The organism is uncultured Maricaulis sp. (genome assembly GCF_947259345.1).
Classification (GTDB): domain Bacteria; phylum Pseudomonadota; class Alphaproteobacteria; order Caulobacterales; family Maricaulaceae; genus Maricaulis.
Map to the genome: position 1 here is coordinate 1 of NZ_CAMYLS010000027.1, position 56,192 is coordinate 56,192.

The 56,192-nt window shown below is 63.1% G+C and carries 55 protein-coding genes (1 of these 55 running past the window's edge); 37 read left to right on the top strand and 18 right to left on the bottom strand.

The genetic code is table 11. The features are described 5' to 3' along the window. Window positions 1-186: 186 nt before the first annotated feature. Window positions 187-888, bottom strand: a complete 702-nt coding sequence (nth, locus tag Q0X62_RS11555; protein ID WP_297735760.1) for an endonuclease III — start codon at window positions 886-888, stop codon at window positions 187-189. A 20-nt stretch (window positions 889-908) separates the two neighbouring features. Next, the gene (locus tag Q0X62_RS11560) at window positions 909-1,532 is read right to left on the bottom strand and encodes a LysE family translocator (protein ID WP_297735763.1); all 624 of its coding nucleotides are present in this window, start codon (window positions 1,530-1,532) and stop codon (window positions 909-911) included. Between the two features lie 86 nt (window positions 1,533-1,618). Here Q0X62_RS11560 and Q0X62_RS11565 point away from each other — a divergent pair, with 86 nt between their 5' ends. Genes Q0X62_RS11565 through Q0X62_RS11580 form a run of 4 tightly spaced genes read left to right on the top strand, consistent with a single transcriptional unit; the run spans window position 1,619 to window position 4,092 of the window. Next, window positions 1,619-2,182: a DUF2244 domain-containing protein gene (locus Q0X62_RS11565; protein ID WP_297735767.1), complete on the top strand. Its 564-nt coding sequence runs from the start codon at window positions 1,619-1,621 to the stop codon at window positions 2,180-2,182. Between the two features lie 10 nt (window positions 2,183-2,192). Next, the gene (locus tag Q0X62_RS11570) at window positions 2,193-3,041 is read left to right on the top strand and encodes a bifunctional helix-turn-helix domain-containing protein/methylated-DNA--[protein]-cysteine S-methyltransferase (RefSeq protein WP_297735770.1); all 849 of its coding nucleotides are present in this window, start codon (window positions 2,193-2,195) and stop codon (window positions 3,039-3,041) included. A 9-nt stretch (window positions 3,042-3,050) separates the two neighbouring features. After that, window positions 3,051-3,617 (top strand): hypothetical protein, encoded by a 567-nt coding sequence (locus Q0X62_RS11575; RefSeq protein WP_297735774.1) that lies wholly within the window; start codon window positions 3,051-3,053, stop codon window positions 3,615-3,617. Between the two features lie 16 nt (window positions 3,618-3,633). Next, window positions 3,634-4,092, top strand: a complete 459-nt coding sequence (locus tag Q0X62_RS11580) for a VOC family protein (protein ID WP_297735777.1) — start codon at window positions 3,634-3,636, stop codon at window positions 4,090-4,092. 7 nt (window positions 4,093-4,099) lie between these two features. Here Q0X62_RS11580 and Q0X62_RS11585 read toward each other — a convergent pair whose 3' ends face one another. From Q0X62_RS11585 to dnaK, 6 genes are all read right to left on the bottom strand, one after another. Continuing rightward, the gene (locus Q0X62_RS11585) at window positions 4,100-4,774 is read right to left on the bottom strand and encodes a YafY family protein (RefSeq protein WP_297735782.1); all 675 of its coding nucleotides are present in this window, start codon (window positions 4,772-4,774) and stop codon (window positions 4,100-4,102) included. A gap of 130 nt (window positions 4,775-4,904) precedes the next feature. Continuing rightward, on the bottom strand, window positions 4,905-5,726 hold the full coding sequence (dapB, locus tag Q0X62_RS11590; protein WP_297735784.1) for a 4-hydroxy-tetrahydrodipicolinate reductase: 822 nt from the start codon (window positions 5,724-5,726) through the stop codon (window positions 4,905-4,907). Continuing rightward, on the bottom strand, window positions 5,723-6,850 hold the full coding sequence (locus Q0X62_RS11595; protein WP_297735787.1) for a hypothetical protein: 1,128 nt from the start codon (window positions 6,848-6,850) through the stop codon (window positions 5,723-5,725). Before Q0X62_RS11595 ends, dapB begins: the two co-directional genes overlap by 4 nt. Before the next feature lie 74 nt (window positions 6,851-6,924). Next, window positions 6,925-8,115 (bottom strand): molecular chaperone DnaJ, encoded by a 1,191-nt coding sequence (gene dnaJ, locus Q0X62_RS11600; protein ID WP_297735790.1) that lies wholly within the window; start codon window positions 8,113-8,115, stop codon window positions 6,925-6,927. After that, window positions 8,115-8,981 (bottom strand): FkbM family methyltransferase, encoded by an 867-nt coding sequence (locus tag Q0X62_RS11605; RefSeq protein WP_297735793.1) that lies wholly within the window; start codon window positions 8,979-8,981, stop codon window positions 8,115-8,117. Before Q0X62_RS11605 ends, dnaJ begins: the two co-directional genes overlap by 1 nt. A 57-nt stretch (window positions 8,982-9,038) precedes the next feature. Continuing rightward, a complete protein-coding gene (dnaK, locus tag Q0X62_RS11610) occupies window positions 9,039-10,949 on the bottom strand; it encodes a molecular chaperone DnaK (protein ID WP_297735796.1) in 1,911 nt (636 codons plus the stop codon). Between the two features lie 310 nt (window positions 10,950-11,259). Here dnaK and Q0X62_RS11615 point away from each other — a divergent pair, with 310 nt between their 5' ends. After that, entirely contained in the window at window positions 11,260-11,898 is a 639-nt protein-coding gene (locus Q0X62_RS11615) for an alpha-ketoglutarate-dependent dioxygenase AlkB (RefSeq protein WP_366946152.1), read from the top strand. Window positions 11,899-11,923: 25 nt separating this feature from the next. Here the strand turns inward: Q0X62_RS11615 and Q0X62_RS11620 are convergent, their stop codons facing one another. The 4 genes from Q0X62_RS11620 to hrcA all read right to left on the bottom strand — a co-directional run bounded on the left by Q0X62_RS11620 (window position 11,924) and on the right by hrcA (window position 15,663). Then, entirely contained in the window at window positions 11,924-12,274 is a 351-nt protein-coding gene (locus tag Q0X62_RS11620) for a hypothetical protein (RefSeq protein ID WP_297735800.1), read from the bottom strand. 3 nt (window positions 12,275-12,277) lie between these two features. Further along, window positions 12,278-13,825, bottom strand: a complete 1,548-nt coding sequence (locus Q0X62_RS11625; RefSeq protein WP_366946153.1) for an FMN-binding glutamate synthase family protein — start codon at window positions 13,823-13,825, stop codon at window positions 12,278-12,280. Window positions 13,826-13,931: 106 nt separating this feature from the next. Continuing rightward, a complete protein-coding gene (gene grpE, locus Q0X62_RS11630) occupies window positions 13,932-14,576 on the bottom strand; it encodes a nucleotide exchange factor GrpE (RefSeq protein WP_297735804.1) in 645 nt (214 codons plus the stop codon). Between the two features lie 7 nt (window positions 14,577-14,583). Next, entirely contained in the window at window positions 14,584-15,663 is a 1,080-nt protein-coding gene (hrcA, locus tag Q0X62_RS11635) for a heat-inducible transcriptional repressor HrcA (protein ID WP_297735806.1), read from the bottom strand. A 136-nt stretch (window positions 15,664-15,799) separates the two neighbouring features. Between hrcA and rph the strand changes: the two genes are divergently transcribed. Then, entirely contained in the window at window positions 15,800-16,516 is a 717-nt protein-coding gene (gene rph, locus Q0X62_RS11640; protein ID WP_297735808.1) for a ribonuclease PH, read from the top strand. On the opposite strand, the gene Q0X62_RS11645 is transcribed toward rph, so the two are convergent. The 3 genes from Q0X62_RS11645 to Q0X62_RS11655 form a co-directional block, all read right to left on the bottom strand. Next, entirely contained in the window at window positions 16,513-17,715 is a 1,203-nt protein-coding gene (locus tag Q0X62_RS11645; protein WP_297735810.1) for an alpha/beta hydrolase-fold protein, read from the bottom strand. The genes rph and Q0X62_RS11645 overlap by 4 nt on opposite strands. A 270-nt stretch (window positions 17,716-17,985) precedes the next feature. Next, the gene (locus Q0X62_RS11650) at window positions 17,986-18,210 is read right to left on the bottom strand and encodes a helix-turn-helix transcriptional regulator (protein ID WP_295691156.1); all 225 of its coding nucleotides are present in this window, start codon (window positions 18,208-18,210) and stop codon (window positions 17,986-17,988) included. Window positions 18,211-18,223: 13 nt separating this feature from the next. Then, window positions 18,224-18,778 (bottom strand): DUF2975 domain-containing protein, encoded by a 555-nt coding sequence (locus tag Q0X62_RS11655; RefSeq protein WP_297735813.1) that lies wholly within the window; start codon window positions 18,776-18,778, stop codon window positions 18,224-18,226. A gap of 382 nt (window positions 18,779-19,160) precedes the next feature. Between Q0X62_RS11655 and rdgB the strand changes: the two genes are divergently transcribed. After that, window positions 19,161-19,754 (top strand): RdgB/HAM1 family non-canonical purine NTP pyrophosphatase, encoded by a 594-nt coding sequence (rdgB, locus tag Q0X62_RS11660; protein WP_297735815.1) that lies wholly within the window; start codon window positions 19,161-19,163, stop codon window positions 19,752-19,754. After that, on the top strand, window positions 19,751-20,920 hold the full coding sequence (hemW, locus tag Q0X62_RS11665; RefSeq protein ID WP_297735817.1) for a radical SAM family heme chaperone HemW: 1,170 nt from the start codon (window positions 19,751-19,753) through the stop codon (window positions 20,918-20,920). Before rdgB ends, hemW begins: the two co-directional genes overlap by 4 nt. 3 nt (window positions 20,921-20,923) lie before the next feature. Here the strand turns inward: hemW and Q0X62_RS11670 are convergent, their stop codons facing one another. Beyond that, window positions 20,924-22,276 (bottom strand): penicillin-binding protein activator, encoded by a 1,353-nt coding sequence (locus Q0X62_RS11670; protein ID WP_297735818.1) that lies wholly within the window; start codon window positions 22,274-22,276, stop codon window positions 20,924-20,926. Here Q0X62_RS11670 and rsmI point away from each other — a divergent pair. The 7 genes from rsmI (at window position 22,275) to Q0X62_RS11705 (ending at window position 30,566) form a co-directional block, all read left to right on the top strand. Further along, window positions 22,275-23,171 (top strand): 16S rRNA (cytidine(1402)-2'-O)-methyltransferase, encoded by an 897-nt coding sequence (gene rsmI / locus Q0X62_RS11675; RefSeq protein ID WP_297735820.1) that lies wholly within the window; start codon window positions 22,275-22,277, stop codon window positions 23,169-23,171. The genes Q0X62_RS11670 and rsmI overlap by 2 nt on opposite strands. Beyond that, the gene (locus tag Q0X62_RS11680; protein ID WP_297735822.1) at window positions 23,168-23,551 is read left to right on the top strand and encodes a YraN family protein; all 384 of its coding nucleotides are present in this window, start codon (window positions 23,168-23,170) and stop codon (window positions 23,549-23,551) included. The genes rsmI and Q0X62_RS11680 overlap by 4 nt, the downstream gene beginning before the upstream one ends. A 110-nt stretch (window positions 23,552-23,661) precedes the next feature. Further along, the gene (locus Q0X62_RS11685; RefSeq protein ID WP_297735824.1) at window positions 23,662-24,354 is read left to right on the top strand and encodes a BON domain-containing protein; all 693 of its coding nucleotides are present in this window, start codon (window positions 23,662-23,664) and stop codon (window positions 24,352-24,354) included. Beyond that, window positions 24,354-25,301, top strand: coding sequence for a glutathione synthase (gshB, locus tag Q0X62_RS11690; protein WP_297735826.1), 948 nt, complete (start codon window positions 24,354-24,356; stop codon window positions 25,299-25,301). The genes Q0X62_RS11685 and gshB overlap by 1 nt, the downstream gene beginning before the upstream one ends. A gap of 207 nt (window positions 25,302-25,508) precedes the next feature. Continuing rightward, window positions 25,509-27,047 carry a YifB family Mg chelatase-like AAA ATPase gene (locus Q0X62_RS11695; RefSeq protein WP_297735828.1) on the top strand — a complete coding sequence of 513 codons (1,539 nt, stop codon included), beginning with the start codon at window positions 25,509-25,511 and terminating at the stop codon, window positions 27,045-27,047. Between the two features lie 227 nt (window positions 27,048-27,274). Further along, the gene (locus Q0X62_RS11700) at window positions 27,275-29,185 is read left to right on the top strand and encodes an ATP-binding protein (RefSeq protein WP_297735830.1); all 1,911 of its coding nucleotides are present in this window, start codon (window positions 27,275-27,277) and stop codon (window positions 29,183-29,185) included. Between the two features lie 28 nt (window positions 29,186-29,213). Beyond that, complete coding sequence (locus Q0X62_RS11705) at window positions 29,214-30,566, top strand: MFS transporter (protein ID WP_297735832.1); 1,353 nt, start codon at window positions 29,214-29,216, stop codon at window positions 30,564-30,566. A gap of 4 nt (window positions 30,567-30,570) precedes the next feature. Here Q0X62_RS11705 and Q0X62_RS11710 read toward each other — a convergent pair whose 3' ends face one another. Continuing rightward, complete coding sequence (locus Q0X62_RS11710) at window positions 30,571-32,856, bottom strand: NADP-dependent malic enzyme (protein WP_297735834.1); 2,286 nt, start codon at window positions 32,854-32,856, stop codon at window positions 30,571-30,573. A gap of 118 nt (window positions 32,857-32,974) precedes the next feature. On the opposite strand from Q0X62_RS11710, the gene mutS reads away from it, so the two are divergent. From mutS to Q0X62_RS11745, 7 genes are all read left to right on the top strand, one after another. After that, window positions 32,975-35,668: a DNA mismatch repair protein MutS gene (mutS, locus tag Q0X62_RS11715; protein ID WP_366946141.1), complete on the top strand. Its 2,694-nt coding sequence runs from the start codon at window positions 32,975-32,977 to the stop codon at window positions 35,666-35,668. A 35-nt stretch (window positions 35,669-35,703) separates the two neighbouring features. Beyond that, window positions 35,704-38,514, top strand: coding sequence for a [protein-PII] uridylyltransferase (locus Q0X62_RS11720; protein WP_297735838.1), 2,811 nt, complete (start codon window positions 35,704-35,706; stop codon window positions 38,512-38,514). Window positions 38,515-38,516: 2 nt separating this feature from the next. Further along, window positions 38,517-40,061 carry a murein biosynthesis integral membrane protein MurJ gene (gene murJ, locus Q0X62_RS11725; protein ID WP_297735840.1) on the top strand — a complete coding sequence of 515 codons (1,545 nt, stop codon included), beginning with the start codon at window positions 38,517-38,519 and terminating at the stop codon, window positions 40,059-40,061. Window positions 40,062-40,122: 61 nt separating this feature from the next. After that, window positions 40,123-41,160, top strand: a complete 1,038-nt coding sequence (gene trpS, locus Q0X62_RS11730; RefSeq protein WP_297735842.1) for a tryptophan--tRNA ligase — start codon at window positions 40,123-40,125, stop codon at window positions 41,158-41,160. Window positions 41,161-41,209: 49 nt separating this feature from the next. After that, complete coding sequence (locus Q0X62_RS11735) at window positions 41,210-41,623, top strand: hypothetical protein (RefSeq protein WP_297735844.1); 414 nt, start codon at window positions 41,210-41,212, stop codon at window positions 41,621-41,623. Between the two features lie 51 nt (window positions 41,624-41,674). Then, entirely contained in the window at window positions 41,675-42,745 is a 1,071-nt protein-coding gene (locus Q0X62_RS11740) for a transporter (RefSeq protein WP_297735846.1), read from the top strand. A gap of 28 nt (window positions 42,746-42,773) precedes the next feature. Beyond that, complete coding sequence (locus Q0X62_RS11745; RefSeq protein ID WP_297735849.1) at window positions 42,774-43,319, top strand: copper chaperone PCu(A)C; 546 nt, start codon at window positions 42,774-42,776, stop codon at window positions 43,317-43,319. A 37-nt stretch (window positions 43,320-43,356) separates the two neighbouring features. On the opposite strand, the gene Q0X62_RS11750 is transcribed toward Q0X62_RS11745, so the two are convergent. Next, window positions 43,357-43,989, bottom strand: a complete 633-nt coding sequence (locus tag Q0X62_RS11750) for a hypothetical protein (RefSeq protein ID WP_297735852.1) — start codon at window positions 43,987-43,989, stop codon at window positions 43,357-43,359. A gap of 71 nt (window positions 43,990-44,060) precedes the next feature. On the opposite strand from Q0X62_RS11750, the gene Q0X62_RS11755 reads away from it, so the two are divergent. The 15 genes from Q0X62_RS11755 to nusA all read left to right on the top strand — a co-directional run. Beyond that, complete coding sequence (locus Q0X62_RS11755; protein ID WP_297735855.1) at window positions 44,061-44,537, top strand: universal stress protein; 477 nt, start codon at window positions 44,061-44,063, stop codon at window positions 44,535-44,537. Window positions 44,538-44,605: 68 nt separating this feature from the next. Beyond that, on the top strand, window positions 44,606-45,169 hold the full coding sequence (locus tag Q0X62_RS11760) for a NifU family protein (RefSeq protein WP_297735858.1): 564 nt from the start codon (window positions 44,606-44,608) through the stop codon (window positions 45,167-45,169). Window positions 45,170-45,208: 39 nt separating this feature from the next. Next, window positions 45,209-45,850 (top strand): tRNA (adenosine(37)-N6)-threonylcarbamoyltransferase complex dimerization subunit type 1 TsaB, encoded by a 642-nt coding sequence (gene tsaB, locus Q0X62_RS11765; protein ID WP_297735861.1) that lies wholly within the window; start codon window positions 45,209-45,211, stop codon window positions 45,848-45,850. Next, entirely contained in the window at window positions 45,847-46,308 is a 462-nt protein-coding gene (locus tag Q0X62_RS11770) for a GNAT family N-acetyltransferase (protein ID WP_297735865.1), read from the top strand. Before tsaB ends, Q0X62_RS11770 begins: the two co-directional genes overlap by 4 nt. Before the next feature lie 36 nt (window positions 46,309-46,344). Continuing rightward, window positions 46,345-46,764 carry a Fur family transcriptional regulator gene (locus Q0X62_RS11775; RefSeq protein WP_297735868.1) on the top strand — a complete coding sequence of 140 codons (420 nt, stop codon included), beginning with the start codon at window positions 46,345-46,347 and terminating at the stop codon, window positions 46,762-46,764. Window positions 46,765-46,806: 42 nt separating this feature from the next. Next, window positions 46,807-48,081, top strand: coding sequence for a TCR/Tet family MFS transporter (locus Q0X62_RS11780; protein ID WP_297735871.1), 1,275 nt, complete (start codon window positions 46,807-46,809; stop codon window positions 48,079-48,081). Between the two features lie 140 nt (window positions 48,082-48,221). Further along, the gene (miaB, locus tag Q0X62_RS11785; RefSeq protein ID WP_297735874.1) at window positions 48,222-49,592 is read left to right on the top strand and encodes a tRNA (N6-isopentenyl adenosine(37)-C2)-methylthiotransferase MiaB; all 1,371 of its coding nucleotides are present in this window, start codon (window positions 48,222-48,224) and stop codon (window positions 49,590-49,592) included. Then, window positions 49,589-50,623 carry a PhoH family protein gene (locus tag Q0X62_RS11790; RefSeq protein ID WP_297735878.1) on the top strand — a complete coding sequence of 345 codons (1,035 nt, stop codon included), beginning with the start codon at window positions 49,589-49,591 and terminating at the stop codon, window positions 50,621-50,623. Before miaB ends, Q0X62_RS11790 begins: the two co-directional genes overlap by 4 nt. Further along, window positions 50,620-51,102 (top strand): rRNA maturation RNase YbeY, encoded by a 483-nt coding sequence (gene ybeY / locus Q0X62_RS11795; protein ID WP_297735881.1) that lies wholly within the window; start codon window positions 50,620-50,622, stop codon window positions 51,100-51,102. Before Q0X62_RS11790 ends, ybeY begins: the two co-directional genes overlap by 4 nt. Then, a complete protein-coding gene (locus Q0X62_RS11800; RefSeq protein WP_297735884.1) occupies window positions 51,099-51,992 on the top strand; it encodes a transporter associated domain-containing protein in 894 nt (297 codons plus the stop codon). Before ybeY ends, Q0X62_RS11800 begins: the two co-directional genes overlap by 4 nt. Then, a complete protein-coding gene (gene lnt / locus Q0X62_RS11805; RefSeq protein WP_297735887.1) occupies window positions 51,992-53,608 on the top strand; it encodes an apolipoprotein N-acyltransferase in 1,617 nt (538 codons plus the stop codon). The genes Q0X62_RS11800 and lnt overlap by 1 nt, the downstream gene beginning before the upstream one ends. A gap of 82 nt (window positions 53,609-53,690) precedes the next feature. Further along, window positions 53,691-54,113, top strand: a complete 423-nt coding sequence (locus tag Q0X62_RS11810) for a helix-turn-helix transcriptional regulator (protein WP_297735890.1) — start codon at window positions 53,691-53,693, stop codon at window positions 54,111-54,113. A gap of 52 nt (window positions 54,114-54,165) precedes the next feature. Next, entirely contained in the window at window positions 54,166-54,852 is a 687-nt protein-coding gene (gene trmB / locus Q0X62_RS11815) for a tRNA (guanosine(46)-N7)-methyltransferase TrmB (RefSeq protein ID WP_297735893.1), read from the top strand. Between the two features lie 181 nt (window positions 54,853-55,033). Continuing rightward, window positions 55,034-55,570: a ribosome maturation factor RimP gene (rimP, locus tag Q0X62_RS11820; protein ID WP_297735897.1), complete on the top strand. Its 537-nt coding sequence runs from the start codon at window positions 55,034-55,036 to the stop codon at window positions 55,568-55,570. Between the two features lie 31 nt (window positions 55,571-55,601). After that, window positions 55,602-56,192 carry the 5' portion of a transcription termination factor NusA gene (nusA, locus tag Q0X62_RS11825; RefSeq protein WP_297735900.1) on the top strand. The gene runs 1,128 nt beyond the window's last position, so only the first 591 of its 1,719 coding nucleotides appear in the window; it begins with the start codon at window positions 55,602-55,604; its stop codon lies off the right edge, out of view.

Genomic DNA, 56,192 nt, shown 5'->3' on the forward strand with positions numbered 1-56,192 from the left:
CACTAAACGACCGACCCCATCTACCTGGCGCATTGGAATCGGGGTGGAGACAGCCCGGGAAAACTCCGCGGACGGGATGTCGGCGATGTCACGTTATTCAAATCAAACCGGTTGACGGCATTGGCCGGCATCCCGTTCCCCCTCCCATCTCTCCGGCGCGACAGCGTGCGGAGCGAAAGACGTGGCCTATGCGCCCTTCGGCGCGGGAGTCTTGTCCTTGAACTGGCAGATATCCTCGACCGGGCAGCGCCAGCATTCCGGCTTGCGGGCCTTGCACAGATAGCGGCCATGCAGGATCAGCCAGTGATGGGCGCCCTGCCGAAACTCGTCGGGCATGATTTTTTCGAGACGGAGTTCGACGGCCAGCGGGTCTTTGCCGGGCGCCAGTTTCGTCCGGTTGGAGACCCGGAAAATATGGGTGTCGACGGCAATTGTCGGCACGCCGAAGGCCTCATTCATGACCACATTGGCCGTCTTGCGACCGACGCCCGGTAAGGCTTCCAGTGCTGCCTGATCAGCCGGGACCTCGCCACCATGCTGCTCGATCAGCTGCTGCGAGAGCGCGATGACATTCTTGGCCTTGTTGCGGAAGAGCCCGATCGTCTTGATCCGGTCGCGGACATGATCCTCGCCCAGGGCAACCATCTTCTCCGGCGTGTCGGCTTCCTGGAAGAGCAGTCTGGTGGCCTTGTTGACCCCGACATCGGTGGCCTGGGCGGAGAGTGCGACCGCCACCAGGAGCGTGTAGGGATTGGTATAATCCAGCTCGGTCTTTGGATCGGGCCGGTCCTGCGCCAGCCGGGCCATCAGGTCATGCGCCTGTTCGCGATTGAGGCCGCGGGGGGCGCGCTTGGCGCGTTTCTTGGGCTTGGCGGGGCTGGCAGGCATGGTTCGGTCTCCCGAATGGGTCAGGCAGGGCGTGTATCAAGGAACAGCCAAATGGCGATCAAGGCCAGCAGAACGGCCAGTGCGCGCCGGAACAGGCGCGTCCGGTCTGCGTTCGACAACCAGACAGCCGCTCGGGAAGCCAGCGCGACAATGACAAGATGGATGCCTGTCGCGATGCCGACGGAGATGGCTGTCAGACCGACTGCCTGGGGCAGGCTGGGCAGGTCGGGCGAGATATAGTCAGGCAGGACGATGAGGTAGAACAGCCCGGCCTTGGGATTGAGCAGATTGATCATCAGCCCGTCGCGAAAATGGCGGCGCAAGGAGCCGTCCATGCGGGCAGGCGAGCTTTCCCCGGCACTGCGCCAGCCCTCGATCGCCAGCCAGAGCAGGAAGAGCGTCCCACCATAACGCAGCATCTCGAACAGCCAGGGCGATCGGGCGATCAGCGCGGCAAAGCCCAGAGCGGCAAGGAGGCCGAGCAGGGCCAGCCCTGTCGCGACACCCAGGGTCGCCGCCAGGCCGGCGCGACGGCCACGATCCGCACTCAGCACCGCCAGCCAGGCCATGTTCGGGCCGGGGGTCAGCTCGATCACGATGACGGTGAGGATGAAGGCGATGAGAGGGCTTGTGGCGGCGTCCATGGGTCATGGTTAGGCAGAATTGCGCCCGACGTCACCGGGCAAAACGCCGCGTGGAAAATTGTCGGGACCGCCCTATCCTGACGCCCATGAGTGGAGTTGTCGAAACCTGGCCCGCCGAGGCCGCGCCGCCGACGCGTCATGACGGACCGGTATTCATGCAGGCTGAGCTGGCCCCGAACCGCTCCCTGGCCAATCCCGCCTTCATTGCCCTGATGGTGGCGATCAGCGTGATTTCCTTCACTGCCGGGCTTTTTTATCTGAGCCTGGGCGCCTGGCCGGTCCTGCCCTTCTTCGGGCTGGACGTGTTTCTGGTCTGGCTGGCCTTCAAGATCTCCTATCGCGATGGACGGGCCCGCGAATTCGTCCGGGTTGATGCGCGCGATATCGAGGTGGTGAGGCAGCATCCGACGGGTCATCGCCGGCGTTATCGTCTGCCCACGGGCTGGGTGAAGCTGAAGCTTTACGACCCGGACGCCCACCACGCCCAGCTGGCGCTTCATGCGCATGGCCGGGCGCTGGTCCTCGGCCAGTTTCTCAGCCCGTCCGAACGCGGTGAATTCGCGGCCGCGCTGGGGGCAGCGATCGACCGGGCGCGAAAGGCGCCTCTGCCACCGCAAGAACCGGGTGGAGCTGATCCGGCGAGCGCGTAAACTCGCTCTCATGACAGCTGATATCTACACTCTCGACGCTTCCTCCCGCGATTATGACCGTATCGCCGGTGCGCTCGCCTATCTGGGTGATAATTGGCGTGATCATCCCGATCTCGACCGGGCCGCGAAAGCGGCGGGCCTCTCGCCGCACCATTTCCAGCGGGTGTTCACGCGCTGGGTCGGAGTCTCACCGAAGAAATTCGTCGGTGCCCTCGCTCATGATGCGGCTCGAGAAGCCATTGATGACGGGGCTTGCGTGCTCGACGCGGCTTACGAGGCGGGCCTGTCCGGACCGGGGCGTCTGCACGACCTTTTCATTGCCCATGAAGCCATCACGCCGGGCGATGCCCGCCGCCGTGGCGCTGGTTTGCAATTCCATTGGGGCGTGGCGCCCTCGCCCTTCGGTGATGCCGTCCTGCTGATCGCGCCGCGCGGCCTTTCGGCGATGGCCTTTGCCGATCCGGATGTGGAGCGAGGGTTTGCCGATCTTGAGGCGCGTTACCCGGCAGCCGCGTATCAACGCGACGACACGCTTGCCCGGCACTGGGCCGAGCGTATCTTTGCGCCTGGCAGTGCCGAAAAACTGCCCCTCGCGCTCTACGGAACCCCCTGGCAGCGCCAGGTGTGGCGGGCTTTGCTGACCCTGAAACCGGGCGAGACGACGAGCTATAAATCGATTGCCGAGCAGGTGGATTCGCCCAAGGCGTCCCGCGCGGTCGGGGCGGCGGTTGGCGCCAATCCGGTTTCCTGGCTCATCCCGTGCCACCGCGTCCTGGCCTCGAACGGCAAGCTGACCGGCTATCACTGGGGTGTGGAACGCAAGCGCGCCATGCTCGCCTATGAGGCTGCGAGGCGTTAGATTGCAGCCATGAGCAATCCATTTCTCTATGCGGCTGCCGCGGCGCTGATTGCGGCCGCGGCCTTCTTTCTCAGCTGGTTGGCAGCGCGTCGTTCACTGATGGAAGATGCGCGCTCGGAATATGCCGAGCGTTGCGAGAGCAAGCCGGCGACGATCAAGGGCGTGGATGAGCGGACGTTCGAGCGCCTCTATGTCTCGGCCCACGAGCCGCGAGGCGCGCTTTATATCGCGCTGGCACTGGTCGTGGCCGTGGTGATCACGCCGCCGGCCGGGATCGGGCTGATCGCGCTCTGGCCCTATATCGTCATGCTGCTCGATGGCGGGCCTTGGTATGATGTCGGCTACTATCCGTGGATGTTCTACATGTTCTTCGGCCTGTGCGGCTGCTGGGCCTTCGCCGGTGCCGTCGTGGCCCGCATCCACCATGCCCGCACGCCGGAGAATTTCCATCCGGCTCTGGCCCGTGCCCGCGGCGAGCCGCTGGATGATGTTGTCATTCCGCGCAAACGCCCCAAATGGGCCGTGAAAGCCTTGTCCGGTTCGTCCTCCGATACCGCGACGCCGAACGACAACTGACGACCAGGGGAATATCATGCGCTATCTGCACACCATGGTCCGGGTTTCGGACCTGGACGCCAGCCTCCGCTTCTATAGCGAGGGACTCGGCCTGACCGAGATCAGCCGCTTCGACAGCGAAAAGGGCCGCTTCACCCTGATCTTTCTGGCCACGCCGGAAGATGTCGCGGCTGCCGGTTATGAAGGCGGCAAGATTCCCGAGGGCCTGCCCTGCGTCGAGCTGACCCACAACTGGGACCCGGAAACCTATCAGGGCGGCCGGAATTTCGGCCATCTCGCCTATCGCATGGATAATGTCTACGACACCTGCCAGCGCCTGATGGATATGGGCTACACGATCAACCGCCCACCCCGTGACGGCCATATGGCCTTCGTCCGGTCCCCGGACGGTATCTCGGTCGAACTCCTCCAGCGCGGCGACAATCTCCCGGCGCAAGAGCCCTGGGCGTCGATGGAGAATACCGGCAGCTGGTAGGTCCGACTCAGGCCGCCCGGCGCATGTCCTCGTAGCGCTTTCCGGGCTCGTCCTCGAAGCTTTCGGCCAGCACGGTCAGGCGTTCCACGCGATCGGTGCGGAAATGGCGAAAGTCATTGCGCAGCTCACACCAGGCCGAAAGCAGCCAGACGCGGCCGAAACAGGTCAGCGCCAGCGGGCGGATGACGCGCTGTGTCGTATCGTCAGCCAAGGATTGGTAGCGTACTCGCAGCTTGCGCTTGTTGGCGATGGCATTGCGGACCGGGCCAAAGGCTTCCGGACGAACAGTCTCGTCAAGGAAAGCGGCGAAGAGCGGGACATTGCGCAAGCGCTCGCGGTGGGTCTCCGGCAAGGCGTGCTCGATCTTGGCGAGCGCTTCATTGGCGGCCGAGGCGAGATTCTTGTCGCCGGTAGCCTTGACGAGGCGCGCGCCGAGGGCGAGGGCGTCGAGTTGTTCGAAGGAGAAGGTCAACGGTGGCAGGTCAAAGCCGGGTCGCAGGACATAGCCGACCCCGGCTTCGCCATCTATGGGCGCACCGGACCCGATCAGGTGAGCGATGTCGCGATAGATTGTGCGTTCGGAAACTTCGAACTTGTGACCCATCTCATGGGCCGTGACGGCGCCGGGCGCGGCTTCCCGCAGGGCCTGGACAATGCGGATGAGACGTTCGGCGCGGCGCACTGACACCTCCTGTAAAACGCGATGGCGGGATGATGTCAGGGTTTGTGGTATGCGGCAAGTCGCAACGTTTCACGTGCAACACCTCGGCCCGGCGTTCCAATTGGCATGAAGTGTCAGGATGGACGCGAGCTTATCCGACAATATCCTGCATGGAGTAGCGCCCGTTGGCACGACCCTCGCCGTTATTGGTCATCCAACGAATGGCTTCGAGTGCGCCACGCGCAAAAATCGCGCGATCGAGCGCCCGGTGCGAAATGGTGATTTCCTCGAGCTCTGCGAGATAGCGCACCGCGTGCTCGCCTACGACGGATCCGCCGCGACTGACCGCGAAGCCGATCGAGCCGGATTGGCGGGGTCCGGTCGTGCCTTCGCGGCTCCAGGTCGCAATGTCTTCCAGACGCTCACCGCGCGCGTCCGCCGCTGCCCGGGCCAGCATGATGGCGGTTCCGGAGGGTGCGTCGGCCTTGCGCTTGTGATGGGTTTCATGGACCTCGATATCCCATTCCGTTGCCGGCAGGCGCGCGGCTTGGCGGACAAGCGCTTCCGTGACGGCAACCCCAAGCGAAAAATTGCCGGCAGCGAGGAGCGGGATCTTGTCGGCGCAGACGGCTAGGCGGGCCTCTTGATCCCGATTGAAGCCGGTGACGCCGGTAATCAGACCTGGTCCACCAAGGCTGGCCAGGCGTTCCGCGGCGGCGACGGTCATGGCTGGCAAGCTGGCATCGATCACGATATCGGCCTCGTGCACCGCATGTTCCAGTGCGGTCTCGCCGATACAGCCGATCGGCTCACGATCCAGCCAGCTTCCAATATCGACGCCACAGGCGGGCGATTCCGAACGGACGACAGCGCCAGCAAGACTGAATTCGGGCGAGTCGAGCAATGCGCGGCAGATGGCGCTGCCCAGACGACCGGTCGGGCCGAGCACGGTGACGCGAATGGGTGAGGTCAAACCGGAGTTCCTGTGACGAGCTGGTCGGCAATCTTTTCAAAGATATAGGAGCCGAGGATGGGGAGAAGCGGGAGCAGGATATAGAGCGAGAAGCGCGTCGTCACGCCACTGGAAACGGGCCATTCCGAGCGATTATCGATCCAGACTTCATAATCGGTCAGTCCGGCGAGGGCAGAGGCGGCTTCGGCATCACCGGCCAGGGCGCGATCACGAACCCGGTCCATCTCGGCATGGATGCGGGTCAGCTCGGCATGTTTCGCGGCGCAAATCTTCTTGTGGACCGGGTGCACGGCACTGGTAAGCAGGAAAAGCCCACCCAGAACAGACACGGCGACCACCGGCACGGTCATCCAGAGTTGGCTGGCGTCGAAGATTTGCTGTGGGTTGTTCGGGTTTATCAGGAAAAGCAGGAGGATCGCCGCCATGATCATCCAGGAGCGTGCGGCTTTAAGGCCGATCCGCCCAAACACGGCAAGCCGGTCCAGATGGAAGAGATCGACATCCAGATGGCCCCGGATCAGGGCCTTGAGGGCGCCGCTTTCGCGCGCGATGTCAACGCCGGCCCGAAACCCGATTCCGTAGAGCAGGGGTGAGATCACCAGAAACCAGAGACCGACCGAGTTGACGTAGCCGCCAAGGGTGAAGTCGCCCGAAAGCATCATGAAGGCATTGAAGGCAAGGCCAGCGAAGGCTCCGACGGCAAACATGACGAGGTATTGCCGGCGCCAGCGGTCCGGAATGCCGGCATTGAGTGCTTCGACCTCGATTGCGCCGCTGGGTGACAGAGCGGCGATGAGCGGCACTCTTTCCCTTGCCCACATATGGCGACCGGACTCGGTGAAGGCCGTGCCCGCAGTGAAGATGAGGGAGAGAACAAGTGCGATCCAGGCGACCTGGGTCATGACCAGCTCGCCCGTCTCGCTGGCTTCAAAGATCGGAGGTCGCTCGGTCAGCGTCGCAACCGCGAGATAGAAACCGTAGACGATGATCAGGATCAGCGCGGAGGTGCCCACAAACCCCAAGGGTGACAGGGCGTAAAAGCGCACTTCAGCGGGCTGAAAGTGACCGGGTAGCGTCTTGGGAGGCTCCGGCGCGACATGGGAAGGGGCAGGCGACTGGCTCATATCCAGATTGGTAAGCCGTTCCGCCGCGACCTGTCATCCCATTCCGAATGGTTTCGGCTCACATCCGATTTGGATCAGCCGGCATTCGGGCGACCGTCATCCGTGGTGACCTCGTCCCAGAACTGCTTGACCTTGTTAAAGAAACCGGTGCTGTCTGGATTGCAGCTCTCGCCGGAAAGGTCGCAGAATTCCTTGAGGAGCTCTTTCTGGCGGTCGCACAGATTGCGCGGGGTTTCCACGAAAAGCTCGACGATCATGTCGCCGCGCGGGCCGCCGCGGAGTCTCGGCATGCCCTTGCCGCGCATGCGCATGCGTTTGCCGGTTTGGGCGCCTTCGGCGATTTTCATTTCGGCCTTGCCGCCTTCGATGGTCGGGACCTGGATGGTGCAGCCCAGGGCTGCCTGGACCATGGAGGCCGGGGTCCGGCAATAGAGATTGGGTCCGTCGCGCTCGAAAATCTCGTGCGGTTTCACGGAAATGAAGATGTATAGATCGCCCCGCGGGCCGCCACGCGCCCCCGCTTCGCCTTCACCGGCCAGACGGATGCGTGTGCCGTCCTCGACGCCAGCCGGCACCGTGACGTTGAGGGTGCGGGTCTTGCGAACACGTCCAACACCATCACAGTCCTGGCAGGGTGTTTTCACATACTGACCGCGACCGCCGCATTGCGGGCAGGTCTGCTCCATGGTGAAGAAGCCTTGCGAGCGACGGATCCGGCCCGCGCCCTGACAGGTGCCGCAGGTATCCAGCTCCGTGCCCGGCTCATTGCCCTGCCCGTCACAGCGCTCGCAGTGCATCGCGGTGGGAACCTTGATGGTCTCGTCGGCGCCATTGAAGGCGTCTTCCAGCGAGATCTCCATGTCGTAGCGCAGATCGGCGCCGCGAGCCGGGCCGGAATGGCCTCGGCCGCCACGTCGGCCACCCATGCCGCCGCCCATATTGAAGGCTTCGCCAAAGACCTGTTCGAAAATATCGGCAAAATCGGCAGCACCGCCGCCGCCACCGCCGAACGGCCCCTGGCCGCCGCCCATGCCGCCTTGTTCAAACGCGGCATGGCCCATGCGATCATAGGCGGCGCGCTTGTTCGGGTCGGAGAGGACCGACCAGGCCTCGCCCACTTCCTTGAACTTCGCTTCGGCCTCGGCATCGCCGGGATTGCGGTCCGGGTGGAATTTCATGGCCTGTTTGCGATAGGCGCTCTTCAGCGCCTTTTCGTCGGCGCCTTTCTCGACACCCAGGACTTCATAGAAATCACGCTTGCTCATCACTGTTCACCTGTCGGCAGAACCAGAACCGCGTTCTGCCGCATTTGCTGGGCCACTGTGTAGCCGTGTTCAAGACAGAGACCGGCGGCGCCTTCGGTGATGGCGGCTTCATGCCGGGTCTCCAATAGGATCATGGTTGGCCACAAGCTCCGGGGAGCCTCGGCGAAGAAAGCTTTCAGGACCGGGGCTTCATAGCCCTCAATGTCCATTTTCATGACGTCGACGCAGTCGGCTCCGGCCTCAGCGAGGGCCGCCTCGAGCGGTCGCAGACGGATCGCGTCGCCGGTCTCGCTGGCCGAAGCGACATGGACTTCGCCGCGATTGGTCCCAGATTGCACCATGGCCCCCTCACCTTCCTCGGCGCCGAGTGCGTAAGGCAGGACGGTCACGCTATGGGCTTCCGAAACGGCGAGATTAAATTCAAGCCGGCGCCGGTTCTCGATATCAGGTTCGATGGCGATCGCCTTGATGCAACGACACTGCACCGCGGCGTCTGCCAGAACGGAAAGCGTGTAGAGGCCGGCATTGGCTCCGGCATCGACAAAGACAAAGTCGTCATCGATCGGCTTGGCCGCCATGGCTTCACGAATGGCACGGCGTTCGGCGCTGTCCCAGCTCATCGAGCCGGCGAAGACACGCTTCTCGCAGCGATTGTCGCGCAGGTGCACGCGCGCAAACTGGCCAGGGAAGACTTCGATATCTGCGATCTCTCGACCGCCGGACATCAGCGCCCGCCTGACAACAGATTCCGCACTGCGCCGCAGGGCATCGCCCGGCATCGCCATGGGCAGGCGGCGGACGCGCTCGGCGAGGGGCGAAAGAGCGAAAGCTCCAAATGGAGCGGTCAGGGGGTCAGGACGGGTCATGGTCAGGCTCGAAAGGTGAGCCGGGAGGGCAATGGGCCCTCCCGGTCAAACCGGACCTTACGCGTCTTTCTTCTTGTCGTCGTCGACTTCGGAGAATTCCGCATCGACCACATCATCATCGCCTTCGGCATCCGCCTTGGCGTCGCCTTCTGCGGCTTCGGTCTGCTGGGCCGCATACATGGCCTCACCCAGCTTCATGGCTGCCTGGACGAGGGCCTGGGTCTTCTGCTGGATGGCTTCGAGATCCTCGCCATCCTTGACTTCCTTCAGCTCGTTCAGGGCCGTCTCGATGGCATCCTTGTCTTCGCCCGGCACCTTGTCGCCGAACTCCTCGAGCTGCTTCTCGGTCTGGTGGACCATCGCTTCGGCACCATTGCGGGCCTCGACGAGTTCCTTCTTCTGCTTGTCCGCTTCGGCATTGGCCTCGGCGTCCTTGACCATCTGCTCGATATCGTCGTCCGAAAGGCCACCGGAGGCCTGGATGCGGATCTGCTGCTCCTTGCCGGTTGCCTTGTCCTTGGCAGACACATTGACGATGCCGTTGGCGTCGATGTCGAAAGTGACCTCGATCTGCGGCAGGCCGCGTGGTGCCGGCGGGATGCCGACCAGGTCGAACTGGCCAAGCAGCTTGTTGTCGGACGCCATCTCGCGTTCACCCTGGGAAACCCGGATGGTCACGGCGGTCTGGTTGTCATCCGCGGTCGAGAAAGTCTGGGACTTCTTGGTCGGGATGGTCGTGTTGCGGTCGATCAGGCGGGTGAAGACACCACCCAGCGTCTCGATGCCCAGCGAAAGCGGGGTCACGTCGAGAAGCAGGACGTCTTTCACATCACCCTGAAGAACGCCCGCCTGGATGGCAGCACCCATGGCCACGACTTCGTCCGGGTTCACACCCTTGTGCGGGTCCTTGCCGAAGAAGCCCTTCACGGCTTCCTGGACCTTGGGCATGCGCGTCATGCCGCCGACCAGGACGATATCGTCGATGTCAGACGGGCTCAGTCCGGCATCCTTGAGGGCCTTCTTGCAGGGCTCGAGCGTGCGCTTGACCAGGTCCTCGACCAGGGCTTCCAGCTTGGCGCGGGAGAGCTTGATATTGAGGTGCTTCGGGCCCGACGCGTCGGCCGTGATGAAGGGCAGATTCACTTCGTAAGAAGTGGCCGAGGACAGTTCTTTCTTGGCCTTCTCGGCTTCTTCCTTCAGGCGCTGGAGTGCCAGCTTGTCGGACTTCAGGTCGATGCCGTTCTCTTTTTTGAACTCGTCCGCGAGGTATTGAACGATGCGCATGTCGAAGTCTTCACCGCCGAGGAAGGTGTCACCATTGGTGGCCTTCACCTCGAAGACGCCATCGCCGATTTCCAGGATGGAAACGTCGAAGGTACCGCCACCGAGGTCGAAGACGGCAATCGTCTTGTTCTCGCCCTTGTCGAGGCCATAGGCCAAGGCAGCCGCGGTCGGCTCGTTGATGATGCGCAGGACTTCCAGACCGGCAATCTTGCCAGCGTCCTTGGTGGCCTGGCGCTGGGCGTCGTCGAAATAGGCCGGAACCGTGATGACGGCTTTTTCGACCTTCTCGCCAAGATAGCTTTCCGCGGTCTCTTTCATCTTCTGCAGGGTGAAGGCAGAGATTTCCGACGGCGAGTATTTCTTGTCGCGACCCTGGACCCAGGCGTCATTGCTGTCCGACGGGACGATCTTGTAGGGCACCATGTCGATGTCCTTCTTGACCGTCGGGTCGTCCATCATGCGGCCGATCAGGCGCTTGATGGCGAAGAAGGTGTAGTCGGGGTTGGTGACGGCCTGGCGTTTCGCCGGCTGGCCGATCAGGCGCTCGCCATCCTCGGTGAAGGCGACGACGGACGGGGTGGTCCGCACGCCTTCGGAATTCTCGATGACCTTTGCCTGGCCGCTTTCCATTACAGCCACACAGGAATTGGTCGTACCCAGGTCGATGCCGATGACCTTGCTCATTGATCGTCTCTCCGTTTTTTCCAAGCGGGACCCGTCCGGCGAATGTGCGGCCTTCGAAAGAAGCACCCCACACCCCGCTGACTGCCCCCTTCGGGATCGTCATTGATGATACCGGTGTGCCGACACCGGCTTGGTTCAATCCACAGGGTATAACCCTGCGCTTGATGGCGATTTAGGGAGGCGCGGCAGCGAGTGCAAGGCCTGCATCAGGTCCATCGCATATGGGTCATACGCATTTGATATGACTCAGCGCGCGCCGATCCGCACAGACCGGGTGGTCAAGGCAGGGGTCCGCCTCCATCTTTGCGCCATGACTTCGGCCTTCACCATGCCCGACGGTTTCCGATTCCTGCCAGGCAAGCTCTCGCGATCTGAGCAGCAATCCCTGATCGATGCGGTTATTGCGACACAGGAGGCAACGCCTTTCTGGCGGCCTTCCATGCCGCGTACAGGCCAGCCATTGTCAGTCATGATGACGAATTTCGGATCGTTGGGCTGGGTCACCGACAAGGTCGGTGGCTATCGTTACGAGGCCAGACACCCCGAGACCGGCCAGGCTTGGTCGGCCATGCCCGAGGCGTTGACCACGCTGTGGCGCGAGCTGGCGGACTACGCGGTCGACGCCGAAGCCTGTCTTGTCAACTGGTATGCGCCGGACAGCAAGATGGGTCTGCATATCGACTGGGACGAGGAAGCGACAGATGCGGCCGTGGTCTCGATCTCGCTGGGCGACAAGGCGCGCTTTCGCCTCGGCGGACCGAAGCGTGGCGGCAAGACGGCCTCCATGGTGCTCTCCTCCGGCGATGTGGTGGTCCTTGGCGGCGCGGCACGGCGTTGCTATCACGGCGTTGATCGCATTTATCCCGGTACATCCACGCTCTTGCCGCCGGAGCATTTTCCCGGAGGCGGGCGGATCAATCTGACGATGCGCCGGGTGAAGCGTCCCTAGTGGTGTCGGCGCGATGCGTTGCCGATCAAAGCGATGCCATGGTCCGGATTGCAGCCGCCACAATGACCAGCACGAAGACCGGCAACATGACAGGCACGACTTTCAGCGCCCAGCTCTCCGGCAAGATCAGGATGTCCCGGACCCATCGCGGGTCTGTCTTTGCGACGCCGCGCATGCGCCGAGCCAGTGTCTGGAGGATGCAACGCCCGCGATTGAGAACAAGCCCGACAAAGACGCCGAGCGGGGGCAGGAGCGCCCAGAGCGCCCAGATTGCGCCTTGTCCGCTCGCAGCGTACCAGCCCATTGGGAGCAGGCTCGCAAGGCAAACCACGAAGACGATCGTATGGACGAATTGAAGCAGGAAGAGCGGTGACATGTCTCAGGGCTGCTCCGGCAGGCCCGGAGCACCTGTATTGCCATCCACGAGCCGGTTCGGTGCACCATCATCCGGCAGGAAATCCAGCGCCGTCATTGGCAGCGAACGCCCATTGGCCTGGACGATGCGGACATGCTTGCGACCGAGCCGACGCGGCTCTGCTACGCCACAGGAATGGGCGATCATCTCGACATGTTTGCGGACCGTGTCGGCATAGATGGCGACCCGTTGGGCCTTGTCACGCACCACCAGGCCGCGTTGCAGGCTCTTCTTGTGTGTGGTGACGCCGGTCGGGCAGGTATTCTTGTGGCATTTCAGGGCCTGGATACAGCCCAGCGAGAACATGAAACCGCGCCCGCACTGGATGAAATCCGCACCGGCCGCCAGCGCCCAGGCGACGGCGCCCGGCGTCAGCAGCTTGCCCGAGGCGATGACCCGGATCCGGTCTTTCAGTCCATAGCGTTCAAGGATGTCGACCACGATCGGGAGGCTTTCGCGGATGGTGAGCCCGACATTGTCCATCAGCGCCATCGGTGACGCCCCCGTGCCGCCATCCCCGCTGTCGATCGTGAAAAAGTCAGGCGCGCTGTCCGGGCCGCGCCTGGTGATCTCGTGGCACATCTCTTCCAGCCAACCATAGGCGCCGATGACGGCCTTGAAGCCAACCGGCTTGCCGGTAATCTCTCGGATATGGCCGATCATGTCGAGGAGGCCGCCAATATCGTCAAACTCGGGGTGGCGATTGGGCGAAATCGATGCTTGGCCGACCGGGATGCCGCGAATGTCGGCGATGTCACGTGTGACCTTCTCAGCTGGCAAAATGCCGCCCTTGCCCGGCTTGGCGCCCTGGGAGAGTTTGAGCTCGAACATGCGCACCTGCTCGTGCGCGGCGACTTGCCGCAATTTATCGTCGGAAAGGCCGCCTTCGGCATTGCGGACGCCATATTTTGCCGTACCGATCTGGAAAACGATGTCGCAACCGCCTTCGAGATGCATGGGCGACAAGCCGCCCTCGCCGGTATTCATCCAGATGCCGGCCTTTGCGGCGCCACGCGACAGGGCCCGCACCGCGGGTTTTGAAAGCGCGCCATAGCTCATCCCCGAGATGTTGAAGAAGGAGGGCGCGTCATAGGGCGTTCGGGCCTGCGGCCCGATGCGCATGGGCTGGGTTTCAGCCGCATGGTCGTCCAGCAGGGGAAAGGGGCAATTGACGAAGATCGCATTGCCCGGCTTGTCCATCGGCTTGGTAGAGCCGAAGGGAATTGTGCCGCCCTTGCCTTCCGACGACCGATAGACCCAGTCGCGCTCGGCCCGGTTGAAGGGCAATTCCTCGCGATCCATGGCGAAGAAATACTGTCGGAAAAACTCCCCCAGTGTCGTAAAGAGCGAGCGGAAACGCCCGAAAAGCGGATAATTCCGTCGCACCGCATCGCGCGTCTGCGTGATGTCTGCGACATACATGAAGAAGCCGACAAGAACGGCCAGGCCGATCGCGAGAATGAACAATTGGGTCAGGATGTTCATCGCATCCATGGCCCAAGCCGGTAGCATGGACATCATCATCTCCCACATCCGCGCAACACATCATGCCCCGGGATGAGGGCCGAGGCGAGCGCTGGCTTGGGGGGCATCGAAAATGTGTCCGGGCGTGATCCGGTCAGGCCTTCATGTCCAGATTGCCACCGGCCCCACCGGTTCCGCCCGATGCGTCACCATCGCCGGCGGCCGGACCGGATGAGACGGCGACCATCGCGGCCCGCAGGGTGCGGTCTGCGATCACGAAACCGGTCTGCATGACATTGGCAATCTTGCCGGCGCCGTGGTCGGACGGAATCTGTGCAACGGCCTGGTGCTTGTGCGGGTCGAACGTGTCGCCGGGTTGCGGGTCGACTTTTTTCACGCCGTGCCGCTCCATCTTGGAGATCAGCGCCTTTTCGGTCATGGCCACGCCTTCGACCAGGTTTTTCACTGAATCCGGCACATTTGCGAGCGCGTCTTCGTCGGCGGAGGCCATGGCGCGGGCGAGATTGTCGGACACGTCCAGCATGTCCTTGGCAAAGCTGGAGACTGCGTAGCTGCGGGCGTCGGCAACGTCGCGCTCGGCCCGGCGACGCGTATTTTCCGCTTCGGCCAGGGCACGCAGCAGCTTGTCGCGCATGGAATCCAGCTCGGCGGTCAATTTGAGAACCGGATCCAATTCGGTTTCCACTTCGCCTTCGGTCGCGGCTTCGGTTGCAGCGTCCACGGTTTCGTCTTCCGGGGTCTCGATTTCGTTCTGCGGCTTGTTCTCTGTGTCGCTCATCTTGTCTTCACTCTCGCGATCGCGCGCCATCCAGTATCTGACCGACCACACGGGCCGTGTAGTCGACGAGGGGGATAACACGGGCATAGTTCAAACGGGTGGGGCCAATTACACCCAGCGCCCCGATGATTTCCTGTTCGGCATTCATATAGGGAGCCACGATCACACTGGAACCCGACAGACTGAAAAGCGGGTTCTCGGCGCCGATGAAGAGCCGCACGCCTTGGGCATCGCGGGCCTTGTCCAGCAAGGTTATCAGTTCTTCCTTGCGCTCGATATCGTCGAAAAGAAGCCGGATGCGCTCCAGATCACTGGCAGCCTCCAGGCTTTCCAGCAGCCGGGCCTGACCGCGTACGATCAGGGACCGTTCCTGCCCCTTGCCGCCGCTCCAGTCGGCCAGACCCTGTTTGACCAGTCCCTCGGCCGCGCTGTCGAGGGCGGAACGGCGCTCCGCGATTTCAGTCTCGATGGCCTTGCGGGCATCGCTCAGAGTTCGGCCCTTCAGGCGCGTGGACAGGTAGTTGCCAGCCTCGATCAGCGCGGCCGGCGGGATGCCGTCCGGGGTACGCATCAAGCGGTTCTCGACACTGCCATCCTCGAAGACGAGCACGGCCAGCATTTCCACGGCCGAGAGCGGGACAAACTCGACATGGCGCAAGGGGGCTTCCCGCTTTGATGTGACAACCAGGCCCGCCCCGCCCGCCAGTCCGCCGAGCAGCGAGGTCGCTTCGGTCAACAAGTCCTGCGTCGAGCGGCCGGAGACCGAGACCTGGCCTTCGATCGCGCGGCGCTCATCCGCCGACAACTCGCCAACCTGCAGCAAACCGTCCACGAACAGGCGCAAACCGGCATGGGTCGGCATGCGACCGGCGCTGGAATGCGGCGCGCTCAACAGGCCCAGATCAGCGAGATCGGCCATGGTGTTGCGGATGGAGGCCGGTGACAGGGAGAGATTGCCGGTCTGTGACAGGGTGCGAGAGCCGACCGGGTCGCCCGAGCGCAGATAGGCCTCCACGATCTCGCGGAAGATCGTACGCATCCGGTCGTCCAGCGCGGCCAGGGCCGATTGCGGTGCAGCAGGGGTCATGACTCTTCAATTAATCGTGCCCGCCGTCCTGTTCAATGCGCAAGACATTTGGCGGGGTTTGGCGACCAGCCCGCTTGATGCCGGTGGACAACGCCGCTAGGAGCGGGGGCAGGAAGCACCGAGACCGGAGAGACAGATGAGACCGAATGGACGCGCCCGCGACGCAATGCGTGAAATCAGCCTGGAAGCCGGTGCCTCGCTCTATGCGGAAGGCTCCTGTCTCGCGCGCTTTGGCGGCACGCATGTCCTGTGCACGGCCTCGGTGGAAGACAATGTCCCGCCCTGGTTGCGCGGTGGCGGCAAGGGTTGGGTGACAGCGGAATACGGCATGCTGCCGCGCGCCACGCATACGCGTTCGCGCCGCGAGGCCACGGCTGGAAAGCAGTCCGGCCGCACCCAGGAAATCCAGCGCCTGATCGGTCGCTCCCTGCGCGCCGTGGTCGATTTGAAAGCGCTCGGCGAGCGCCAGATCACCATTGATTGCGATGTCCTGCAGGCCGATGGCGGTACCCGCACGGCGGCCATCACCGGTGCGTGGGTCGCGCTGAAACAGGCGATTGGTTATCTGATCGAGGAGGGCGTGCTCACCGTGGATCCGGTCCACGGCCAGCTCGCGGCTATCTCCTGTGGGGTCATCGATGGCGAAACCCGCCTCGACCTCGAATACGAAGAAGACCGCCGGGCCGAGGCCGATGCCAATTTTGTCCTGACGGATAAAGGCGGTATCGTCGAAATTCAGGCGACGGCAGAAGACAAGCCGATCCCGGAGACAGATTTCGACCTCCTCTTCGCCCTCGCCAAGGCCGGTGTGACTGACTTGTGCGCGGCGCAGCTGGCAGCGTTGAAGGCTTAGTCGGAGGCGGGGATGCAGCCCTCAGCGGCTGGAAAGGCTTCAGTCAGCGCTGTTTCGAACGCCATCTCGAAGCCTATGGGGCCGTGGCCTGACACCAGCTCGATAAATCGCCCGGTGGCGCCGTCGGCTTGCAGGCTTTCGATGACAGCCCTGCTGTGCCGGTTGAAGCGAGACTCATAAAGGCCGCTTGCAATCAGTATCTGAAGGTTGGGCCTTGCGGGGCCTGCCTCAAGCGATGGGCGCCACCCAAGCGAGGCGCCGCCTACATGGTCGATCATGTCCGCGTGCAACAAGCCCGTGGAAAGCGCCCAAGCGGCACCGCTCGATGCGCCGAATGTCATGCGGCCCTGTTGATTAGCGCTGCCGCCCCGGGCTACGGCCATCGGCATGAGTTCGTCGATCAGCCAGTCCTGATGGCGGGCAAATGAGTCAGGATGGACGGTCCAGAGATATTCTCGCGAGCGAGCATCCGCTGCGTAGCCAGTGGCGTCCGGCACTAGCGGTGCTCCATGCTGTTCGCCGGGCCAAAGTCCCACCATCAAAACCGGTTGTGTGACGCATTGCGCCGCAAGGGCTTCAGCGATGGGGGCGAGCTCATTGATGCGGCCGCCGTCCGCGACAAAAATGGTTGGCCATCCGGTATCCGGCGGGCTGCCGGACGGGGTGTATATTGTCAGGAAGCGATCGCTGCTGAAGGTCTCGCTGGGGAAGCGCGCATTCTCGATCCGCTCCGGATCGACCTCGCGTCGAGGAGGCGCCGGCCTAGCGGAGGGTCCACGGTAGACCGGTCGATCCAGGAAAGCACCGCCATTGGAGTCAACCGGAGGCAGCGGCCAAAAGGCCAACACCGCCTCGTCAACTCGGTCAAGCTGGTAGCTGGCAGCCCAAAGTCCGGGCGAGTCGAGCAATTCCATGTCGGATTGAAGGGCGCAGCACATCCGCACCGTTTCAACTGTGGCTTCTCGACGTGCCACGACATGGAGCAAGCCGCCGGAAAACCAGAAGGTCTGGTTCGCGTCGCCCAGGCGGAGCTGCGCTTCGCTCGCAGTGATCTGCCCTGTCAGGCGGCAAGCCGGTTCTGCGTCGAGCGTGCAACCCGGGTCGCCGTTCAATGTAAGCGCCGCAGGCTCAGGATCGGGTGCTGACCCGTTTGCCTGCAACAGTGCGATGATCAGCAGGCTCGGCAATGCGAAAGTCATGGTAGCGCCGTTCACAATTCTTGCGTGTTTCCGATCATTCTGACCGTCAAACTGGTCACGGGCAAGCCTTGTTCGCTTGTCAGGCGGGGAAGGAACTCTATTCTGGGCGACTTCGGCACATCATGTCGAAGGAAGAACAGACGGCGGGGGCGCGCTGGGGGGCTGGAAACGGCCCGCACGGCCTCTTTGGGAAGGGGCTACCGTGCAGGCCCACCCCCGCCGTCTGTCCCGTCGGCACAAGGGCCGGCGGTCTTGTGGTGACGATCGCGCCTATTCGGCGGCGTCCTCGTCCTCATCATCAAAACTCAACAGGTCGCCAGGCTGACAACCCAGTTCGCGGCAGAGCGCTTCCAGGGTCGAGAAGCGGACGGCCTTGGCCTTGCCTGTCTTGAGAATGGACAGGTTGGCCATGGTGATGCCGACACGGTCGCAAAGTTCGGTCAGCGACATGCGGCGCTCGAGGAGCATGCGATCAAGAGTGACGCGAATGGGCATGGTGTGCGTCTCCCTAAATCGTCAATTTTTGTTCTTGACGCATCCGCGCGCCTTCGCGGAAGACTTCCGCCAGGACCAGGAGTGCCGCCACGGCAAACCAGGCCCCAAGATCGATATTTGCGGTCGCATTCAGCTCAAGACCGCCGACCACCGGATTGTCCATGTCCAGAAGGGTCAGGATCATGGCAACTGCGCCCTGCGTAAGATGGCGCAGAACCTGGTAGGCCGCGATGGCGATCGCGATCACCCGCAAATGGCCGGCGTTTTCCGGCACGAAGGGATCCCCGGCGATCAGCGTGGCGAAGATCCGGCGCAGACGGTCAATGACCAGAAGGCCGGCGATGATTTCAGCCACCAGGATGGGGTAGACCCAGCCCAGATCGCGGATGGTCCCGAGTAACTCCGTGACAGGCCCGGGCGAATAGCCCAGCCAGTCCATCACCAGGGTGGCACCTGTGGCGATCAGTACGAGGGCGGCAAAACCCAAGAGACCCCAGGCCAGATACCAGACGATATCCAGTATCACCTTCATCACGGATGCCAGTGATCCGCTGCCCAGTGTCTTCATGACCGCCCCTTCCCTTTTAGGCGTCGCACGCGAGATCCGCGGACCTTATTGTGATCCGTCGGATCTCACGCGACTTTTTCCATCATGCTGCAACCGGGGCAATGGCGTAGAACGCGCCGGCGGCAACCGAAACCAGCAATACCAGATTGATGGCGATAGAGCCGATCATCTGCATGCCTGAATTTTTGGACCTGACCATTTTACTGTTTCCTTTGTCTTGTATCTGACCAATTACCGTTGTCATTCATGTTGTTCGGACGACGTTTCCCGTCCTTGTTGTTTATCGATAAACACAAAGTTCGGGGCACGCAAGCGAAAAATATCGTTTTTCGATATGAATTTTTCGAAAGGCGATATGAAACCGGGTCGGAAAGGGGTCGAAATGAGCCAGGAAACCTGGGTCCTCGCGAGCCATAATGCGGGCAAGATCAAGGAGATGGAGCAGATTCTGGCGCCATTTGGAATCGCCCTGAAAAGCGCTCGCGACCTCGATCTGCCTGAACCCGAAGAAACCGAGACGACATTTCGCGGTAATGCGGCGCTGAAGGCCCGAGCGGCCTGTGAGGCGACCGGATTGCCTTGTTTGGCAGATGATTCCGGGCTTTCCGTCGATGCGCTGGGTGGCGATCCGGGCATTTACTCGGCGCGCTGGGCTGGAGAGCCTCGCGACTTCATGCGGGCCATGCAGCGCGTCGAGGGCGCTTTGAACGAGACCGGAGCCTCCGATCGCACGGCGCGCTTTGTCTGCACGATCGCCCTCGCGCGCCCGGGCGAGGGCGTCAGCTTCTTCGAGGGCGAAGTCGTGGGCGATATCGTCTGGCCGCCGCGCGGGCCGGGCGGGTTTGGCTATGACCCGGTCTTCCAGCCACGCGGGCATGACCGCACTTTCGGCGAGATGAGTGCCGACGAGAAACGTCAACTCAGTCACCGGGCGCGGGCGCTGGATGCCATGACCCGGGCCGAGTTCGGTTCGTGACCGGGTCGACAGCTACCAGTTTGGGGCATGCGCTGGGACTGTACCTGCACTGGCCCTATTGCGCGCGGATCTGCCCCTATTGCGATTTCAACGTCTATCGGCCCAAGGGCGATGATGACGCCCTTCTGGACGCCATATTGGCGGACATGGCGGACTGGCGTGTGCGCACGGGTGACCGCCCGCTCGCCAGCCTCCATCTGGGCGGTGGCACGCCGTCCCTGATGACCCCGACCGCGGTGGCGCGCGTTCTCGAGACCGCAGAGCGGCTCTGGGGCTTCACGACAGACATCGAGATCGGGTTGGAAGCCAATCCGAACGACCACGTCCGCTTTGCCGGCCTCGCCGAGGTCGGCGTTCAGCGCCTGTCCCTTGGCGTTCAGAGCTTTGATGACGCCGTGCTGCGCCAGCTTGGGCGTGATCATGACGGCCCGTCTGCCCGTTCAGCCATAGAATCCGCGCTTGCGGCTTTTGGTCGGGTCTCCGTCGACATGATCTATGCCTGGGCCGGGCAGGATCTGGCGGCCTGGTCCCGCGATCTGGGTGAGGCGCTGGCGAGCGGGGCCAGCCATGTTTCGGCCTACCAGCTCACGATCGAAGCCGGGACCGCTTTCGGCAAGCGCAGCGCGCGTGGTGAAACGCTCGCGGTCGATGGTGACAGTGCGGCTGATCTCTATGAGGCGACCCAGGCTCTGTGCGACGCGGCGGGTTTTCCGGCCTACGAAATTTCCAACCATGCGCGGACGCCGCAGGATCGCTCGACGCACAACAGGCTCTATTGGGAGGGTGGCGACTGGATTGGTGTCGGGCCCGGAGCACACGGCCGTTTGGGCCATTCGGCCAAGGGTGGGCGTTTCGCGACAACGGCCTGTCGGCGACCTGCCGATTACATCCGGTCCGTTCAGGAAAGTGGGTCAGGTCTCGCGGCGGACGGGACCGAGCGGCTGACGGCCCAGGACGATCTGGTCGAACGCGCCTTCCTTGGCCTGCGCATTATTGAAGGTCTCGATCTCGCCCACGTCACAGCCAGTACGGGGTGTGTGCTCGACGCCGCCGGTATCACGCAAATGATCGAAGCCGGCATGCTCGAGCAGGACGGGTTACGATTGCGGCTGAGCGCCAGAGGGCGCTTGCTCGCCGACCGGGTCACGCGGGAGATTTTGCCGTAGGGCCTAGAAGGCCTCTTGGGGCTCAAAAGTCAGCGGGGCCGGCTCGATTTCACGCAGGCCGCGCGAGCGCATCTCATAGATGGCCAGACCCCGTTCAATCAGCCCGGTTTCGCGGAAGCGGAACAGCCCGTCCGCGCCCAGGAAGCCCTGGTCTTCCTCGATGGCTTCGCGGGTAAAGCCACGCTCGCCGCCGTCGAGATGGGCGGCCAGGCTCATTGCGTCATAGGCGAGGCTGGCAATCCGAGAGGGTTCGCCGCCGAAACTGGCTTCATAGGCGGTTTCGAAAGCCGTGCGTGCATTCAGGTCCGGCCCGGCAAACCAGCCGCCATGCAGGGCTGGCTCACGCAGCAGATCCGGGTCATTCCACAGGCCCGTGCCGAGAAAGCGAACAACAAGCGGGTCGACGGCCTGGGAAATCAGAAGCGGGCCAAGCGAACGCAGGCGCGTCCCGCCCTCGGGCAGAATGACCGCCTGGAAGGGGGCTTCCGGATCCGGAGCCCACGTCTGTTGGCGCAGCTCGTCGGCTTCCTCCGGGGTCAGCGGTTCGAACACGCCCTCGGCCAGCCGGGCCGAGGCCCGGGCCATGGCTTCGACATCGCCTGTGTAAAAGCTTTCGGCAGCAATATAGCCGCCGGTCAGGGCAGCATTGTCCGCGAGCGCCGAATAGACCGCCATGCCATACCGGTTTTGTGGGCCCAGATAGGCGAAACGTTCGACGCCCTGGCGCGTCGCATACTCAACGATGCGGGCGACCTCGATCTCCGGCGGGAAGCTCATCAGATAGACGCCATTGCCGGCGACGGTCGTGTCCGTCGTAAAGGCGATGACCGGAATATCGGCCTGGCGGGCAACCTGTCCGGCCGCCTGAACGGCAGGTCCGAACAGCGGGCCGATAATGATGTCCGCGCCGTCTTCGACGGCCGCCTGTGCGGCAGATCGGGCACCCTGTGGCGTGCCTTGCGTGTCTTTGGGGATCAAAAGCAGATTGCCGCTACCACGTTCAAAAAGGGCCAGTTCGGCGGCGCGGAGCAGGCGCAGCGCTTCAGAGCGTGCCCCTGAATTATCGGCGGAGAACGGGAGCAATACAGCAACGCGAGCGATGTCACGGTCGGCCATGTGCGGCGGGACAAGACCGGTTGCGACGGGTTCTTCAACCGGATCCGGCTTGTCCTCGACTGGCTCGTCGATCACCGGTTCAGGCGGCGTGATCACGGGTTGCGGCGGCGGCGTTGTCTGGGTTGTGCCGCATGCTGCCAGGGCCCCGACGAGGCCGATGACAGCGAGGCAGCGCACGGCCCGGCTTTGTGCCAAAGTGTCAAATGACAGCGCGATACGTGATTTGAAGACTGGAAGCATGACCGAAACATCCCGGGAAATTCAAGGCGAAGCTATCCGCCACGGCGGCAAGGGGCAAGCGCTCGGACCGGGCCTCTACCTCGTTTCCACGCCGATCGGCAATCTGCGTGACATCACCTTGCGGGCATTGGACGTGCTGGGCGGTGTCGATCGTGTTCTGGCTGAGGATACGCGGGTTACGCGGCGCCTGCTTGATGCCTATGGCTTGCGGGTCGAGCTGACCGCCTACCATGATCACAACGGTGAACGTGTCAGGCCCGGCATTCTCGCCGATCTGCGCGAGGGCGCGCGGGTCGCGCTGGTCTCCGATGCGGGTACACCGCTCGTCTCCGACCCGGGCTACAAGCTGGCGCGTGAGGCTATCGACGACAATGTGCCGGTCATTGCCATCCCCGGTGCCTCTGCTGTCCTGGCCGCGCTCGCGATCGCGGGCTTGCCAACCGATTGTTTCACCTTCGCCGGCTTCCCGCCGCAAAAAACCGGCCCGCGTGAAGCCTGGCTAGAACCCTTCCGCCACGTACCGGGCAGCCTTGTTTTCTATGAGGGCGTGTCGCGCCTCCCGGCCATGCTTGCAAGTCTGGCCAAGGTGCTGGGCGATCGGCCGGCGGCTGTGTGCCGCGAGCTGACCAAGCTGCATGAAGAGGCCCGGCGCGGCAACCTGTCCGACCTGGCGACCCATTATGCCGAAGCCGGTCCGCCGCGCGGTGAAGTCGTGATTGTGGTTGGTCCACCTGCGGCCGATGACTGGGATGCCGGAAAGGTCGACACCGCCTTGCGGGCCGCGCTTGAGGATATGCGGGTCAAGGAGGCCGCAAGCCACGTTGCCGAGGCCTCCGGCTGGTCGCGCCGGGATGTCTATGCCCGGGCCCTGGCGCTCAAGGGCGAGGACCGGTGAGCCGGGCCCGGCGGCAGGCGGAATCCCGCGGCCGATGGGCTGAATGGCTGGCCATGGGCTGGCTGCTTTGCAAGGGCTACCAATTGCTCGATCATCGGGCCCGCACGGCAGCCGGAGAAATCGATCTGGTCGCCCGGCGCGGTGAGTATCTCGTTTTTATTGAGGTGAAGGCGCGCGCTAGCGTGCAGGCCGCGCTGGAGTCCATCGGACCGAGACAGCGCGGCCGGATCACGCGAGCCGCCTCGCTCTGGCGAGCGCGCCGGCCCGACCTTCAGGCCCTGCACTTGAGATATGATCTTGTTCTCATTGTGCCTGGGCGCTGGCCCCAGCACAGACACGCTGCCTGGGTGCCGGGAGACGGTGCCCGTGATCTGCTTTGACAGCGCGGCTCGAATGGGTTCGTGCTTGGCTCCAGCGCTGCGACTTGCCATGGTAGTGCGTCTGCAATTGACCAAGCTGGGGCGCGGGCGATTCGACAGGAGTTTCGAGCATGGCCGACCGACTTTCCACGCTGTCCATCTTGCTGTTCGCCGGCCTGGCCGGGCTTGTCCCTGCGGCCTGTAGCTCGGTTGGATCGATCAATGAAGAGCGATCCATCGGGCGTCAGCTCGATGACACCAATGCCTCGGTCGCGATCAAGTCCGCCATGCTTCGCTCGGAAGGTTTCGCGCTGGACGGGGTGGATGTCGAGGTGACAGAGGGCATTGCGCTTCTGACTGGCCGTGTGCCGCGTGAGGATGATCGCTTGATGGCGGAATGTCTCGCCTGGTCATCGGTGGCGGTCCGAAACGTCGCCAATGAGATCGAAATCGGCAGCGGCCAGGGGTTCCGCGACCGGGCCCGTGACGCAGAGATTACGGCGCGCGTGAATGGTCGGCTTATCTCCGACCGTGCCGTCCGCTCCATCAATTTTAACGTCGAAACCCGCAATGGGCGCGTTTACTTGCTGGGCGTCGCACGCAATCGCGGCGAGCTAGAACGCGCCAGTTCCCATGCCGCGCTGGTCGAAGGCGTGCAGGAGGTCGTCTCCTATGTGCGGATCTCCGGGGTTCCGACCAATCTGCCGGCCCGCGGCGAGCGCCGCGCCGAAGCGTGTGCGGGTGAAGCCAATCCCGGGGTTGAATCCGGCGGCGGCGCGCCTAACTCCGGTCCGCAATTGCTGGGTGGACCGGAGACGAGATGATGACATGGCGTGTTGCGGTCCAGATGGACCCGATCGAGACGGTCAATGTGGACGCGGACACGACCTTCGCCCTGATGGAAGAAGCCCAGGCCCGTGGCGCCGAGCTCTTCGTCTATCACCCTGATCAGCTGGCCTGGAATGAGGGGCGGATCGAGGCGCGGGCCCGTCCGGTGATCGTTCGCCACGTCCAGGGCGAGCATGCCGAGCTCGGTGACGAGCGCATACTTGATCTGGCCCGGGATATCGAAGTCGTTCTGATGCGTCAGGACCCGCCCTTCGACATGGCCTATCAGACCGCGGCGCACCTGCTGGAAATGCTCAAGGGTGAGACCCTGGTGCTCAATGACCCGTTCTGGGTGCGTTCGAGCCCGGAGAAAATCCTGCCGCTTCTGTATCCGGACATCATTCCCCCGACCCTCATCACGCGGGACCTTCCGGCGTTGACGCGTTTCCGGGACACCCATCGGGACATCATTGTCAAACCGCTCTACGGCAATGGTGGCGCCGGCGTCTTCCGGCTCAAGCCCGGAGACGGGAATTTCTCCGCCCTGCTTGAGACCTTCTTCGCCCAGTCGCGCGAGCCCGTCATCGCGCAGGCCTTCCTGCCAGACGTGTCGGCGGGCGACAAACGCATCCTGATCATTGATGGTGAGCCGGTGGGCGCGATCAACCGCGTCCCGCAAACGGGTGAAACCCGGTCCAACATGCATGTCGGCGGCGTTGCCGAGGCCTCTGATCTGTCTGACAGCGACTTGCGCATTTGTGACGCGATTGCGCCGGTTCTCAAGGAGCGCGATCTTGTCCTGGTCGGAATTGACGTGATCGGTGATCGCCTGACCGAGATCAATGTTACCTCCCCGACCGGGGTGCAGGAGCTGAAGCGTTTCTCCGGCATCGATACTTGTGCCGCCTTCTGGGATGCGGTTGCTCGTCGAATCGGAAACTGACATTCACACCCTTGACGTGTACTCATTGCTCGTACATGATTTGTTCCTGTTTTGATCCGGGCGAATGTCTGCCTGTGGAAAACCCAATGATGCCGGGTGTTTACCGGTATCGCATTTTTCCGCTTCCGCAGACCTGCGACCGGATGCCGGGGCGCGATACAGGCCGAGCTCTGTGATTCAAACGCCGGGTATGTCGGGAGATTTGTTGTGGCAGCACGAACAAGCTCTGTCGCCTTCCAGGGAGCCGAAGCTCGACTTGTGGATGTGCAGGTACAGGTTGCAGGCGGGTCGCAGCCGATCTTTTCGATTGTTGGTCTCGCTGACAAGGCGGTCGCCGAAAGCCGGGAGCGCGTCCGGGCCGCCTTCTCTGCGCTGGGGCTGTCACTGCCGTCCAAGCGGCTGATCGTCAATCTCGCCCCGGCCGACCAGCCCAAGGAGGGCTCGCATTTCGACTTGCCCATTGCGATCGGAGTGTTGGCGGAACTTGATGTCCTGCCCAAGGATGTGGCGGAGGATTATCTGGCCTTCGGTGAACTAGGCGCCGATGCACGCATTCGCTCAGCGCCTGGCGCCTTGCCGGCGGCGGTTGCGGCACACAGTGCAGGGCGCGCGCTGATCTGTCCGGAAGGGTGCGGCCCGGAAGCCGCCTGGGCGGGTGGCGATCTGGCCATCCTGGCGCCGGCGACACTCATTCAGCTGATCAATCACTTCAAGGGAAGCCAGGTCCTCGACCGGCCCGCGCCCGGTGAACTGATCGAAGCTGGGCCGCAGGTCGATTTACGGCAGGTCAAAGGTCAGGAGGGTGCAAAGCGAGCCCTCGAGATTGCCGCGGCCGGACACCATAATCTGCTGATGGTTGGTCCGCCCGGCTCCGGCAAGTCCATGCTGGCCGAGCGCCTGCCCGGTCTTCTGCCACCTTTGACCGCTCCAGAATTGCTCGATGTGTCGATGATCCACTCGGTCGCGGGCTTGCTGGAGCGGGGGCGGCTGACGCGAAACCGTCCTTTCCGGGCACCGCATCACTCCGCCTCCATGGCTGCAATGGTGGGCGGTGGAAGTCGGGCCAAGCCGGGTGAAGCGTCCCTGGCCCATCGCGGCGTCCTCTTCCTTGATGAATTGCCGGAATTCCACCCGCAAGTCCTCGACAGCCTCCGACAGCCACTGGAGACTGGCTCCATCACTGTGGCGCGCGCCAATGCCCACATCGCCTACCCCGCCCGCTTCCAGCTGGTCGCGGCGATGAATCCCTGCCGCTGCGGTGGTGGCGGGAGCGATGGGGCGAGTTGTCGTCGGGGTGAGCGCTGCGCGATCGACTATCAAGCCCGGATTTCCGGTCCGATGCTGGATCGGATTGATCTGCAGATACAAGTCCCGCCAGTCACGCCTGCCGACCTTGCTCTGCCGCCGCCCATGGAAGGGACGGCCGAGGCGGCTGCTCGCGTCGCCATCGCCCGCGAAGCCCAGACCGAGCGGGGGTCGCTCAATGCCCACCTTCCTACCGATCAGCTCGATCATGTCGCGGCGCCGGACCGGGCGGGGGAAAATCTCCTGCAAGAGGCGGCCATGCAGCAATCCCTGACGGCGCGCTCCTATCACCGGATCTTGCGGGTGGCGCGCACGATCGCTGATCTGGACGGCCAAGAGGCAGTGCGCCGGCTGCATATTGCCGAAGCTTTGTCTTGTCGCCGTGGTCTCAATCGGGGGCCGGCCCGTGGGGTTGCTCGCGCGGGCAGTCCGCTTCGCTAGGCAGGGCAGGCCTGGCATTGCCAGCGGTCGCGTGGGCCGTGTGAGCTACTGACCGATTGGCGTCAGCCTTGATAGCTCGCAAAGCGCCGGGTCCGACCCGGCTCTGCGGAGGCGTCTGTCGCGCCTGAAATTGCACGCTGGGGCGGGACTACATACCAGGCCGCGATGACGACGCTTCATTAACCCCGATCGGTTAGAAAACAGACAGATAAAGCCGAGGGTGGATCGTGGCCGACGAGCCGGACAATCGACACAGCGCAACGGACCCGTCGCGGCCCGACAGTGTCACGCGTCCAAATAGCGCCAATCCCGACCCGTTTGCGTCTCACACCGCCCCCCTGGATGATTTGCTGCTGACCGCCCTCGATGCGGCTGGTGAGCTTATCCTTGTGCGCGGCTTTGGCGGTCGGGTCATGTATGTCAATGCCGCCTTCCTGAAGGCCTTCGGCGGGGAACGGGCCGACTGGGTTGGGCGTTGGTTCTCGGTCGCGCCACCGGTGACCACACAGGATTCACGCCGTTATGAGATGCTGATGCGCACGCGCAGCGGGGCGATCTGGATCGAATGGGATGAGCGTCTTCTGCCGGGCGATGCCGGCGTGATCTCGGTCGGGCGCGATGTCACGTCACGCCGTGAGGCGCATGAGGATCTGGAAGCGTCCCAGCGTGCCAAATCCCTCTTCTTTGCCGCCGTGACCCATGAATTGCGCACACCGCTGGCCGGTGCGTTGGGGGTCTCGCGCCTGCTTGAAGCAACGGCCCTCAAGCCGGACCAGGCCGATTATGTGCGCTCGATCGCGGCCTCTGCGGATCATGCCTTGGCCATGGTCGATGATATTCTGGACCTGTCCCGACTAGAGGCCGGCCATCTCGAATTGCGTCCGGAACCGGTAGATATCGTTGAACTGGTCCGCGAAACGGTCGAGCTGGCCGCGCCGCGGGCGCAGGAAAAAGGGCTCGAGATCGGCGTTGTTCATGCCCATGGCGCACCGGTCCAGGTCGCCGGTGATGCTGCCCGGCTCAAGCAGATCCTTTATAATCTCATCGGCAATGCCGTGAAATTCACCGCTGAGGGTGGCGTCCGCGTCGACATCACCAATGCTCCGGACAGTGAGGGACGGGACCGTCTGGCCCTCGCGGTCAGCGACACCGGCCCCGGCATTTCCGAGGCAGACCAGGAAACCCTGTTCGAACATTTTGAACGCGGCGCCGCCGAGCGCAATGGCGCGGAAAGCGGGGCCGGGCTCGGCTTGGCCATGGTCCGCCGTCTTGCCGATGCCATGAATAGTGCGATGGGCGTGGAAAGCCGTCTGGGGCAAGGCGCGAAATTCTGGCTTATCTTCGATCTGCCTGTTCTTGCCCTTCGTACAGATCAGCCCATGATGGGACATGCGATCGCGGTGGCGAGTGACAATGCCATGTTGCGGCAAAGCCTCCACGATCAACTTGTGGCGATGGGGGCTGACGTGAGGGCTATCGAAAGCCCGGATATGCTCGACCTGGCGCGCGGACGCGATCTGCTTTGTGATGCAGATTGGGCTGTGGCGGCCGAGGCGCGCCGCATCTGGCAGCTGGTGACCCCGTCCGAGAAAGCTCAGCGTGATGATCTCGTGGCGAATGGGCCGGTCAACTGGTTCGTCAAACCCGTTCGTGCCTTGACCCTGGTGGCACAGCTCACCGGTCGCGAATCCGTCGACGGCGGGACCGAGCCGCCCCGGAACACCGGCGCTGCCACGGCATTCCAGCCGGATGTCTCCGGCCTTCACCTGCTGGTCGCCGAGGATGATCCGGTCAATGCGCTGATCGCGCGTAAATGCCTGGAGGGGCTCGGTGTTCATGTGACGTCGGTCGCCAGGGGAGATGCAGCGCTTGAGGCGCTGACTTCACAGGCATTTGATGCCGCCCTGCTGGATCAGCGCATGCCCGGAATGGACGGCCCCGATATTGCGCGGGCGGCCCGCGATGCGGGGCTCAACCTGCCGCTGATCGCCTTGACCGCCAATGACTCTGAGGCCGACCGCACGATTTGCCTCGGGGCCGGCATGGACGAATTCCTGGCCAAGCCGCTCGATGCGGATCAGCTCGCGACCAGCCTGACCCGCTTGTGCCGCCCCGGAAACCGCGCCAGCATGGGCTGACAAAGTCCCCTGCCGGAGTGGTAAGCCCATGTCTGACTTGCGAGAAACTGCCGGCATCGCGGGCCAGCGCACCTTCATGCAAACCCTGGTCGTTTATGCGACGCCGGTCATGCTCTCGATGCTGGTTCTCGGATTTGCGTCCGGGCTTCCGCTCTACATGGTCTTCCAGAAACTGTCCTACTGGCTCCGCGATGCCGGGATCGATCGTTCGACCATCGGCTTTTTCTACTTCGTCACACTGTCCTACACGCTCAAATTTGTCTGGGCACCGGTCGTCGATCGCGTAAAAATTCCGTTCCTGCACAAGCTTTTGGGCGCTCGTCGATCCTGGATCGTGACGGCGATCTCCGGGACGGTCATCGCTTTGGTCATCATTTCGCAGACCGATCCGTTGGTCAGTCTTGTGCCGGTCGCAATCGCCGCACTGTTGCTGGCCTATTCCGGAGCGACGCTGGACGTCGCCATTGATGCGTGGCGCATTGAATCCGCGCCAAACGACATGCAGGCCAACATGGCGGCCGCCTATTCGTTCGGATACCGCATTGCCTACATGACCTCGGGTCTCGGATTGGCGATCTCCGAATGGGCCGACTGGGACATTTCTTTTCTCGTCATGGCAGGTGCGATGGCAGCGTCGGCGGGCCTGGTCTGGTTCATGCGCGAGCCGAAGGCCGGCGTCGGGCGGCGGGAGCTTGCAGGTAGCCTCGGCATCAAGATCGTTCGCTCGGTCTGGCAGCCTTTCAAAGACTTTTTCGAGCGTCTCAACTGGTGGATTTTCCCGGTTATCGGTTTGATTTCACTCTATCGGATGAGTGACTTCACCATGGGGGTCATGGCCGCCCCGCTGTATTCCGATCTGGACTTCGATCGTGCGATCGTCGGCGGGATCCAGGGCGGTCCCGGCCTGGCAGCGACCATGGCCGGGCTCTTTATCGGAGGCGTCTTTGCCTATCGGTTCGGCTTGATGCGAACGCTGGTCATTGGCCTGGTCATTACGCTTGTGACGAATGGTGCGTACGCGTGGCTGGCTGCCACCGCGGGGCCGGACGACACCTGGAAGCTTTTGATCGCCATCGTTGGCGACAATCTGGCCGGCGGCTTCGTCACCACAGTCTTCATTGCCTATCTGTCGAGCCTGGTCGATCCGGCGAGCGCGGCGACCCAGTATGCGTGGGTCAGCTCATTCTACGCCCTGTTCGCGAAGTTCCTGTCCGGCTTCTCCGGCGTCCTGGCTGACGCGGTCGGCTGGGTGATGTTCTTCGCAATCACGGCCGCGTGGACTATCCCCGCCGCGATCCTTTTGGTTGTCGTCATGAAGTTCGGCCCGGCAGCCGCCAAGGGCGAACACAAATTCCCGGAACGACAGACCGAAGAAGCCTGACCCCCTACTCCGCCAGTCCGCTGTCCACATCATGCTTGTCCGGGTCGTAGGCGGCCAGGGCGGCGAGCGTCGTGATCTCCGACACCGACGCGCCGAGCCGGGCGATCTGGACCGGTTTTTCGACCCCGACCAGCATCGGCCCGATGACCGTCGCGCCGCCCGCCATGCGCAGAAGCTTGGTAGCAATCGAGGCGGAGTGGATGGCTGGCATGACCAGCACATTCGCCGGGCCCTTCAGGCGCGAGAACGGGTAGAGGAAGCGGTGTGACGGGTCGAGCGCCACATCGACATTCATCTCGCCCTCGTATTCGAAATCGACCCCGCGTTCGTCCAGGATCTTGACGGCGCGGCGCAGCTTGTCCGAGCGATCTCCGGACGGATTTCCGAAGGTCGAATAGGACAGGAAAGCCACGCGCGGCGTGAAGCCGAAACCCTTGGCCGCAGCCGCTGTTTCCATCGCGATATCGGCGAGGGCGTGCTCGTCCGGGAATTCGGCGATATTGGTGTCGGCGATGAAAAGGGTGCGGTTCTTGGCCAGGGCGATCGACATGCCCATGACACGCTGACCTTCGGCCGGGTCGAGCACTTGGGAGACATCGCCCAGCGCCGCGCCATAGGAGCGGGTAGTGCCGGTCACCATGCCGTCCGCATCGCCCAACTTGACCATGCAGGCCGAGAAGACATTGCGGTCATTATTGACCAGGCGCTGGACGTCGCGCTTGAGATAGCCTTTGCGCTGCAGGCGCTTGTAGAGGAAGTCGGCATAGTCGGCATTGCGATCCGAGAGGCGCGCATTGACGATCTCGATCGAGTCTTCCGGCACACCGACAAGGCGCATATTCGCGCGCGTGATCTCTTCCCGGCCAACCAGAACGGCCTTGCCGAGCTCCTGGTTCTGGAAGGCGTAGGCCGCACGGATGACCGAGGGTTCCTCGCCTTCCGCGAAAACGATGCGGCGGCCATGCCCCATCACCGCGCCCTGGATGCGTTGCAGGAGGGCCGCGGTCGGGTCGAGACGGCGGGCCAGGGAGGCGCGATAGGCGGCCATGTCCGGGATCGGCTTGCGGGCCACGCCCGTATCCATCGCGGCCTGGGCGACATAGGGCGGGACATAGGAAATCAGCCGCGGATCAAACGGCGACGGGATGATGTAATTGCGGCCAAAAGTCGGGCGGGCCCCGTGATAGGCGGCGGCGACCTCATCCGGAACATCTTCCTTGGCTAGCGCGGCGAGCGCCCGGGCCGCCGCGATTTTCATCTCCTCATTGATGGTGCGGGCCCGCACATCCAGCGCCCCGCGAAAGATATAAGGGAAGCCGAGGACATTATTGACCTGGTTGGGATAGTCCGACCGACCGGTGGCGACGATGGCATCCTCGCGGACGGCGCGGGCGTCCTCGGGACTGATCTCCGGGTCCGGATTGGCCATGGCGAAAATGATCGGATCCTTGGCCATGGTCTTGACCATGTCCTGGGTCAGCGCTCCGGCGACCGACAGGCCGAGAAAGCAATCCGCGCCATCGACCGCTTCGGCCAGTGAGCGCTTGTCGGTCTGGATGGCGTGGGCCGCCTTCCACTGATTGAGATTGTCGCGTTCTGTATGGATGATGCCCTTGCTGTCACACAGGATGGCATTGTCCGGATGCACGCCCATCGCCTTGAGCAGTTCGAGCACGGCGATACCCGCCGCCCCGGCGCCATTGACGACAACGGTCAAATCCTCGATGCGGCGATCGGTGAGCTCGCAAGCATTGATGATGCCGGCGGCGGAGATGATGGCCGTACCGTGCTGGTCATCATGAAAGACCGGGACATCGAGCAGTTCGCGCAGGCGCTGCTCGATGATGAAGCTCTCCGGTGCCTTGATATCCTCCAGATTGATGCCGCCGAACGTATTGCCGATGCGCTTCACGCATTCGATGAATTGTTCGGCGTCCTCTTCCTCGACTTCGATATCGATCGCGTCGATATCGGCGAAGCGCTTGAACAGGACGGCCTTGCCTTCCATCACTGGCTTGGATGCCATGGCGCCGAGATTGCCGAGGCCGAGAATGGCCGTGCCGTTGGAGATGACGGCGACCATATTTCCCTTGGAGGTGTAGTCGTAGACCTTGTCCGGGTCGGCGGCGATCGCCTTGACCGGAGCGGCGACGCCCGGGCTGTAGGCGAGCGAGAGATCGCGCTGTGTGGCCATCGGCTTGGTCGGAGACAGGGCCAGCTTGCCGGGGACGGGGTCCTTGTGGAAGGCGAGGGCTTCCTCGTCCTCGACGTGACTGGTTCTGTCGCTCATTGCCGATGTCCCTGTAACTTCCAAAAAACCGGTTAGATTCCGAAGTCCCGGCCCTTACAGCGCTCTAGCCGCTTCACACCCTTGCACGCAAGGCGAAACCTCGCCACCGTCTGCGCCGATGAACGCCATGTCGACCCTCCCTGTCCCGCGCGACCGCACCTTCCCGACGACGGAGGGGGCGACGCCGATGATGCAGCAATTCCTGGAATTGCGCGCCGATGCACCCGCGGACGCCCTTCTCTTCTACCGTATGGGCGATTTCTATGAGCTCTTCTTTGATGACGCCGTACGCGCATCGGCGGCTCTCGACATCGCCCTGACAAAACGCGGCGAACACCAGGGCGAGCCGATTGCCATGTGTGGCGTGCCGGCGGCGACTGCGGAAGCCTATCTGGCGCGTCTGATCAAGGCGGGCTTCAAGGTCGCCGTCGGTGAGCAGATGGAAGACCCCAAGGCGGCGAAGGCCCGGGGCGGGTCCAAAGCTGTCGTCAAGCGCGCGATCACACGCGTGGTCACACCCGGCACGCTGACGGAAGACAGCTTGCTTGATCCGCGATCGTCCAACCGGATTGCCGCTCTGGCCCATTTGCCCACAGGTGAAGCGGCGGTTGCCTGGGCGGATGTGTCGACCGGTGATTTTCGGGTTTCGCCTGTTGCTCCTGACAATCTCGCCGCTGAGATTGCTGCGATGAATCCAGCGGAATTGCTTGTCGAGGAAAGGGCTTTTGCCGATGCAGCCAGCCTGGCGCCCCGGTCCACCCTGACACCATTGCCGAAAGCCAAGTTCGATCCCGCCTCCGCGGAGCGTCAGCTCAAGGACCAGTTCAAGGTCCAGGAACTGACCGCGTTCGGGAGCTTCTCCAAGGCGGAGTGCGCCGCGCTCGGCGCCCTGCTCGACTATCTTGCCCTGTCACAGGCGGGCGCACCGGCCAAGCTCGCCCCGCCGCGCCAGATACGGGCCGGGGCGAGCCTGGCCATTGATCCGGCGACCCGGGCCAGCCTTGAAATCGACCGAACTTTGTCAGGGTCGCGTCAGGGATCGTTGCTGGACGCGATCGACCGCACCGTGACCGCGCCGGGCGCCCGTCGTCTCGCCGAACGTCTGGCGCGTCCCGTGACCGATATAGCGACGATTGAAGCGCGGCTTGATGCCATTGCCTGGTTCGAGCGCGGCCGGGCGGAGCGCCGGGAGCTGCGCGAACGCCTGCGCCATGCAGGCGATGCCGAGCGGGCGCTCTCCCGATTGCTGCTCGGGCGTGGCGGGCCGCGTGACCTGAAAGCCCTCGCGGCAGCCCTGCAGGAAGGCGAGATCATCGCCTCGCGCCTGCTCGACAACACGCTCGATACGCCGCCCGCGCTGATTTCGGACGGGATGACCGCCCTGGTGCTCAATGACAAGCCCGGGCTGGCGCAATTGGTCGCTGATCTCGAGCGCGCCATCACTGATGAACCCCCGCTCCTCGCGCGTGATGGCGGTTTCATCGCCGAGGGATGGCAGGCTGAGCTGGACGAATTGCGCGAGTTGCGCGACGCCTCCCGGCGCGTTGTGGCGGGCCTGCAGCAAAGCTATGCCGAGGCTGTCGGGGTCAGTGCACTGAAGGTCAAGCACAACAATGTGCTGGGTTATTTCGTTGAGGTCACCGCCAAGCATGGCGACGCGCTGATGGGGGATGAGCGCTTCATTCACCGCCAGACCATGGCCAATGCGGTGCGTTTTTCCACCACTGAACTGGCCGAGCTGGAAGCCAGGATCGCTTCCGCCGGAGACCGGGCCCTGGCCATGGAGCTGGAAGCGTTTGCCGGGCTCCGGGACCGGGTGGAGAGGGTGGCGGGGCAAGTCCGGGCTGCCGCGCGGGCGCTTGCCGAATTTGACGTTTCAGCCGGCCTGGCAGAATGGGCCGAGGACAGTGAGGCGTGTCGCCCGACCGTCTCTGATGACAGCGTTTTTAGCGTCGAGGGCGGACGCCACCCGGTAGTCGAGCGTGCATTGGCCAAGGCCGGCGATGGCCGCTTTACGCCAAATGATTGCCATCTCGACGGCGCCGGTGAGGATGCTGCACGCCTGACTTTCGTGACCGGCCCCAACATGGCCGGTAAATCGACCTTCCTGCGCCAGAATGCCCTGATCCTGATGCTGGCCCAGTCGGGCTGTTATGTCCCGGCGCGCGCGGCCCGGATTGGTATTGCTGACAGGCTCTATTCCCGGGTCGGGGCGGCGGATGATCTCGCGCGCGGGCGCTCGACCTTCATGGCGGAGATGATCGAGACGGCGGCTATCCTCAATCAGGCGACGCCACGCAGTTTTGTCATTCTGGACGAGATCGGACGGGGCACCGCGACCTTTGACGGCCTGTCCATAGCCTGGGCCGCCGCGGAACATCTGCATGCCGTGAATGGCTGCCGGGCCCTTTTCGCCACCCACTACCACGAGCTGACCCGCCTGGCTGATGATCTCGACGCGGCGGGTAATGTTTCTATGAAGGCGCGTGAATGGAAGGGCGAGCTGGTCTTTCTGCATGAGGTCGGTGCCGGCGCCGCAGACCGGTCCTACGGGATTGAGGTGGCACGCCGCGCCGGCTTGCCCCGGGTCGCTGTCAAGCGTGCACAGTCCATTCTGGAACGCCTGGAAGCAGATGGCACGCCTGCGGCGGCGCTGCATGATCTGCCCTTGTTCGCCACCGCCGAACCGGAGCCGGAACCCTTTGTGTCGGAGGTGGAAACGCGCCTCCAACAGATTGATCCGGATGCTCTGTCGCCGCGCGAGGCGCTGGATGTGCTCTATGCGCTCAAATCCCTCACGAAGAAGACGTGACGCCGACCCGGGCGTTGCACTAGATTGGCGCCAACATGACGATGCCCGTTCTCCCCGCTTCGCTGGATGGTCTGCAATTGCGGGCCCAACTGGCTTCCGCCCTGGCCCAACAGGGCTGGGATTCGCCGGCGGCTCGGGCGGCGGCCCTGTCGCATGTGCGTGCCTCGATAGACCGCTTTCGTCAGCAGGCCTTTGCCAGCCTTTCCGGCGCGGGTGGCGGCGCGGTTGCGGCTCACCTGCTGTCCGACGGGATGAGCGCCTGCCTGCACGCCCTGTTCGACTCCATGGCGGCCGCGGATGAGACAGGTTCGGTCGGGGTAGCGCTGTGTGCGCAAGGTGGATTTGGGGCCGGCGAGCTGGCCCCGTCCTCTGATATCGACCTGATGTTGATCAAGCCTGATGACGCGACCAACGAAACGGACGCTTTCCTGCAGCAATTTCTTTACGCGCTCTGGGACCTCAAAATCGATGTCGGTGGCGGGGCCTGCCGCACCATGGACGAGACCATTGCCCTGACCAGCGAGGATGCGTCGGAGCGCACCGCGCTGCTTTCCCTGAGGCATCTGGCCGGAGACGAGTCGGCCACGGCCACCCTGGCCCAGCGCTTCCGCGATGAAGTCGTCGCCGGCGATCTGCCAGGTTTTGTCGAAGCCAAGCTGAAAGAGCGTGACGCCCGGATCGAAAAGGCAGGTCGTTCGCGGTACACGGTCGAACCCAATCTGAAGTCCGGCAAGGGCGGGCTGAGAGATCTCCAGCTCATGCGCTGGCTGGCGCAATTCCTTTATGGCGCGGACGCCTTCGAGCGCTGGGTCGGCAGTCGCCTGCTCTCGGTCGAGGATGTGTCCAAATACATCCTCGCCGACGACTTCCTGTGGACGGTTCGTTTTCATCTCCACGAGATTGCCGGCGGCAAGGATGAGCGCCTGACCTTTGATGTCCAGCCGGAGATCGCGGCGCGCATGGGATTTGAGGACGGCGAGACCGAGAATGGGGTCGAGCGTTTCATGCGGCGCTATTTCCGCACCGCGATGGATGTCGGGGCCCTGACGCGTCTCGTCTGCGCCAAGCTGGAGGCCGATGCCTGGAAGTCCAAGCCGAAAGGTCTTGCCCGCTTCCTGCCGCCGGGCATGGACGCAGCTGAAGATGCCGATGTGGGCGAGTTCATCGTCCGCGAGGGGCGGCTCGATTTTGCTCATGCCACGCAGATCCGCGAAGACCCGATCCGGCTGATGCGTTTCTTTCATGTGGCGGCGTCGCGGCGGCTGGACCTGCATCCGGAAGCGGTGGCCCGGATCGGGCGGACCCTGCACCTGATCGATGATGACTTCCGACGGGCCCCACGCGCGGCGCGGGCCTTTTTTGCGGTCCTGCTGGACAGTGCGGCGCCCATGGCGGTTTTGCGCATGATGACCGAGGCGGGCGTGCTGGGGCGTTATTTGCCGGAGTTCGGCGATATCGTCGCGCGCACCCAGTTCAACATGTACCACCGCTATACGGTGGATGAGCACACACTGCAGGCGCTGGGGCTTTTGCGTGAAATCGAGGATGGTCTCCACCCGCTTGATCACCCGCTGGTGACTCGCCTTGCACCGCTGATCCAGAACCGACGCGCCCTGCATCTCGCCGTGCTTCTGCACGACACGGGAAAGGGTGCTGGCGACCAATGCATCGAGGGTGCGGCCCGGGCCATGACGGCGTGCGAGCGGATGGGACTCGGCGAGAGTGAGACCGAGCTGGTATCCTGGCTGATCGCCTCGCACCTCCTGATGAGCGATACCGCCCAGCGGCGCGACCTGTCGGATCCGCAAACGGTCGCTGATTTTGCTGCGGCGGTCGGCACGGTTGAGCGTCTTCGCCTGCTGACGGTCTTGACCGTCGTCGATATTCGCGCAGTCGGTCCCGGCGTGTGGAATGGCTGGAAGGGACAGTTGATCCGCGAGCTCTACGCCGCGACCGAGCAGGTCCTGTCCAGTGATGGCGATAATCTCCAGCTGGCGCGCGAAACCCTGGCCGACAAGGCTGAACTGGCGCGCAACCGGATCCGGCCGCGCCTCGAGCGGGTGAATCCGGAATTCGCGGCCTGGTGGACCTCGGAGCTCAATGACGCCTATTGGACGGCCTTCTCCGAGGAAGACCGTTTTCGCCACGCGGCTTTTGTCCGCCATGCCCGCGATTCCGGGTGCCAGACCTCGGCAGCCGTGCGCGTGGATCGGCGGCGGGCGGCAACCGAGGTGATGATCTGGTCGCCGGATCGCGAACGTGTGTTTGCCGACATCGTCGCCGCCTTTGCTGAAGTCGGGGCGGATGTTGTCGGCGCGACGATCAACACCACGGTCTCCGAGCAGGTTTTCGATATCTTCTATATCCAGGATGCCGCCGGTCAGCCTTATGGCCGGCTAGACGCCTTGCAGCGCCAGGCGCTGGTTGAGTATCTGCGTGAGGTTGCGACCGGTGAAACTATCGTTAGACGCCGGGATGCGGCGCCGCTCAAGCGGCGCGATGCAGCTTTCCGCGTCACGCCGAGCGTGACCATTTCCAACGAGCTCGCCGAGCAGGCGACCGTTATCGAGGCCTCCGGGCGTGACCGGCCCGGCCTTTTGGCGGACCTCGCTGATATCCTCGCCGATGAACATCTCGTCCTCACATCGGCCCAGATTGATGGCTATGGCGAGCGGGCAACGGACGTGTTCTACGTAACCCATCAGGGAGCGAAGCTGGAGGACGAGGCGATTGCCGAACGTATTCGCAGCGGCTTGCTGGCCGTTTTCTCCGAAAGCGAAACCGCATTTGACAAGACGGCCGCGCAACGGGGCATTGCCCGCGCCCGCGCCAGCGTTCTGAGGTAGCCATGCGCCTGCTCCGCTCTACCGCCGTTGTTGGCGTTCTGACGATGGCAAGTCGTGTTCTTGGCCTCCTGCGGGAGATGCTGCTGGCAGCGGCGCTTGGCGCCGGAGCAGTAACTGACATCTTCCTGACAGCGTTTCAATTCCCCAATCTTTTCAGGCGGATTTTCGCAGAAGGCGCGTTCAACTCGGCCTTCGTTCCGCTCTATGCGGGCAAGCTTGAAACCGGGGAGCCGGACGAGGCCGCCCTATTCGCGCGCCAGGTTATGTCAGTGCTTTTGACCTCGATGCTGGTCCTGGTCGTCATCGCTCAATTGCTGATGCCATGGCTGATGTATCTGCTAGGCCCCGGCTTCGTTGGCCAGCCGGACCAATTTCGCCTCGCCGTCCTGCTGACGCAGATCACCATGCCCTACCTGTTGATGATGTCGCTCAGCGCCATGCTCAGCGGGGTGCTGAACTCGCACGGCCGGTTTGCCGTGGCCGCTGCGGCGCCTGTCCTGCTGAACCTAACCCTGATCGGCGTATTGCTTTTTTCTCCGGCCAACGGCGAAGGCCTGGCGTTGCATTTGTCGATCGGGATCAGCGTGTCCGGCGTTGCCCAGCTGATCTGGCTGTTTGCAGCCTGCCGCGCAACCGGCCTGCGCCTCAGCCTTCGTCTGCCGCGCCTCAGCCCTGGCGTGCGCCGACTTCTTGTTCTGGGCGTCCCGGGCGCAATGGCAGCCGGGGTAACCCAGATCAATATTCTCGTTACGTCCTCGATTGCCACGATCGATGAAGGCGCGCGCTCCTGGCTCTATTATGCAGACCGCCTCTATCAGCTTCCGCTTGGGGTCGTCGGGATCGCGATGGGCGTGGTTCTTTTGCCTGCGCTCAGCGGGCGGGTTCGCGCCGGCGCCATCGAGGCTGCGTCAAACGCCATGAATCGGGCTCTGGAAATATCCATGGCGCTGACACTGCCGGCGGCAACGGCATTGGCCGTCATACCCGTCTTCATTGCGACCGGCCTATACCAACGCAATGAATTCACACCTCAGGACGCTGTCATGGTGAGCCAGGCATTGGTTCCATTTGCCATCGGCCTTCCGGCCTTTGTTCTCATCAAGGTTCTGTCGCCCGGTTTTTTCGCCCGCGAAGACACGATGACACCGATGAAATTCGCGACGGTTGGTGTGGCGATCAATCTGGCCTTGGGTTTGGCACTCTTTTTCGGACCGCTCGGCTTTCCCGGCCTGGCGATCGCGACGGCCACCGCCGGGTGGACCAACACCGTCCTGCTCGCGGTTACCTTGCGAAAGCGCGGACTTCTCGAACCCGACAAGCGCCTCCTGGGCAAACTGCCGCGGATCCTTGCAGCCTGCGCAATCATGGCGGCCTTCCTGCTCGTCGCTCAGCATTATGCTGACCTGATAAGGCCTTATCTGTTTGATTCCATGCTTGGCACGCTGATCGTTGTTTGTGCAGCCGGGCTCGGCGTTTATGGATTGGCGGCGCTTGTTACGGGGGCGTTGCGCCCGTCCGAGGTGCGTACCGCGCTCAAGCGCTCTTGAGGCCCGGCCCCGCGCTCGGTAAGACGCTTGTCCCTGTTCGTCTTTCCCGCAAGGCCCTCCCATGAGTGACACGCCCACCAATTACAAAGGTCCGCAACGCGTCCTGTCCGGCATGCAGCCGACCGGTCGCCTGCATCTCGGCAATTATCTGGGCGCCCTGAAGAATTGGGTGGAGCTGCAGAAGGACGCATCGCGCGAGTGCTTCTACTGCGTCGTCGACATGCACGCGATCACCATGCCGCATGATCCTGCCACCCTGCCGGATGCTGTACGCTCCGCTGCCGCGGCCTATATAGCGGCCGGTGTCGATCCGGAGAAAAGCGCGATCTTTGCCCAGTCTGCGGTGCCGGCCCATGCCGAAATGGCCTGGATTCTCAATTGTGTGGCTCGTCTGGGCTGGCTCGAGCGAATGACCCAGTTCAAGGACAAAGCCGGCAAGGACAAGGAGCGGGCTTCGGTCGGTCTTTTCACCTATCCGGTACTCCAGGCCGCCGACATCCTTGTCTACAAGGCGACGCAAGTGCCGGTCGGTGAGGACCAGAAGCAGCATCTCGAATTGTGCCGTGACATCGCTGCCCGCTTCAATCGCGATTTCGGCAAGGGTGAGGCGGTTTTCCCGCTGACCGAGCCGCTGATACAGGGGCCGGGCGCGCGCATTATGAGCCTGCGGGACGGGACGTCGAAAATGTCGAAGTCGGACGTTTCGGACAATTCGCGCATCAATCTGGAAGATGATGCCGACATGATCGCCCGCAAGATCAAGAAGGCCAAAACCGATCCGGAGCCGCTGCCCGCGACGGTCGAAGAATTGGAGGGTCGTGCCGAAGCGTCCAACCTTGTCGGCATTTATGCGGCGCTCTCGGGGCAGACCAAGGCGGATGTGCTGGCAGAGTTTGGCGGTCAGGGATTCGGGGCCTTCAAGCCGGCGCTGGCCGATGTGGCCGTGCAGTATCTGGCCCCGATCTCGGACGAATATCGCCGCCTGATCTCCGACAAGGCCGAGATTGATCGCATGTTGACCAAGGGCGCCGAGCGCGCGCGTGCAGTCGCACAGCCCGTCGTGGACGAGACCAAGAAGACCGTCGGTTTCTGGGGCTAGCTCATTTGCCGCACTCCTCAAGCGTGAGCGGATCGGCTAGGGCCACATCATGAACTGGCATCAACTGCGAACCGGTCTTCTGGGCCTGGTGCTCGTCTGGAGCGCGCTTTTCCCCTTCGCGGCGGAGGCGATGGCGCGTGTCAGTGGCGATGAGGGCTGGCTGCTCTGTGCGCCGCAAGTGCGCGGTGAGCTGAGCAGCGAAGATGCGGCCAATCTCGCCTTCCTGGCTGAGTTGTCCGGACAGGTCTCGTCCGATGACGCCGCCACGCCGGCACCGGTCTGTGATGACTGCCTCGCCTGCCCTGTTATCGCCCTGCCGGCCGCGACGCTCTCGGACTTGGCGCCTTCAGAAACGCCTGCGGTCACACAGGGTCGGCGGACCGGACTGCTGGCCGCTCTGCAACAGCCTCGCTTGCGCCCCGATGCGCGAGCTCCACCTCGCCTGGATCACATGACGTCCTGATTGTGATCTTGGCCGCAGCTGACCGCGCGGCCACAAATAGCGAGAAATTTCATGAAGAAGCTGATGATGTCGGGCGCTCTGGCGCTCGTGTTGAGCGCGCCTGCCTGGGCGCATGAACCGGATGCCGTTCGCGCTGATGCCCATGCGCCGATCGGCGTGATGGGTGACCACACCCATGAGGCGGGCGAATGGATGTTCTCCTATCGCTTCATGCGTATGGCGATGGTGGGAAACCGGGTCGGCCGCACCTCTCTAACGCCGCAAGAGATCGTGACCTCCATTCCCAATGTGCACGACATGCCGCCCATGCTGCGCGTCGTGCCGGATCGCATGACGATGGACATGCACATGTTCGGCGCGATGTATGCGCCCAATGACCGGATCACCCTGATGGCGATGGTCAATTATCTCCAGAACGAGATGGATCACATCACCTTCGCCGGCATGATGGGCGATACCGAGCTTGGGCGTTTCACGACACGCAGTACGGGTTTCGGTGATGTGAAACTCTCGGCCTTGGTCGATGTGCTCGATACAGGCGCGACGCGGCTCAATATTCGAGCCGGCCTGTCACTTCCCACCGGGTCGATTGACGAGACGGCCCAGGTCTTCACGCCCATGGGCACAACGCCGGTCATGACCATGCCCTATGTCATGCAGCTGGGCTCGGGCACGATCGATCCCACCCTGGGTGCGACACTGACCCACGCTTCCGGTCACTGGAGCTGGGGCGGTCAGGCCGTTGCGACCCTGCGGGTCGACGACAATGATGCGGGATACCGGCTCGGCGATGAAGTGTCCGCGACCGGCTGGGTCGGCTGGTCACCGCGTCCCGACTGGGCCTTTTTCGGGCGATTGGAGGGGAGTTCCACGGGCCGGATCGAGGGCGCAGACAGTCGCATTGCTCCGCCCATCCAAACCGGGAATCCGGCATTCTATGGCGGCGAGACCCTGTCGGCTTCCCTGGGCGTGAACTGGGTCGGGCAAGCGGGCAGCCTGCGCGGCCAGCGCCTGGCGGCTGAATTGTCGCGTCCTGTTTATCAGGACCTCAACGGTCCGCAGATGGAGACCGACTGGACGCTCATACTGGGATGGCAATACGCTTGGGGTGGCGCGCAATAGCGCCCCCTCCTTCACGAGGATGAACAACATGAAAATGCATTTTCTCTTGCCCGCCATCGGGCTTGCTGTGACGGCTTGCGGTGTCGGCTCCGATCCGGTTGAACCGGACGCCGGTCACCATGCAGACGGTGCCATGCATGCGATGGATGACGCTATGCAAAGCCCGTTGCCGGATGACGGGGTCATGCCGGTCGTGGATATTCGTACGGCCTGGATGCGTCCGCATCCGCAGGGCCGCGATGTCACGGCGGCCTATTTCCAGGCCGTGCTGACCGAGGGTCATGCCGACCGTCTGGTGGCTGCGCAGATCGACGGCGCGAGTCGCGTCGAGATGCACGGTCATACAATGGACGACCAGGGCATGATGCGGATGCGTCCGGTGGGGCCTCAGGACCTGGACGACACCGGTCCACTCGTCTTCGCTCCGGCCGGCCTGCACCTAATGGTGCATGGCCTGGCGCCCGTTGCGGAGGGTGACCAGGTCGCAGGCACGCTTGTGTTTGAACGCGCGGGCGCGGTGCCAGTCCGTTTCGCCGTTCAGCCCATGGCACCCATGGCAGACGACGAAAACTAGGCGATTTGGCCGACGGTCCGGCGCGAATGTGAAAGGGTTAACGAGAAGTTACCGAACCCTCGTTTTCTGCCACAGCCGCGCCGGACTCGTCTGCCTGATCAGAAGATTCGTCCATTTTGGTGTCGATGTACCGGCCCGGATCATAGGCCTTAGGAGGCCGTGGCCAGAAAAGCCGCATCAACCAGAGTCCCAGTGCGATCGCCGGGATCATAACAAGCCCGATCGCGTTTTCGTCGATCAGGAAAAGCTTGGCGAAAAAGCCGGCGCCCACGAGGGCGAGCAAGCCGCCAAGCCCCGCCATGATGGCGAGAAAAGCCATCGACGAGCCTTCAATATATCGGACCGGGCCGGCCTGTTCAGCCAGGTCCCGGTGCAGCTCGCCCAGGAAGTCCCGGAAATCGCGGGCGTTCGCTTCCCATTGTCCGACGCCGGCCCAACGCATCGAGCCGAAGGCGAGCTCGGTCCCGTCTTCTGCGCTCACGCGGCAGACGACCTGACTTTCACGACCGGCCATTTCGACCGCGAGCCGAACCTGTCGGACCCTGTCCAGCGGCAGGCTTCCGGTGGTCTCGCAGCCTTCGTCCTGCCATTGCAGGCGATTGTCATCGAGAAAATAAGTGCGTTGTGGCGTTCCGGCATTGCGGCGATCGGTCAGGGTTGTGGGGGGCATCGGTCTTCCTTTCCGGGCCCGGTTAGCATGAATGTCTGGACGTGTCCTTCTGCAGGCGTCAAACTCACACCATGCCGCAAAGCTCGCGCAAATTTCTTGTCGTCGCAGACGACAGCTCCGAGTGCCGGACAGCGCTCTATTTCGCTGCGCGTCGAGCCCAGGCGACCGGCGCTCATGTTGCCATCTTGGCGACTCATGAGCCAGGTGATTTCAGTCACTGGATCGGTGTCGCGGAGACGGCCAAGCGTGAAGCGGAAGGCGCCGCGGAAGCGCTTCTGGAATCCATGGCAGAGGACGCCGAGGCGGTCACTGGCGAGCGGCCCGAACTCCTCCTTCGGGAAGGAGACCGACGAACGGTTCTGTCTGAACTGTTGGAAGAGGATCCGTTGATTTCGCTGCTGGTGCTTGCGGCCTCTCCAAACGGCGAAGGTCCTGGCCCTCTGGTGACCGCGCTATCCCGTGCCAAGGGGCTTTTCACAGGCCGAGCTGTTCCCGTCACAGTCGTTCCCGGTGATATGGAGCAATCGGAAATCGACGCGCTCGTCTGATATCCACACGTGTAGTGTGGTTGAATGCGTCCGGAAAGAGCGCCAAGTGATCGGCAGGAGGCCCTGCCATGTTTATCCAGACCGAAGCCACACCCAATCCGAATACGCTGAAATTCCTGCCCGGCCGCGAAATTGCGCCCGATGGACCGCGTGAATTCGAGAATGAGGAAGACGCGGCCGGGGCGCCGCTGGCAGCTGATCTCTTCCTGATCGACGGCGTGTCGGGTGTTTTCTTCGGCGAGGATTTCATCGCTGTCACCAAGACCGACGCCTATGAGTGGGACCATATCAAGCCCTTCCTGCTCGGCGCGATCATGGACGGGCTTCAGTCCGGTCGTCCGCTGCTGGGTGCGGCGATCAATGAAAGCGGGCACGCCAATTACTCCGGCGAGAATGTGAGTCTGGTGAAGGAAATCATCGAACTGATTGACACGCGCGTCCGTCCGGCGGTCGCGCAGGATGGCGGCGATATTCTCTTCCACTCCTACCTCTCCGACAGTGGTATCGTGCGCCTCAAAATGCGCGGGGCCTGCGCAGGCTGCCCGTCTTCGACGATGACGCTCAAGTCCGGCATCGAGAATCTGCTCAAGCACTACATTCCGGAAATCCAGGCCGTCGAGGCCGTGGAATAGGGCGTCGCGCGTGCCGCGAATATCCTTATAACGGGCGCCATGAGCTGGTTGGCGATTGATACGACAGGGGCGAATTGCACCGTGGCATTGCGGTTGCCGGGCGGGGCGGAGCATGTGCAGAGCGACCCGATCGGACGCGGCCATGCCGAGCGTCTCGCGCCCATGGTGGAAAGCCTTTTAAAGCAGGCCGGGATCAATCCAGCGACGCTTACCCGGATCGGCGTGACCACCGGGCCGGGGAGCTTTGCCGGCACCCGCGTCGGGGTCGCCTTTGCGCGCGGCCTCGCGCTGGCCTGCCAGGCCGACTGTATCGGCCTCTCCAATCTTGCAATCCTGGCCCGTCAGGCCGGACCGCGTCCGGCGCTCGCCGTCATGCATGACGCCAAGCGTGGCGAGGTCATTCTTCAGGTCTGGCGAGATGGCAAGGCCGAAAGTCCTGAACGCTGTCCAGTGGACGGTTTGGAGGTGCGTATCGGCGAACTCGGTGGACGCGATTGTGTCATCACCGGTTCCGGTGCCCGCCACGCCGGATCCGGGTTCGACGACCTCGGGATCGAAACTCTGGATCCTGTGACCCTTCTGACCATGACCGGTGAGTTGGCCCCGGCGGATTCTCCCCCTATACCCTTCTATGCTCGTCCGCCGGACGCGAAGCTCCCGGGCGGGGTCGACCCAGCATGAAAATCGCGCCGGAAGCGGTCTGGGCATCCAGTGCCGCCAAACTGGCCGGCCTGCACAGGCAATGCTTTGCGCAAGCCTGGTCAGAAGCGGAGTTTGCCTCGCTTCTCAATCTGCCGGGCTGTACTGGCTGGGTCTGCCGTGATGCAGGACGTTTTGTGGCGCTCGCGCTTTTCCGTCAGGCTCTGGACGAGGCCGAGCTTCTGACGCTCGCCACTCACCCCGATTATCGCCGATCAGGCCATGCTGACGTGCTGCTGACATGCGGGGAGAAGGCGCTTTTCGATCAGGGTGTTGAGCGGGTTTTCCTGGAAGTATCAACGGCCAACCCCGGAGCGCTCGCACTCTATGCACGAACCGGATATGGCGAGATCGCTCGCCGCCCGGCCTATTATCGGGACGGGAGTGATGCGCTGGTGCTTGAAAAATGGCTGCGGAAAGATGGACAGACCGCCCCTTGAGCGCCTATTTCTCGTCCAACACAAAGGGGATTCAGCATGCCGGACCGGATCGAGAAGCTTTGCGTTGCCAAAGGGCTGCGGATGACCGACCAGCGTCGGGTCATCGCCCGTGTCTTGTCGCAGTCTGATGACCACCCTGATGCCGAGGAATTGCATCGTCGCGCGTCCGAGGAGGATCCGCGGATCTCGCTGGCGACGGTGTACCGCACGGTGCGACTGTTCGAAGAGGCCGGCATCATCGAGCGCCATGATTTCCGCGACGGAAGGTCGCGCTATGAGGAAGTCGGCGACGAGCACCATGACCATCTCATCGATTTAAAGTCCGGTGAAGTCATCGAGTTCGTCAATGAAGAGATCGAGCGACTGCAAGAGGCGATCGCGCGCAAGCTGGGCTACAAGCTTGTCGATCACCGGCTCGAACTCTACGGCGTACCGCTCAAGAGCGCCGAGGACTAGGCGCGCGGTCCGGCCCGGCCGGTCTGACACCAAGGGATTGCCATGACCGTCCGCCCGACCAGCCAACACGCGGTCGTCTTCATCTTCATTACGGTCCTGATCGACATGATCGGCTTTGGCCTGATCATACCGGTCATGCCGGAACTCATTGAAGAGCTGACCGGATTGCAGGCGGATGATGCGGCGATCCTGGGCGCCTGGCTGATGGTGTCCTACGCCGCCATGCAATTCGTCTTCGCGCCAATTGTCGGCGGATTGTCCGATCGTTTCGGCCGCAAGCCTGTGCTGCTTGCCGCGCTGGCGGGTTTCACGATCGATTATGTGATCATGGGGTTTGCCCCGGTTTTCTGGCTTCTGCTGGTGGGGCGAATCCTGGCCGGCATCTTCGGGGCGAGTTATTCGACCGCGAATGCGTTCATCGCGGATATCACGCCGCCGGAGCAGCGCGCTGCACGTTTCGGCCTGATCGGCGCGGCCTTTGGTGTCGGCTTCACGCTGGGGCCGGCAATCGGTGGCTTTCTGGGTGATAATTTCGGGCCGCGTGCGCCCTTCTTCGCTGCGGCGATCCTTGCCGGGGCGAACTTTGTCTACGGCCTCATCGTCCTGCCGGAGACGCTGAAACCGGAAAACCGGCGCAAATTTGATATCCGGCGCGCCAATCCGCTCGGTTCGCTGGTGCAGATGCGCAAACACCCGGCGGTACTGGTGTTGATGTGCGCCATCTTTCTCATGCTTCTGGGGCATTCGGTCTATCCGGCGATCTGGTCCTACTACACCGATTTCAAATTCGGTTGGGGGCCGCGCGAAATCGGCCTGTCGCTCATGGCGGTCGGCCTGTCATCCGCTATCGTCCAGGGCGGATTGACCCGCATCCTGGTTCCCAAGCTCGGTGAATGGCGAGCGATCACGATCTCGCTCATCCTCGCGGTGACGGCCTATGCGTTATACGGTTTCGCGACCACGGGCTGGATGGTCTACGCGATCATCGTGTTCGCTGCGCTTGGCGGGATAGGCCAGCCCGCGCTCCAGGGGGTGATGTCACGCATTGTCCCGCCCAATGCCCAGGGTGAGCTGCAGGGTGCCATGACCTCCTTGCAAAGCCTGTCGATGATCATCGGCCCGCTTGTGATGTCGCGCATCTTCTCGCACTACTCCGAAGAGGGGGCTGCCGTGACTTTTCCGGGCGCCCCCTTCCTGCTCGCCTCGGCGCTGACGCTCATTGCCTTGATGATCGGCCTGTCGGCGCGCCGCCATGATCCTGGCCCTGCGGTAAAACCGGCTGTGCCGCCAGCCCAGGCGACCGACCCGGCAGAATAGTCACGCTGTTCGCCGGATCGACTGGCAGGCCTTGCGTTCAGCCCCCATATCCATCATAACCCGCGCCTCCCCGGACCTGCCGAAAGCGGCGGGTCTGTTAGCAATGAGGTAGCGATCTGCCGAACAGATCGAAGAATTTCATGAGTACGACGCGCAAACGCCTCTTCATCAAGACCTATGGCTGTCAGATGAATGTCTATGATTCCGACCGGATGAAGGACGTTCTGACGCCGCTTGGCTATGAGTCGTCGGACACGCCCGAGGGTGCGGATCTCGTTATTCTCAATACCTGCCATATCCGCGAGAAGGCGGCCGAGAAAGTCTATTCCGAGCTGGGTCGCCTGCGTCCGCTAAAGGACGAAAAGGCCGCGTCCGGCGGCATGACGATCGCGGTGGCCGGCTGTGTCGCCCAAGCCGAGGGCGCGGAAATCATGAAGCGCGCACCGGTCGTCGATCTGGTCGTTGGTCCGCAGACCTACCACAAACTGCCCGAGCTGATCGCCCAGGCCCATCGGGCCAAGGGTGAGGCGCTGGACACGGAATTCGAGGTCGAGGACAAGTTTGACCGGCTCGGCAGTGATCGCCAGGTCGAGGGCTATTCGGCCTTTGTCACGGTCCAGGAAGGTTGCGACAAATTCTGCACCTTCTGTGTCGTGCCCTATACGCGTGGCGCTGAATGGTCGCGCCCTGTCGACCAGATCGTCGGCGAGATTCGCGCCCTGGCGGCCAAGGGCATTCGCGAAGTCACCCTGCTGGGCCAGAACGTCAACGCCTTCCACGGCGCCGCGCCGAGCGGCCGCGAGGCAGACGGCCCCTGGGGGCTGGGCCAGCTGGTCCGCCATATCGCGCTGATCGGCGGTATAGAGCGCATTCGCTTTACGACCTCGCACCCGCGCGACATGGATGAGGACCTGATCCAGGCCTTCGCCGACACGCCCAAGCTGATGCCTTACTTCCATCTGCCGGTGCAGTCCGGTTCGGACAAGATTCTCAAGGCTATGAACCGTCAGCATATCGCCGCCGATTACCTCGCGACGATTGCCCGGCTTCGGGAAGTGCGTCCGGATATCGCCATCTCCGGTGACATGATTGTCGGCTTTCCGGGCGAGACCGATGCCGACTTTGAAGCGACGATGGAGTTGGTGCGCGAGGTCAATTACGCGTCCTGCTTCTCGTTCAAATATTCCAAACGCCCCGGTACGCCAGGCGCGGCCATGTTCAACCAGGTCGATGAGGCGGTGAAGACCGAGCGCCTTGCGGCGCTGCAGGCGCTTCTCGACGCGCAGCAGATTGCCTTCAACACCTCGATGATCGGCAAGACGCTCCCCGTCCTGTTCGAAAAGCCGGGACGGTTGGACGGCCAGCTGCATGGACGCAGCCCCTATCTGCAATCGGTGCACGCCAACGCCCCGGCCGAGCTGATCGGCCAGATCGCCGAGGTCGAGATCGAAGGCGCATCCCGCAATGCGCTCTCTGGTCGCCTGATCGGACCGAAACGGAGTGCCGCGTGACCGCATCGCGCCCGCCCGCCCGCAAGCGCGCCGCCAAGCCGCGCAAGGCGGCGTCAGAAAGCCTGTATTTCGAGGACGCGGAACGTCTGCGCGGCATGGCCGGCGCCGGTGATCGCTTCTTCATGATCATCGAGCAGGATCTCGGCGTCTCGATGAGCGCGCCGGGTCGTGGCCAGGTCGTGATCACGGCCGAGGACAACGCTGCCCGGGACGAGGCCAAGCGCGTCCTCAAGCGTCTCTATGCCAGCCTCGAGCACGGGCTGACTTGCGACGAAGCGGCCGTTCGCGCTGCCCTGCGCATGCAGGATGATGACGAGTCGGTGGGCAGTGTGGATGACGGCGTCATCCGGGTGCCCCGCGGCTCCAGCCTGATTGCCCGCACCGAGGGACAGCGCGCCTATGTGCGATCGCTGAAGAATGAAAAGGCCTATGACCTGATCTTCGGTGTCGGCCCGGCCGGGACCGGCAAGACGCTGCTCGCGGTCGCCTATGGCGCCTCCATGCTGGTTCAGCGCAAGGTCGAGAAGCTGATCATCACGCGACCGGCGGTCGAGGCCGGCGAGAAGCTCGGCTTCCTGCCCGGCGATCTAAACGAGAAGGTTGATCCCTATCTCCTGCCTGTCTGGGATGCGCTCGCGGATACGCTCGGTCGCAACCAGCTTGAGAAAATGCGCGAGGATGGCCGGATCGAAGTCGCGCCCATCGCCTTCATGCGTGGCCGCACGCTCAACCGGGCCTTTGTCATCGTCGATGAGGCGCAGAATACGTCGCGGGCGCAGATGCAGATGGTGTTGACCCGCCTGGGCGAGGGATCGCGCATGGCAGTGACCGGCGATCCGAGCCAGTGTGACCTTGGCCCGCGGGACCCGTCTGGCCTGCCCCACGCGCTGGACATCCTTTCCAGCACCAAAGGTGTTGCCATCACGCGCTTTTCGCGCGTTGATGTGGTTCGCCACGATCTCGTGGCCCGGATTGTCGAAGCCTATGAGGAAGATGCGCGCCACAAGACTGGTAGCGCGCAACCGCGATGAACGCCGTAGATCTGATTGTCGAAGATGACGCCTGGTCATCGCTGGAAGGCAAGACGCGCCTCGTTGAGGAGGCGATCACCGCAGCCTGTCGGGAACTGCCCGAGCGAGAGCCCGGCGTGGTCGCCATCCTTCTGGCTGGCGATGACGCGATTGCCGTCATGAATGCCCAATTCCGCGGCAAGACGGGCCCGACCAATGTCCTGTCCTTCCCGGCCGGTGAGCATACCGACAACCATCTGGGCGATATCGCACTCGCCCATGGTGTCATCGCGCGTGAGGCCCAGGCGCGCGGCATCGCGCTGGGTGATCATCTGCGCCATCTCGTCATCCATGGCTTCCTCCACCTTCAGGGTTATGATCATCAAGCGGATGACGAGGCGAGCGTGATGGAAGCGATCGAGCGTCGGGCCTTGGCCCATCTGGGTGTGACCGACCCCTATGAAAACGAGGATCCGGGCCCGACCCCGGCAGCGAAATGACCGATACTTCAGCGCCTTCAGACTCGGACAGTCGACCCTGGCTCTCGCGGCTTTTCTCCACCGGACCGCGAGTTGGCGAGGCTTTGCAGGCGGCACAGTCCGGTCTTGCCCCCAACTCGATCGAGGCCGATGCACTCGACAAATTGCGCGTCGCCGACGTGATGGTGCCGCGGGCCGATATTATCGGGGTCGACGTTGCCACGCCGCTGGGTGAGCTGGCCAAGATTTTCGCGCTTGCCGCCCATTCCCGTCTGCCCATCTATCGCGACACATTGGATGATCCGGTCGGTGTCGTGCACATCAAGGATGTGGTCAGTCATCTTGCGCCGGGATCATCGGGCAAGCGCCCGGCAGGCTGGTCCCAGCAGCAGGTCCTGCCCTCGATCGGACGGCCCCTCCTGTTCGCGCCACCCTCGATGAAGGCACTCGATCTGCTGCGACGCATGCAGGGCCGCCGGATGCATCTGGCCCTGGTGGTCGATGAATATGGCGGTACCGACGGTCTCGTGACCCTGGAGGACCTGATCGAGCCAATCGTCGGGGATATCGAGGACGAGCATGATGACGAGGAGACGCCTGCGATCCGTGCCCGGGGACCGGGTGTCTGGGACGTTGAGGCCCGGGCCGAGATCGACGCGTTCGAGGCTGTCGTCGGGGAAGAGATTGCGGCCGAGGATGAGGACGAGGATGTCGACAGCCTCGGCGGCCTGGTCTTTACGCTCATCGGGCGGGTGCCGGAGCGTGGCGAGGTGATCCGTCATCCCACCGGTTATGAGTTCGAAGTGATTGACGCCGATACGCGGCGCATCAAGCGCATGCGGGTCAGGGCGCCACACAAGCGACCCGAGAAGCCGACTGCGACGGGTTCGGACAGCACGGACGCAGGTTGATGCAGCGCCTGCACCTCCTGGTCTGGCAACCGCGTGTCTGGCTGGCCACCCATTTCGGCTGGCGCCCACGCCTGGTGGTATTCCTGGCCGGGCTGTTCAGTGCGCTCTCACTGGCGCCCCTGCATATCGTACCCGCCTTGATGCTGGGCCTTTGGGCCCTGTTTGCGGCACTCGATGGTGCGCGCAGGGCTGACAAGCCGCTTCGCAGCGCTTTTGTTCGTGGCTTCATTTTCGGCTTTGGCTATTTCCTCGCGGGCATGGCCTGGGTTGTTTATGCCTTCCTGACGCGCGGCGAAGGACTTCAATTTGCCGCGCCCTTCGCCCTGCCCGCCCTGGCGGCCCTTATGGCTGTGTTCTGGGGCCTTGGGGCGGTTCTATTTTGTGCGCTGGCGCCACGCTCGGTGTGGCGGGTCCTGGTGTTCGCGGCGGCCTTTGCCTTCACCGAATGGCTGCGCGGGCATGTTTTCGGCGGCCTGCCGTGGAATTTGCCAGCCTATATCTGGCCTGCCGGCGGCTTGGTCAGCCAGACCGCTTCCTGGTTTGGCGTCTATGGGCTCAGCCTGCTCACGCTCTTCGTCCTGACTGCGCCTCTCGTGGCCGTCACGCCGCGGCTCGAGCTTGGGCGATGCCTGCCCGCATTTGCGGCCCTGGGCATTTCCACCATCGTGCTGGCGACGGGGGCCATAAGGCTTGCGGCCAGTGCACCGGAGAATGTCCCGGGCGTCACCATTCGCCTGGTTCAGGCTGGAATCCCGCAGACCCAGAAATGGGCGCCCGGCGGTGCGGAGCTGACCCGAGATCGCTATCTCGCCCTGACCGGTCGGGATGGCATCGAAACGGTGACCCATGTCGTTTGGCCCGAGGGGGCTCTGCCGAGCTTCATGCTGGAAGATGGCGCGACCCTGGCCCGGATCGGCGAGAGCCTGGATGAGGGCCAGGTGCTCTTGGCGGGCGTCAATCGCCGCGCCGCTGACGGCGATAGTCTGCGGTATTATAACACACTGGCTGCGCTGCGTTTTCCCTCCGGAACGCCACGTATCGCGGCGCTCTATGACAAGGCGCGCTTAACGCCTTTCGGGGAGTTTACGCCCTTGTCGGGTGTTTTGGCGATGACGGGAATTCCGGCCCTGAGAGACCTTGCGCGCTATGAGTTCACACCGGGGCCAGGGGCTGATGTGCTGGAGATTCCGGGCGCGCCGAACTTGCTGCCGCTCGTCTGTTACGAGGCCATATTCCCGAATTTTGTCGGCTCGGCCCAGACGCGGGCCGGCTGGATGTTCAATCTTTCCAATGATGCCTGGTTCGGACCCACGGCCGGTCCGCGTCAGCATTTCAACCAGGCGAGCTATCGCAGCATCGAGACGGGCCTTCCCATGGTCCGGTCAGCCGCACTGGGGGTTTCCGGCGTGGTCGATTCGCTGGGACGGGCGCGGGTGACCATTGACCCGAGCGCGGAAGGCGTACGTGACGTTTCGCTTCCGGGCAGTCTTGGTCGGACACCCTACTCGCTATGGGGTGATTGGCCATTTCTGGCCTTCTGCATCCTCGTTCTGGCGAGCATGGCGTGGCAGCGCTTTCAGTTTTCGCGCGCCGCCAAGCCTGCATCCGTGAGATGAGTTGATTGGGTTGTCTGCCGATGGTTGTGCTAGATTGGCAGGAAGAAATCTCAATGTGGTGCAACCTGAAAGAGGTGTCCCGATGCCCAAGGTGACCCCACGCGGCCCCAATCCGATTGATATTCATGTCGGATCCCGTGTCCGGCTGCGGCGACAGCTACTCAAGATGAGCCAGGAAAAGCTGGGCGATGAGCTCGGTGTGACCTTTCAGCAGGTTCAGAAGTATGAGCGCGGAGCCAATCGCGTCGGTGCCAGTCGGCTCTATCGCCTGTCACGCGTGCTCGATGTGCCGATCCAGTTCTTTTTTGAAGGCCTGGGCGGTGCGACGGCGGCTTCCGGCATGGCAGAGGGTGACCAGACACCCATCGTCTATGACTTCATTCAAAGCAGTGATGGCGTATCGCTCGCGGAATCCTTCTCGCGCATCAAGGACGGCAAGGTTCGGCGGCGCGTGCTTGAGCTGGTCCGGACGCTGGCATCTGAAGATCTGGCCGATGCGTCCTGAGCGCTGACTTTCCCGGTGCAAGCCGCGCCGGAAAACGCTAAACCCGCGCCCCATGACGCACGAAACGCCTGAAAAACCCGCCTTCCGCCTGTTTGGCCGCTCCCAGGGCAAGCCTCTGTCGGCCCGTCAGCAAGGCCTGGTCGATGAGCTTCTGCCGCGCATCAACCTGCCGGAGACAGGGGTGATCGACCCACAGGCGCTGATGCCCGATTGCGCCGAACAGGCGCTCGAGATCGGCTTTGGCGGCGGCGAACATCTGGTCGCCCAGGCGACGGCGCATCCCGAGATCGGCTTTATCGGGATCGAGCCCTTTCTCAATGGTGTCGCCAAGGCTCTGACCGGTGTCGACGCGGCGGGCCTGACCAATGTCCGGTTGGTGCGCGAGGATGCGCGGGAAATCCTGCCGCGCTTCGAGACGGCCTGTTTCGACCGCATCTATCTGCTTTTCCCGGACCCCTGGCACAAGAAGCGCCATGCCAAGCGCCGTTTTGTCCAGCCGGAGACCCGGGATCAGTTCGCGCGTCTGCTAAAGCCGGGCGGGTGTCTGCGGATCGCGACCGATGTCAAATCCTATGCCGATCACTGCATGGCCGAGCTCATGGGCGATGCGCGCTTTGTTTGGCAGGCGAACTCGGCGGATGATTGGCGCATCCCGCCTGCCGATCACATCACCACGCGATACGAAACCAAGAATCTCGGCGACTGCGCCCCGGTCTTCATGGACTTTCTCAGGGCGTGAAGCGGCGGGGGCCCGCCCAGCGGTCAAGCCGTATGGCGCGACCCGCCGTTGAGATGCCTTGCCAAACGCCTCGATGAAGCGTATGTACGGGCTATCAAATGTTCGATTGTATCGGATGATACATTCGAGCGGTCGCCTTCGGCGGCCGCTCTTTTTTGTTTCTGCTGACGGGGCCCCAGCCTTGAAGACCAAGTCGCCACAGGATGATCGCATTCTCGCTCTCGCTGAGCCGGTTGCTGCCGAGCTCGCGCTTGAGGTTGTGCGGGTGCGGATCATGTCCGGCAAGCGGCCGCGACTGCAGATCATGGCGGACCGTGCCAATGGTTCCGCCATCGAGGTTGAGGATTGCGCCCGTTTCTCGCGTGCCCTGTCCGACGTGTTCGAGGTCGAGGACCCGATCGCCGGCGAGTATGATCTGGAAGTCTCCTCGCCCGGCATTGATCGTCCGCTGACCACGCTCGCGCACTTTGCGCGCTGGGAAGGCAATGAGGCGAAGATCGAACTTGATCGCCTGGCCGAGGGCCGCAAGCGCTTTCGCGGCATTTTGGCCGGTGTCGAGGACGACAATGTCGGTCTCGACATGGAGGGCGAGGACGAGACCACGATGATCCCGTTTGACTGGATCCTTGAAGCCAAGCTGGTTTTGACAGACGCCTTGATCGAGGCGGATTTGAAAGCGCGGGGCGCCAGCTCCGCGACGACTGAAGGAGACGAATAATGTCGCTTTTCAACGCAACGGGGATCACCCGATGAGCATTGGTGTCAGTGCAAACCGTCTGGAATTGCTGCAGATCGCACGTGCGGTCGCGGCAGAGAAATCCATCGATGAATCGATCGTGATCGAGGCCATCGAGGAAGCCATCCAGAAGGCTGCGCGCTCCCGCTATGGAGCCGAGAATGACATTCGCGCCAAGATCGACCCGAAAACGGGCGAGCTGTCGCTGACCCGCAACATGACCGTTGTGGAAGAGGTCGAGAATGAGAGCCAGGAGCTGACCCTCGCCGACGCCAAGAAAATCGACAAGGCCGCGGAGATCGGCACCGTCTTCTCCGACGAGCTGCCGCCGATCGAATTCGGTCGCGTTGCCTCGCAGACCGCCAAGCAGGTGATCACGCAGAAAGTGCGTGAAGCCGAGCGCCAGCGTCAGTTCGAAGAGTACAAGGATCGTGTCGGCGAAATCATTTCCGGCATCGTCAAGCGGGTTGAGTACGGCAATGTGATCATTGATCTCGGTCGCGCCGAAGGCATCATTCGTCGCGCCGACGGCATTCCGCGCGAAAATCTGCAGAACAATGAACGCGTCCGCGCCTACATCTATGATGTTCGTGAGGAAGTCCGC

What these genes read in the sequence shown, in the direction of transcription:
- trmB (WP_297735893.1), top strand. Translation starts at nt 54,166, where the DNA reads ATGACGCACGAAACGCCTGAAAAACCCGCCTTCCGCCTGTTTGGCCGC.
- hrcA (WP_297735806.1), bottom strand. Translation starts at nt 15,663, where the DNA reads ATGACCCCTGCTGCACCGCAATCGGCCCTGGCCGCGCTGGACGACCGG.
- Q0X62_RS11705 (WP_297735832.1), top strand. Translation starts at nt 29,214, where the DNA reads ATGTCTGACTTGCGAGAAACTGCCGGCATCGCGGGCCAGCGCACCTTC.
- Q0X62_RS11580 (WP_297735777.1), top strand. Translation starts at nt 3,634, where the DNA reads ATGCGCTATCTGCACACCATGGTCCGGGTTTCGGACCTGGACGCCAGC.
- Q0X62_RS11770 (WP_297735865.1), top strand. Translation starts at nt 45,847, where the DNA reads ATGAAAATCGCGCCGGAAGCGGTCTGGGCATCCAGTGCCGCCAAACTG.
- Q0X62_RS11810 (WP_297735890.1), top strand. Translation starts at nt 53,691, where the DNA reads ATGCCCAAGGTGACCCCACGCGGCCCCAATCCGATTGATATTCATGTC.
- dnaK (WP_297735796.1), bottom strand. Translation starts at nt 10,949, where the DNA reads ATGAGCAAGGTCATCGGCATCGACCTGGGTACGACCAATTCCTGTGTG.
- Q0X62_RS11755 (WP_297735855.1), top strand. Translation starts at nt 44,061, where the DNA reads ATGCCGCAAAGCTCGCGCAAATTTCTTGTCGTCGCAGACGACAGCTCC.
- Q0X62_RS11620 (WP_297735800.1), bottom strand. Translation starts at nt 12,274, where the DNA reads ATGTCACCGCTCTTCCTGCTTCAATTCGTCCATACGATCGTCTTCGTG.
- rsmI (WP_297735820.1), top strand. Translation starts at nt 22,275, where the DNA reads ATGACCGAAACATCCCGGGAAATTCAAGGCGAAGCTATCCGCCACGGC.
- Q0X62_RS11760 (WP_297735858.1), top strand. Translation starts at nt 44,606, where the DNA reads ATGTTTATCCAGACCGAAGCCACACCCAATCCGAATACGCTGAAATTC.
- Q0X62_RS11775 (WP_297735868.1), top strand. Translation starts at nt 46,345, where the DNA reads ATGCCGGACCGGATCGAGAAGCTTTGCGTTGCCAAAGGGCTGCGGATG.
- Q0X62_RS11575 (WP_297735774.1), top strand. Translation starts at nt 3,051, where the DNA reads ATGAGCAATCCATTTCTCTATGCGGCTGCCGCGGCGCTGATTGCGGCC.
- Q0X62_RS11605 (WP_297735793.1), bottom strand. Translation starts at nt 8,981, where the DNA reads ATGACCCGTCCTGACCCCCTGACCGCTCCATTTGGAGCTTTCGCTCTT.
- rdgB (WP_297735815.1), top strand. Translation starts at nt 19,161, where the DNA reads ATGAGCCAGGAAACCTGGGTCCTCGCGAGCCATAATGCGGGCAAGATC.
- Q0X62_RS11615 (WP_366946152.1), top strand. Translation starts at nt 11,260, where the DNA reads ATGACTTCGGCCTTCACCATGCCCGACGGTTTCCGATTCCTGCCAGGC.
- dnaJ (WP_297735790.1), bottom strand. Translation starts at nt 8,115, where the DNA reads ATGAGCAAGCGTGATTTCTATGAAGTCCTGGGTGTCGAGAAAGGCGCC.
- Q0X62_RS11745 (WP_297735849.1), top strand. Translation starts at nt 42,774, where the DNA reads ATGAAAATGCATTTTCTCTTGCCCGCCATCGGGCTTGCTGTGACGGCT.
- Q0X62_RS11735 (WP_297735844.1), top strand. Translation starts at nt 41,210, where the DNA reads ATGAACTGGCATCAACTGCGAACCGGTCTTCTGGGCCTGGTGCTCGTC.
- Q0X62_RS11750 (WP_297735852.1), bottom strand. Translation starts at nt 43,989, where the DNA reads ATGCCCCCCACAACCCTGACCGATCGCCGCAATGCCGGAACGCCACAA.
- Q0X62_RS11780 (WP_297735871.1), top strand. Translation starts at nt 46,807, where the DNA reads ATGACCGTCCGCCCGACCAGCCAACACGCGGTCGTCTTCATCTTCATT.
- grpE (WP_297735804.1), bottom strand. Translation starts at nt 14,576, where the DNA reads ATGAGCGACACAGAGAACAAGCCGCAGAACGAAATCGAGACCCCGGAA.
- Q0X62_RS11655 (WP_297735813.1), bottom strand. Translation starts at nt 18,778, where the DNA reads ATGAAGACACTGGGCAGCGGATCACTGGCATCCGTGATGAAGGTGATA.
- Q0X62_RS11595 (WP_297735787.1), bottom strand. Translation starts at nt 6,850, where the DNA reads ATGAGCCAGTCGCCTGCCCCTTCCCATGTCGCGCCGGAGCCTCCCAAG.
- Q0X62_RS11650 (WP_295691156.1), bottom strand. Translation starts at nt 18,210, where the DNA reads ATGCCCATTCGCGTCACTCTTGATCGCATGCTCCTCGAGCGCCGCATG.
- miaB (WP_297735874.1), top strand. Translation starts at nt 48,222, where the DNA reads ATGAGTACGACGCGCAAACGCCTCTTCATCAAGACCTATGGCTGTCAG.
- ybeY (WP_297735881.1), top strand. Translation starts at nt 50,620, where the DNA reads ATGAACGCCGTAGATCTGATTGTCGAAGATGACGCCTGGTCATCGCTG.
- murJ (WP_297735840.1), top strand. Translation starts at nt 38,517, where the DNA reads ATGCGCCTGCTCCGCTCTACCGCCGTTGTTGGCGTTCTGACGATGGCA.
- Q0X62_RS11570 (WP_297735770.1), top strand. Translation starts at nt 2,193, where the DNA reads ATGACAGCTGATATCTACACTCTCGACGCTTCCTCCCGCGATTATGAC.
- Q0X62_RS11560 (WP_297735763.1), bottom strand. Translation starts at nt 1,532, where the DNA reads ATGGACGCCGCCACAAGCCCTCTCATCGCCTTCATCCTCACCGTCATC.
- Q0X62_RS11625 (WP_366946153.1), bottom strand. Translation starts at nt 13,825, where the DNA reads ATGCTACCGGCTTGGGCCATGGATGCGATGAACATCCTGACCCAATTG.
- Q0X62_RS11800 (WP_297735884.1), top strand. Translation starts at nt 51,099, where the DNA reads ATGACCGATACTTCAGCGCCTTCAGACTCGGACAGTCGACCCTGGCTC.
- Q0X62_RS11740 (WP_297735846.1), top strand. Translation starts at nt 41,675, where the DNA reads ATGAAGAAGCTGATGATGTCGGGCGCTCTGGCGCTCGTGTTGAGCGCG.
- rph (WP_297735808.1), top strand. Translation starts at nt 15,800, where the DNA reads ATGAGACCGAATGGACGCGCCCGCGACGCAATGCGTGAAATCAGCCTG.
- gshB (WP_297735826.1), top strand. Translation starts at nt 24,354, where the DNA reads ATGACATGGCGTGTTGCGGTCCAGATGGACCCGATCGAGACGGTCAAT.
- Q0X62_RS11670 (WP_297735818.1), bottom strand. Translation starts at nt 22,276, where the DNA reads ATGCTTCCAGTCTTCAAATCACGTATCGCGCTGTCATTTGACACTTTG.
- Q0X62_RS11565 (WP_297735767.1), top strand. Translation starts at nt 1,619, where the DNA reads ATGAGTGGAGTTGTCGAAACCTGGCCCGCCGAGGCCGCGCCGCCGACG.
- Q0X62_RS11720 (WP_297735838.1), top strand. Translation starts at nt 35,704, where the DNA reads ATGACGATGCCCGTTCTCCCCGCTTCGCTGGATGGTCTGCAATTGCGG.
- mutS (WP_366946141.1), top strand. Translation starts at nt 32,975, where the DNA reads ATGAACGCCATGTCGACCCTCCCTGTCCCGCGCGACCGCACCTTCCCG.
- tsaB (WP_297735861.1), top strand. Translation starts at nt 45,209, where the DNA reads ATGAGCTGGTTGGCGATTGATACGACAGGGGCGAATTGCACCGTGGCA.
- trpS (WP_297735842.1), top strand. Translation starts at nt 40,123, where the DNA reads ATGAGTGACACGCCCACCAATTACAAAGGTCCGCAACGCGTCCTGTCC.
- Q0X62_RS11685 (WP_297735824.1), top strand. Translation starts at nt 23,662, where the DNA reads ATGGCCGACCGACTTTCCACGCTGTCCATCTTGCTGTTCGCCGGCCTG.
- Q0X62_RS11710 (WP_297735834.1), bottom strand. Translation starts at nt 32,856, where the DNA reads ATGAGCGACAGAACCAGTCACGTCGAGGACGAGGAAGCCCTCGCCTTC.
- Q0X62_RS11645 (WP_297735810.1), bottom strand. Translation starts at nt 17,715, where the DNA reads ATGACTTTCGCATTGCCGAGCCTGCTGATCATCGCACTGTTGCAGGCA.
- nth (WP_297735760.1), bottom strand. Translation starts at nt 888, where the DNA reads ATGCCTGCCAGCCCCGCCAAGCCCAAGAAACGCGCCAAGCGCGCCCCC.
- lnt (WP_297735887.1), top strand. Translation starts at nt 51,992, where the DNA reads ATGCAGCGCCTGCACCTCCTGGTCTGGCAACCGCGTGTCTGGCTGGCC.